Annotated in this window: 56 protein-coding genes, 1 tRNA gene and 1 pseudogene (2 of these 58 running past the window's edge); 22 read left to right on the forward strand and 36 right to left on the reverse strand. The window is 64.4% G+C overall.

The window, feature by feature from the left end:
* The 19 genes and pseudogenes from rpmH to KEC45_RS20800 all read right to left on the reverse strand — a co-directional run.
* On the reverse strand, positions 1-7 hold the 5' portion of the coding sequence (gene rpmH / locus KEC45_RS20710) for a 50S ribosomal protein L34 (RefSeq protein ID WP_054586364.1). Its footprint begins 128 nt before the window's first position; only the first 7 of its 135 coding nucleotides appear in the window; the start codon lies at positions 5-7; its stop codon lies beyond the left edge, outside the window.
* A 101-nt stretch (positions 8-108) separates the two neighbouring features.
* On the reverse strand, positions 109-459 hold the full coding sequence (locus KEC45_RS20715; RefSeq protein ID WP_062185755.1) for a hypothetical protein: 351 nt from the start codon (positions 457-459) through the stop codon (positions 109-111).
* Positions 460-1,008: 549 nt separating this feature from the next.
* Positions 1,009-1,803, reverse strand: a complete 795-nt coding sequence (locus KEC45_RS20720; protein ID WP_062185753.1) for an alpha/beta hydrolase — start codon at positions 1,801-1,803, stop codon at positions 1,009-1,011.
* An 85-nt stretch (positions 1,804-1,888) separates the two neighbouring features.
* Complete coding sequence (locus KEC45_RS20725; protein ID WP_062185751.1) at positions 1,889-2,542, reverse strand: glutathione S-transferase family protein; 654 nt, start codon at positions 2,540-2,542, stop codon at positions 1,889-1,891.
* Positions 2,542-3,003, reverse strand: coding sequence for a hypothetical protein (locus KEC45_RS20730; RefSeq protein ID WP_238586774.1), 462 nt, complete (start codon positions 3,001-3,003; stop codon positions 2,542-2,544). Before KEC45_RS20730 ends, KEC45_RS20725 begins: the two co-directional genes overlap by 1 nt.
* Complete coding sequence (locus KEC45_RS20735; protein WP_062185747.1) at positions 2,981-3,493, reverse strand: VOC family protein; 513 nt, start codon at positions 3,491-3,493, stop codon at positions 2,981-2,983. The genes KEC45_RS20730 and KEC45_RS20735 overlap by 23 nt, the downstream gene beginning before the upstream one ends.
* A 2-nt stretch (positions 3,494-3,495) precedes the next feature.
* Complete coding sequence (locus KEC45_RS20740) at positions 3,496-3,906, reverse strand: glyoxalase/bleomycin resistance/extradiol dioxygenase family protein (protein ID WP_062185745.1); 411 nt, start codon at positions 3,904-3,906, stop codon at positions 3,496-3,498.
* 16 nt (positions 3,907-3,922) lie between these two features.
* Positions 3,923-4,717 carry a VOC family protein gene (locus tag KEC45_RS20745; protein WP_252171275.1) on the reverse strand — a complete coding sequence of 265 codons (795 nt, stop codon included), beginning with the start codon at positions 4,715-4,717 and terminating at the stop codon, positions 3,923-3,925.
* Between the two features lie 23 nt (positions 4,718-4,740).
* Positions 4,741-5,457: a DUF899 family protein gene (locus KEC45_RS20750; RefSeq protein ID WP_062185741.1), complete on the reverse strand. Its 717-nt coding sequence runs from the start codon at positions 5,455-5,457 to the stop codon at positions 4,741-4,743.
* A gap of 23 nt (positions 5,458-5,480) precedes the next feature.
* Positions 5,481-5,780, reverse strand: coding sequence for a hypothetical protein (locus KEC45_RS20755; protein ID WP_062185739.1), 300 nt, complete (start codon positions 5,778-5,780; stop codon positions 5,481-5,483).
* Entirely contained in the window at positions 5,777-6,328 is a 552-nt protein-coding gene (locus KEC45_RS20760; RefSeq protein ID WP_062185737.1) for a GFA family protein, read from the reverse strand. Before KEC45_RS20760 ends, KEC45_RS20755 begins: the two co-directional genes overlap by 4 nt.
* Positions 6,329-6,481: 153 nt before the next feature.
* Positions 6,482-6,886, reverse strand: coding sequence for a DUF1428 domain-containing protein (locus KEC45_RS20765; RefSeq protein ID WP_302851630.1), 405 nt, complete (start codon positions 6,884-6,886; stop codon positions 6,482-6,484).
* A pseudogene (locus tag KEC45_RS20770) lies at positions 6,869-7,201 on the reverse strand (DUF1428 domain-containing protein); the annotation flags it as partial. The pseudogene KEC45_RS20770 and the gene KEC45_RS20765, both read right to left, overlap by 18 nt.
* 29 nt (positions 7,202-7,230) lie before the next feature.
* Positions 7,231-7,905 carry a glutathione S-transferase family protein gene (locus tag KEC45_RS20775; RefSeq protein WP_062185732.1) on the reverse strand — a complete coding sequence of 225 codons (675 nt, stop codon included), beginning with the start codon at positions 7,903-7,905 and terminating at the stop codon, positions 7,231-7,233.
* Positions 7,906-7,930: 25 nt separating this feature from the next.
* A complete protein-coding gene (locus tag KEC45_RS20780; RefSeq protein WP_238586773.1) occupies positions 7,931-8,605 on the reverse strand; it encodes a glutathione S-transferase family protein in 675 nt (224 codons plus the stop codon).
* 2 nt (positions 8,606-8,607) lie between these two features.
* Positions 8,608-8,826, reverse strand: coding sequence for a DUF4287 domain-containing protein (locus KEC45_RS20785; protein ID WP_062185730.1), 219 nt, complete (start codon positions 8,824-8,826; stop codon positions 8,608-8,610).
* Positions 8,823-9,239 (reverse strand): DoxX family protein, encoded by a 417-nt coding sequence (locus tag KEC45_RS20790; protein ID WP_062185728.1) that lies wholly within the window; start codon positions 9,237-9,239, stop codon positions 8,823-8,825. Before KEC45_RS20790 ends, KEC45_RS20785 begins: the two co-directional genes overlap by 4 nt.
* A 24-nt stretch (positions 9,240-9,263) precedes the next feature.
* Positions 9,264-9,698, reverse strand: coding sequence for a VOC family protein (locus tag KEC45_RS20795; RefSeq protein ID WP_062185726.1), 435 nt, complete (start codon positions 9,696-9,698; stop codon positions 9,264-9,266).
* A 71-nt stretch (positions 9,699-9,769) separates the two neighbouring features.
* Entirely contained in the window at positions 9,770-10,459 is a 690-nt protein-coding gene (locus tag KEC45_RS20800) for a TetR/AcrR family transcriptional regulator (protein WP_083436069.1), read from the reverse strand.
* 185 nt (positions 10,460-10,644) lie between these two features.
* On the opposite strand from KEC45_RS20800, the gene KEC45_RS20805 reads away from it, so the two are divergent.
* The 3 genes from KEC45_RS20805 (at position 10,645) to KEC45_RS20815 (ending at position 14,266) form a co-directional block, all read left to right on the forward strand.
* Complete coding sequence (locus tag KEC45_RS20805) at positions 10,645-12,153, forward strand: YifB family Mg chelatase-like AAA ATPase (protein WP_252171276.1); 1,509 nt, start codon at positions 10,645-10,647, stop codon at positions 12,151-12,153.
* Positions 12,153-12,446 carry a DUF1905 domain-containing protein gene (locus KEC45_RS20810; protein ID WP_062185722.1) on the forward strand — a complete coding sequence of 98 codons (294 nt, stop codon included), beginning with the start codon at positions 12,153-12,155 and terminating at the stop codon, positions 12,444-12,446. Before KEC45_RS20805 ends, KEC45_RS20810 begins: the two co-directional genes overlap by 1 nt.
* 62 nt (positions 12,447-12,508) lie before the next feature.
* Positions 12,509-14,266 (forward strand): GGDEF domain-containing protein, encoded by a 1,758-nt coding sequence (locus KEC45_RS20815; RefSeq protein ID WP_062185719.1) that lies wholly within the window; start codon positions 12,509-12,511, stop codon positions 14,264-14,266.
* A 50-nt stretch (positions 14,267-14,316) separates the two neighbouring features.
* Here the strand turns inward: KEC45_RS20815 and KEC45_RS20820 are convergent, their stop codons facing one another.
* Positions 14,317-14,697 (reverse strand): polymer-forming cytoskeletal protein, encoded by a 381-nt coding sequence (locus tag KEC45_RS20820; RefSeq protein WP_152682492.1) that lies wholly within the window; start codon positions 14,695-14,697, stop codon positions 14,317-14,319.
* A gap of 1 nt (position 14,698) precedes the next feature.
* Positions 14,699-15,925, reverse strand: a complete 1,227-nt coding sequence (locus KEC45_RS20825) for a M23 family metallopeptidase (protein ID WP_062185715.1) — start codon at positions 15,923-15,925, stop codon at positions 14,699-14,701.
* Between the two features lie 240 nt (positions 15,926-16,165).
* Here KEC45_RS20825 and KEC45_RS20830 point away from each other — a divergent pair, with 240 nt between their 5' ends.
* Entirely contained in the window at positions 16,166-17,563 is a 1,398-nt protein-coding gene (locus KEC45_RS20830; protein WP_083435985.1) for an isoprenylcysteine carboxylmethyltransferase family protein, read from the forward strand.
* 338 nt (positions 17,564-17,901) lie between these two features.
* On the opposite strand, the gene KEC45_RS20835 is transcribed toward KEC45_RS20830, so the two are convergent.
* The 5 genes from KEC45_RS20835 to KEC45_RS20855 form a co-directional block, all read right to left on the reverse strand.
* Positions 17,902-20,163 (reverse strand): TonB-dependent receptor, encoded by a 2,262-nt coding sequence (locus KEC45_RS20835; protein WP_062185713.1) that lies wholly within the window; start codon positions 20,161-20,163, stop codon positions 17,902-17,904.
* A 157-nt stretch (positions 20,164-20,320) separates the two neighbouring features.
* Complete coding sequence (locus tag KEC45_RS20840) at positions 20,321-21,694, reverse strand: glutamate--cysteine ligase (RefSeq protein WP_062185711.1); 1,374 nt, start codon at positions 21,692-21,694, stop codon at positions 20,321-20,323.
* 52 nt (positions 21,695-21,746) lie between these two features.
* Entirely contained in the window at positions 21,747-23,792 is a 2,046-nt protein-coding gene (locus KEC45_RS20845; protein ID WP_252171277.1) for a hypothetical protein, read from the reverse strand.
* Positions 23,792-25,702 carry a proprotein convertase P-domain-containing protein gene (locus KEC45_RS20850; RefSeq protein ID WP_062185707.1) on the reverse strand — a complete coding sequence of 637 codons (1,911 nt, stop codon included), beginning with the start codon at positions 25,700-25,702 and terminating at the stop codon, positions 23,792-23,794. Before KEC45_RS20850 ends, KEC45_RS20845 begins: the two co-directional genes overlap by 1 nt.
* A gap of 166 nt (positions 25,703-25,868) precedes the next feature.
* Positions 25,869-26,615, reverse strand: coding sequence for a 16S rRNA (uracil(1498)-N(3))-methyltransferase (locus KEC45_RS20855; protein ID WP_062185705.1), 747 nt, complete (start codon positions 26,613-26,615; stop codon positions 25,869-25,871).
* Between the two features lie 274 nt (positions 26,616-26,889).
* Between KEC45_RS20855 and KEC45_RS20860 the strand changes: the two genes are divergently transcribed.
* The 4 genes from KEC45_RS20860 to ubiA all read left to right on the forward strand — a co-directional run bounded on the left by KEC45_RS20860 (position 26,890) and on the right by ubiA (position 30,995).
* Complete coding sequence (locus KEC45_RS20860; protein WP_252171278.1) at positions 26,890-28,812, forward strand: pilus assembly protein TadG-related protein; 1,923 nt, start codon at positions 26,890-26,892, stop codon at positions 28,810-28,812.
* The gene (locus KEC45_RS20865) at positions 28,809-29,363 is read left to right on the forward strand and encodes a TadE/TadG family type IV pilus assembly protein (protein WP_062185701.1); all 555 of its coding nucleotides are present in this window, start codon (positions 28,809-28,811) and stop codon (positions 29,361-29,363) included. Before KEC45_RS20860 ends, KEC45_RS20865 begins: the two co-directional genes overlap by 4 nt.
* On the forward strand, positions 29,360-30,013 hold the full coding sequence (locus KEC45_RS20870) for a hypothetical protein (RefSeq protein ID WP_062185699.1): 654 nt from the start codon (positions 29,360-29,362) through the stop codon (positions 30,011-30,013). The genes KEC45_RS20865 and KEC45_RS20870 overlap by 4 nt, the downstream gene beginning before the upstream one ends.
* A 73-nt stretch (positions 30,014-30,086) precedes the next feature.
* Positions 30,087-30,995 (forward strand): 4-hydroxybenzoate octaprenyltransferase, encoded by a 909-nt coding sequence (gene ubiA, locus KEC45_RS20875; protein ID WP_062185697.1) that lies wholly within the window; start codon positions 30,087-30,089, stop codon positions 30,993-30,995.
* Between the two features lie 2 nt (positions 30,996-30,997).
* On the opposite strand, the gene smc is transcribed toward ubiA, so the two are convergent.
* The 4 genes from smc to KEC45_RS20895 form a co-directional block, all read right to left on the reverse strand.
* The gene (gene smc / locus KEC45_RS20880) at positions 30,998-34,444 is read right to left on the reverse strand and encodes a chromosome segregation protein SMC (RefSeq protein WP_062185695.1); all 3,447 of its coding nucleotides are present in this window, start codon (positions 34,442-34,444) and stop codon (positions 30,998-31,000) included.
* 157 nt (positions 34,445-34,601) lie between these two features.
* The gene (locus tag KEC45_RS20885) at positions 34,602-35,342 is read right to left on the reverse strand and encodes a thioredoxin domain-containing protein (protein ID WP_062185693.1); all 741 of its coding nucleotides are present in this window, start codon (positions 35,340-35,342) and stop codon (positions 34,602-34,604) included.
* A 37-nt stretch (positions 35,343-35,379) separates the two neighbouring features.
* Positions 35,380-36,096, reverse strand: coding sequence for a thioredoxin domain-containing protein (locus tag KEC45_RS20890; protein ID WP_062185691.1), 717 nt, complete (start codon positions 36,094-36,096; stop codon positions 35,380-35,382).
* Between the two features lie 17 nt (positions 36,097-36,113).
* Positions 36,114-36,689 carry a DUF721 domain-containing protein gene (locus tag KEC45_RS20895; protein WP_083436068.1) on the reverse strand — a complete coding sequence of 192 codons (576 nt, stop codon included), beginning with the start codon at positions 36,687-36,689 and terminating at the stop codon, positions 36,114-36,116.
* 26 nt (positions 36,690-36,715) lie between these two features.
* Between KEC45_RS20895 and KEC45_RS20900 the strand changes: the two genes are divergently transcribed.
* The 3 genes from KEC45_RS20900 to nudC are packed head-to-tail and all read left to right on the forward strand — an operon-like array spanning position 36,716 to position 39,920.
* Positions 36,716-37,768, forward strand: a complete 1,053-nt coding sequence (locus tag KEC45_RS20900; RefSeq protein WP_062185687.1) for an A/G-specific adenine glycosylase — start codon at positions 36,716-36,718, stop codon at positions 37,766-37,768.
* Positions 37,765-39,051, forward strand: a complete 1,287-nt coding sequence (locus tag KEC45_RS20905) for a serine hydrolase (RefSeq protein WP_252171279.1) — start codon at positions 37,765-37,767, stop codon at positions 39,049-39,051. The genes KEC45_RS20900 and KEC45_RS20905 overlap by 4 nt, the downstream gene beginning before the upstream one ends.
* Positions 39,051-39,920 carry an NAD(+) diphosphatase gene (gene nudC / locus KEC45_RS20910; RefSeq protein WP_062185682.1) on the forward strand — a complete coding sequence of 290 codons (870 nt, stop codon included), beginning with the start codon at positions 39,051-39,053 and terminating at the stop codon, positions 39,918-39,920. The genes KEC45_RS20905 and nudC overlap by 1 nt, the downstream gene beginning before the upstream one ends.
* On the opposite strand, the gene KEC45_RS20915 is transcribed toward nudC, so the two are convergent.
* From KEC45_RS20915 to KEC45_RS20925, 3 genes are all read right to left on the reverse strand, one after another.
* Positions 39,921-40,373, reverse strand: coding sequence for a DUF2497 domain-containing protein (locus tag KEC45_RS20915; protein ID WP_062185680.1), 453 nt, complete (start codon positions 40,371-40,373; stop codon positions 39,921-39,923).
* A 105-nt stretch (positions 40,374-40,478) separates the two neighbouring features.
* A complete protein-coding gene (locus KEC45_RS20920; RefSeq protein WP_238586807.1) occupies positions 40,479-41,894 on the reverse strand; it encodes a TolC family outer membrane protein in 1,416 nt (471 codons plus the stop codon).
* 108 nt (positions 41,895-42,002) lie between these two features.
* Complete coding sequence (locus tag KEC45_RS20925) at positions 42,003-42,665, reverse strand: protein-L-isoaspartate O-methyltransferase (RefSeq protein WP_062185676.1); 663 nt, start codon at positions 42,663-42,665, stop codon at positions 42,003-42,005.
* Between the two features lie 267 nt (positions 42,666-42,932).
* Between KEC45_RS20925 and KEC45_RS20930 the strand changes: the two genes are divergently transcribed.
* From KEC45_RS20930 to KEC45_RS20950, 5 genes are all read left to right on the forward strand, one after another.
* A tRNA-Cys gene (locus KEC45_RS20930) sits at positions 42,933-43,006 on the forward strand.
* 164 nt (positions 43,007-43,170) lie between these two features.
* On the forward strand, positions 43,171-44,487 hold the full coding sequence (locus KEC45_RS20935) for an integrase arm-type DNA-binding domain-containing protein (protein ID WP_083435983.1): 1,317 nt from the start codon (positions 43,171-43,173) through the stop codon (positions 44,485-44,487).
* A gap of 969 nt (positions 44,488-45,456) precedes the next feature.
* Positions 45,457-45,630, forward strand: a complete 174-nt coding sequence (locus tag KEC45_RS20940) for a helix-turn-helix domain-containing protein (protein WP_062185672.1) — start codon at positions 45,457-45,459, stop codon at positions 45,628-45,630.
* A gap of 495 nt (positions 45,631-46,125) precedes the next feature.
* Positions 46,126-47,901 (forward strand): ParB/RepB/Spo0J family partition protein, encoded by a 1,776-nt coding sequence (locus KEC45_RS20945; RefSeq protein ID WP_062185670.1) that lies wholly within the window; start codon positions 46,126-46,128, stop codon positions 47,899-47,901.
* 721 nt (positions 47,902-48,622) lie between these two features.
* Positions 48,623-48,946: a DUF736 family protein gene (locus KEC45_RS20950; RefSeq protein ID WP_062185668.1), complete on the forward strand. Its 324-nt coding sequence runs from the start codon at positions 48,623-48,625 to the stop codon at positions 48,944-48,946.
* Between the two features lie 58 nt (positions 48,947-49,004).
* Here the strand turns inward: KEC45_RS20950 and KEC45_RS20955 are convergent, their stop codons facing one another.
* A complete protein-coding gene (locus tag KEC45_RS20955; protein ID WP_062186950.1) occupies positions 49,005-49,232 on the reverse strand; it encodes an AlpA family transcriptional regulator in 228 nt (75 codons plus the stop codon).
* A gap of 545 nt (positions 49,233-49,777) precedes the next feature.
* On the opposite strand from KEC45_RS20955, the gene KEC45_RS20960 reads away from it, so the two are divergent.
* The 5 genes from KEC45_RS20960 (at position 49,778) to KEC45_RS20980 (ending at position 52,996) form a co-directional block, all read left to right on the forward strand.
* Entirely contained in the window at positions 49,778-50,671 is an 894-nt protein-coding gene (locus KEC45_RS20960) for an ArdC family protein (RefSeq protein WP_252171280.1), read from the forward strand.
* Entirely contained in the window at positions 50,668-50,922 is a 255-nt protein-coding gene (locus KEC45_RS20965) for a hypothetical protein (protein ID WP_062185663.1), read from the forward strand. Before KEC45_RS20960 ends, KEC45_RS20965 begins: the two co-directional genes overlap by 4 nt.
* 58 nt (positions 50,923-50,980) lie before the next feature.
* Entirely contained in the window at positions 50,981-51,901 is a 921-nt protein-coding gene (locus tag KEC45_RS20970) for a nucleotidyltransferase and HEPN domain-containing protein (protein ID WP_062185661.1), read from the forward strand.
* 8 nt (positions 51,902-51,909) lie between these two features.
* A complete protein-coding gene (locus tag KEC45_RS20975; RefSeq protein ID WP_083436067.1) occupies positions 51,910-52,356 on the forward strand; it encodes a MucR family transcriptional regulator in 447 nt (148 codons plus the stop codon).
* Positions 52,357-52,438: 82 nt separating this feature from the next.
* Entirely contained in the window at positions 52,439-52,996 is a 558-nt protein-coding gene (locus KEC45_RS20980) for a lipocalin family protein (RefSeq protein ID WP_062185659.1), read from the forward strand.
* On the opposite strand, the gene KEC45_RS20985 is transcribed toward KEC45_RS20980, so the two are convergent.
* Both KEC45_RS20985 and KEC45_RS20990 read right to left on the reverse strand, forming a co-directional pair.
* The gene (locus KEC45_RS20985) at positions 52,983-53,213 is read right to left on the reverse strand and encodes a conjugal transfer protein TraD (protein WP_062185658.1); all 231 of its coding nucleotides are present in this window, start codon (positions 53,211-53,213) and stop codon (positions 52,983-52,985) included. The genes KEC45_RS20980 and KEC45_RS20985 overlap by 14 nt on opposite strands.
* 16 nt (positions 53,214-53,229) lie before the next feature.
* Positions 53,230-53,553: a conjugal transfer protein TraD gene (locus tag KEC45_RS20990; protein WP_152682490.1), complete on the reverse strand. Its 324-nt coding sequence runs from the start codon at positions 53,551-53,553 to the stop codon at positions 53,230-53,232.
* Positions 53,554-53,726: 173 nt separating this feature from the next.
* Here KEC45_RS20990 and traA point away from each other — a divergent pair, with 173 nt between their 5' ends.
* Positions 53,727-55,519, forward strand: the 5' portion of a protein-coding gene (gene traA, locus KEC45_RS20995) for a Ti-type conjugative transfer relaxase TraA (protein WP_062185656.1). It continues 1,159 nt past the right edge of the window; only the first 1,793 of its 2,952 coding nucleotides appear in the window; the start codon lies at positions 53,727-53,729; its stop codon lies beyond the right edge, outside the window.

Below are 55,519 nucleotides of genomic sequence, written 5' to 3' on the forward strand. Positions count from 1 at the left end.
GCTTCATCGCGGTATCCCCAAATTCTCTCTAAAGGCTCTAACAGAAAAGGGCCGCCAAACGTGGGCGGCCACTGATGGGGGCGCGGATAAGCGAGAGTCGGCGCAAAGTCAATTCCCATCGCGGCGGTTTTCCGGTGCCTTGCCGTGGAATGCGGCCTTTTTGATCGTTTCCAGTGCTGCCCGCTCGCGCTTTCGCGCTGCGCTTGCGCGGCGCATCACGCGGTCGGTCCATGCCGCATAGCGCGGGTGGCGCCATTTGAAGCGGACATAGATGCGCTTCGCCCACGCGCTGTTCTGCAGGCACAGCATCAGCCCGAGCGGGAAAAGAATGATGAAGCCGGGGCCCGGCAAGATGCCGACGATCGGGGCGATCGCCATCATCACCACGCCGAGGATGAACAGCGCCAGCCGGACCTGCGCGGTCGATCGCAATCGCTGATAAAGGCTCCGCTTCGCCATGGGGGCGATGTGGGGGAGGCGGCGGCGTGTTACAAGGATAAAGCAGCTTGGCGCGCGAGGATTGATGATCGCGAGCAGCGGTTTTTGGGTGGAGAGCTGTCGTTACCCTCTTTGGACATCGCCCGCTGAATCCGGGATCGGGTCGGCGCAAGGGCTGCGCAATATTCCAAAGTTCAGGAAAGTTCAGCCCTATGAGCGCGCCGATTTGCCAGTCGCGGAGCGCTGGATGTGCGCGGCACGTCCGATCATGGTCGCACCCCAAGCCAGGCAGCGACCGCCTTTTTGTTCACCGAATGAAAGAGCCGGATGAAGGCTTGCACAGCCGGATAATGTAGGAAAGACCTATTTGGAGGTGATGTCTGTTTTGGGGTGGGAAGCGGACATCCCGTCCCCCACGTCCGTCATCCCGGGCTTGACCCGGGATCCCGCTTTTTGACGCGCCCAATGGCTTCGACCTCAAGCGGGACCCCGGATCAAGTCCGGGGTGACGATGATGGGGAGGTCTGCAACCGGTCGAAAGCGCCTTCTCGAGCGCAGCGGTCGCGACAGTCAGTTGAGCGTGACGAAGCGTGCCATGTCGTCGCGCGTCAGATAGCGGACATCGTCGAACGATGTGCTGTTGGTGAGCGTGTAAAAAGCGCGGGCCTTGGCGGCATCCATACCCATTTCGCGGTAGTAGCCGAGATATTCGGCATGGACCGGATCGTTCGCCGGATAGTCGTTCGCCTCGCGGCCATATTCGTCCGCCCAGCTATGGACGCCGAATTCCGCGTCGGGCGCGGCACGGCGGGTGACACCGGCGAGCCAGAGTTCCACCGCGCCCGAGCGGATCGAGCCGCCCGCGGGAACGACCGTTTCCATGCCCTGCCGGCGGACTGCGCGCGCCAGGATCAGGTTTGCTTCTTCATCCAGGCTGCCGGGGCAATCGACCATCTCGAGCCGCTTGAGCCCGGGGTATGCCGCCAGCATCGCCGCGAACTGGCGCGGCGTGGCGGAGGTGACGTCGCCGGCCATGCGCACGGTCGTGCTGTCGATCACCGAAAAGGGGCCATAGGCCGCTTTCGCATGGCCGAGCGTCGCGAGCGTGGCGGCAGGCGCATAGCGGCGCGTGGAGGCGAAATCGGCGTCTTCGGCGAGCGCCTCGTCGCCCAGGAGTGCGGCGTCCTCGTCGATAAATTCAGCGCCGTCGTCTTCGCCTGCATCGTCATAGGTCCAGGTCACCGTCGTCGTGGTGATCGTCATGACCTGCTGCGCATGCGCCGGCGCGAACGCCAGCACCGCCGCGAGTGCGGCGATGATGAGCGTACGGACGAAGGCGTGCATGGAGGCGGACGGCGAAACCATGCGTCCGCCTTCGCGCGTGCGCGCCTATCAAATGGCGAACAGGCAACGTCAGCGCGCCGTTAACCCCGATATGGGACGGCCTGGATCAATCGCGGTCGGGCGCGCCAAGCGGGAAGTAGGGACGGTATGGCCGCGCCTCCTCGACGCACCGCGAAACGGTCGGATGCGCGAGCAGGCGAGCGCGATAGGCGCGCAAATTCTCGTACTTCTCCGGGATTTGATAGACCCAGTCGGCATAGAAAAGCGACGGCGCCGCGGCGCAATCGGCGAGCGTGAATCCATAGGGCGTCGCCCAGCCGCCGCCCGCCAGCTCCTTGTCGAGCCAGGCATAGATGGTATCGAGCCGCGCATGCGTTTGTTCGACGATGATCGGCAGATGATTTTCGGGCCCGCGCAACGCGTCGTTCACCACCTCCTGCATCCGGTTCATCACATGATGATCGAAGATGCGGTCGAACAGCCGGACCTTTAGCGCCGCGTCAAAATCCTGCGGGATCAGGCGCGGTTCGGGCACCAGATGGTCGAGATATTCGATGATGATCGACGATTCGAACCAGGGCACGCCGTCGTGGACGAGCAGCGGGAACTGTCCGACCGGCCAATGCGCCCGCAATTCGGGCATATGGTCGGGGAACGCCGGATCGACCGAGCGATAGTCGAATTCGATGCCCTTTTCGTAGAGCGCGATCAGCACCTTCCATGTGTAGGACGAAAAGGGGTGGCCATAATAGATCAGCATCAATTGCTATCCTTGCGCGTCAGCCAGGCGAGCGGCCAGCCGACGAAGAAGATGTGCGGGAAAAGCGCGATCGCGCCCTTCGCAAGGTCGGTCGGCGGGAAGGGCAAGCCGAAGCGCAGCGGCAGCACGATCCCGTTCATGATGACATAGAGCAGCAGCCCGTAAAGCGTTCCGGTCAGCCACCAGGGCCACGCCGTCAGCGCGCTCCAGCGCCGCGCAACGAAAAACCATGTCGCGACCATCGCGCCCATGATCGTATAATGGGTCGCGAGGCCCGCGATATCGCCGCCGATGCCCCAGCCGCGCGCGGCGTCGCCGAACGGCCCGCTCGCCACCGCATGGAGCATCGAAGAGACGGTACCGCCCTGCAACAGGCTCGACACCGACGCATAGACGATGTCGAGCGTGCCGCAGAGCACCCATGCGAAGAGCGCCGGGTTACGCCGCGCCAACGGCTTCACCCCGCACCGCGGCCTCGATCTTCGCGATATCGATCTTCTGCATCGTCATCATCGCGTCGAACGCGCGCTTGGCGACCTCGGGATCGCCGCCCATCGTCGCGTCGGTCAGCACGCGCGGGGTGATCTGCCAGTTCAGGCCCCATTTGTCCTTGCACCAGCCGCACGCACTTTCCTTGCCGCCGTTGCCGACGATCGCGTTCCAATAACGGTCGGTTTCCTCCTGCGTGTCGGTATGGACCTGGAAGGAAAAGGCCTCGCTGTGCGGAAAGATCGGGCCGCCGTTGAGCCCGACGCACGCTATGCCCAGCACGGTAAAGTCGACCGTCAGCGCGTCGCCCTTTTTGCCGCCGGGAAAATCGCCGGGTGCTTTGTGAACGGCGCCCACGCTGCTGTTCGGGAAGGTCGCGGCATAGAAATTCGCCGCTTCCTCGGCATCCTTGTCGTACCAGAGGCAGAGGCTCACGGGTTGGCTCGTCGGTTGGTTCGTCATTTTCACTCTCCTTTGATGGGCCCGCCGATCGACCATTGATGGCCGAACGGATCCTTTATCTGGGCATAGCGGTCCCCCCAGAACATATTGTCGAGTGGCATCACGACGCTTGCGCCCGCGGCAACCGCGCGTTCGAACCACGCGTCGGCATCGTCGACCTGCAGGTGCAGTGTCACGCCATCGGGCTTGCCCGACGGTTCGCTGACATATTCGGGAAATTCGTCGTGCATCATCAGCGACGCGCCGTTGATCGTCAGATGCGCGTGCATCAACCGCACGCCGTCGTCGGCGGGCACGCGCACATTTTCAGTCGCGCCGAACGCCTTGATGTAAAAGTCGATGGCCTCACTCGCGCGCTTGTCGGCGATCGCGATATGCGGGGTGAGGCCGGTGGTCGGGCCCTGATTGTCCATCGTCGCTCTCCTTCGATTATTTGCGCGGCCCGACGAAGCCGACCGGCGCACCCTGCGGATCGATGGCGTTCATCGCATATTCGCCGCCGGGGATTTCCATCGGTTCGTTGGTGATCGTGCCGCCGTTCGCGGTCACGGCGGCATGCGCGCGGTCGATATCGTCGACGCCGATATAGAAATTCCACACCGGGACCGGATAACCTTCCATCAACGGCATCACCGCGCCCAGCCCGACCTCGCCGCGCTGGATGAAGCGGTACGCGCCAAGCTCGCCCATCGGCATCTCGCCTTCCTGCCCCCAGCCGAAATGCTCTTTATAGAAAGCGATCGCGGCGTCGGAATCGCTCGTCGCCAGCTCGTTCCAGCGCACATGCTGTGCCTCGGTCACCGAAAAGACGTCGCTCTCCATGCCTTCCATTCCCTCGGGCGGCTTGGGGTCCATGACATAGAAGACTGCGCCCTGCGGGTCGGCGACCATTGCGATACGCCCGACCGGAATGTCCATCGCCGGCATATGCACGCTGCCGCCGTCGGCCTTGATCGCCGCAACCGCGGCATCGACATCGGCAACGTGGAGATAGCCGATCCAGATCGGGCGGGCGCCGCCCGCAATCATGTCGGCATTAAGAGCCAGCACGCCGCCGGCATTGCCGCCATCGCTGCGCCCGATCATGCGGTAATCGACGCCGCCCGCGGTCTGTTCGCCGGTGTCGGCGATCGTCCAGCCGACCACCGCGCCATAGAAGCGCGCCGCACCCGCAGGATCGGGAGTCATCAGCTCGTACCAGATGAAGTTGCTCGGCTCGCTCATCGTCTCTCTCCTCGATTTTTCTGTCAGTAAGTCAGGCTGGGGAACCAGTCGCCGCGCCCCTCGGGCGTCATGTCGAGCAGGCCCCAGAGCGGATCGACAAGGTCGCCCGCGCGGTGGTGCTGGCCGGGGTCTTCGGGTGCATAGGCCATCTCGCTCGCCCAGACGTGGCGGATCGCGTTGCCGTCCTTGCGGAAGACGTTGAAGATCGTCTCGTCCCAATTCTCGCCCGGCTTCATGCCATGCTCGGTGCGCTTGGCGTCGGACAGTTTCGACGTGTCGCCGAAATAATCCGCTGAATAACGTCCGTCGACGTCGGACAGAAAGGTCAGGTGCGGCCAGCGCCGGTCCTTCGCCCACGCCTCCAGCCGCGCGATCGGCGACTTGGCGACGACATAGAAGGGCGCGCGCTGCCCGATATGGCGTGCGCTGCCGTCGATCGCGTCGAGCATATGGGTGCAGCCGTTGCACGGCTTGTCGCGCTCGGCCCCGAACATGAAGCTTTGCATGATGATGCTTGGCTTACTCTCGAACAGCTCGGACAGCTTGATGCGCTCGGGACGCTGATATGCGCCGATCCGCTCGAATTCATAATCCTCGGGCACCTCGCCGCCCGGCGGCAGCGCGCGGCGCTTGGCGGCGACCGCCTCGATCTGACGGCGCAATGCGATTTCGTCGTCGAGCAGCGCGGCGCGCGCGGCGCGATAGGCGGGGCTTTCGTTCGGGAAGGACAGATGTTCCATGGCCTGCTTCCTTCTGGTCGGGCTTATAGCCGGTGCAGCCGCAGCGGCTTTACATTTTCGCGCGCGATCAGCCCGCGCGCCTCGAGATCGAGCTGAACGCCCTTCAGCCACCAGCCCGCTTTCGCGCCGCCGGGAAACAAATCCTCGGGCAGCAAAGGCAGCACGCGCGCCTTGACCTCGGCGACGGTGAGGCCGGGCTGAGCGCTGGGCACGGCCGCGAGCAGCGCGTCCTTCATCGCGTCATATTTCGCCTTCTCGACGCGCACGACATGGCCGGGGCTCGTGAAATTGAGCATTTCGACGCGTTCGAGGCTTTTGCTCATCGCGCATATCCCTTCGTCGCTTCGATCGGCGGGGCGCGAAAGCCCATCGCGATCCATGCGGTGAGCAAGCGCCACATGAACTTGCCCGAAGGCGATTTGTAATTGGGGATGTCGTCGGGCAACTCGACGCCTGCGGGCCGGTCGCCGACGATCGTCCGCATCTCGGCCGCCGGACGCTCGCCTTCGGGGATGCGGCCGGAATAGACGCTCAGCCAATGCCCCTTGGTAAATTCGAGCGCGATCGGCGCGTTGCAGCACCGCGCGACGAACCGCCGCGTCGGCGATTCGGGGGTCAGCCGGTGTTCGTCCAATTTGTCCGACCCCGACAGCCAGGCGAGGCGATCCTTGCGGACGAGCAGATAGGGTGTGCCCCCGTCGGCGCCGACCACCGCCGGCGCGCCGGGAAGCGCCGCGAAGGCGCGTCCCGCCGTCTGACAGCTCTGGCAATAACAGGTCGCCGCGACGATCGGCTTGCCGGTGAGTTCGAGCGTCACTGCGCCGCATTGGCAGGACGCGGTGCGATGTTCGGGTGTTTGTGTATCGGCCATCGGTTCTCTTCCCAGCGATCCTCCCTGCCGCGAAGCGATGGGGAGGGGGACCATCCGAAGGATGGTGGAGGGGCGGCGACGTCGCGCCATCGCCCCTCCGTCAGCCATGCGGGCTGCCACCTCCCCATCGCTTCGCGACAAGGAGGAGCAAAGTCAGGCCTCGACGATCGGTGCGAAACCGCCGTAGATCATGCGCGCACCGTCGAACGGATTATTCTCCGGATCATGCTTCATCCGCTCGTCGGTCATCATCTTTTCCCAACCCGTCGTGCGCGCTTCCTTGTTGGGCCACTCGACCCAGCTATAGACGACGGTCTCGCCGTCCTTCTTGTGCGCGGCGCGGGCATAATCGGTGACCTTGCCGTCGGGAACATCGTCGCCCCACGCCTCGACGACGCGCGTCGCGCCATAGTCGCGGAACACTTCGGACGCCTTTTGCGCCAGCGCGCGATAGGCTTCCTTGTTGCCGTCGGGCACGGGGACGACATAGCCGTCGACATAGGAGGTCGAGCCTGCGGCCCGATCGTCGACGATCGAGTCGAAGCCGCCGATGATCATCCGCTTCGCGTCGAACGGCATCTCGCCGCCCATCGCTTCCATACGCGGGTCGCTCATCATCTTTTGGTTTGCGGCGTCGCGCGTCGCCCTGTCGGGATATTCGAACCAGCTGAACACGACGGTTTCGTCGGGCTTCGCCTGCACGGCGCCCTTGAAATCGTTGACCTTGCCGTCGGGCACGTCGTCGCCCCAGCATTCGACCATGCGCGCGACGCCGAATTCCTTGAACAGCGGCGCGGCGTCGGCGGCGTGCTTGCGATAGGCTTCCTTGTTGGCGGTCGGCACCGCGACCACAAATCCTTCTACATAGGTCATCTTGTCTCTCCTTGGGGGGTGGGAGGGTTTCAGGCGGCGGGCGGTCCCGCTTCTTCGCTGAAGGCGGCCAGCTGCGCGTCCATCGCGCGTTGAAAGGCGGGGCGGGCGAGGCAGCGATCGAGATAGGCCTGCAATCGCGGTTGCTCGGCGATCAAGCCCGCCTCGACGGCTTCGCGCAGCACCGTTGCCATCGCGATGTCGGCGACGGTGAATTCGCCTGTCAGATAGTGTTTGTCGCCGATCGCGTCGTTCAAGCGGCCGAGCCGACCCTGAATGAATTCGATCAGGCTCGGACGGCGCAGCTTCGCCCATTCCTCTTCGGTCGAGAAAATGTCGACATTGCCAAGCTCGAACAGCATCGGCTCGACGCTGTTATAGGCCGCGAACAGCCAGGCGAGTGTGTTGGCGCGCGCCTGCGGGTCGCGGGGCATCAGCCGCGCGTCCTTTTCGGCGAGGTGAAGCAGGATCGCGCCGCTCTCGAACAGGCGGATACCGCCATCGTTGAGCACCGGGACCTGGCCCCACGGCTGGAACAGGAAATGGTCGGCGGGGCGGTTGATCGCGCTGATCAGATGTTCGGCATAGTCGAGTCCGATTTCCTCGCAGGCCCAGCGCGGGCGGAGGTCGCGGACATAACCGCGCGCGAAATCGGGGACCCAGTCAAAGGCAGTGACTTCGATCTTGCTGTCGGGGTTCACAGGCATGGCGATCTCTCCTCGTTTGTGGGGTTCAGGCGGGTAGGGGTTCGCCGACTGCGCAGTCGGCCAGATGCGCCGCCATCGCGCTCTGAAAGGCCGGGCGGGCTTTTCCGCGCGCGACATAGGCGGTCAGATTGGGATGCGGCGCCAGCAATTCCGGATTTGCGTTGCGGAGCACATCGACCATCACGATGTCGCCGATCGAAAAATGATCTTCCAGCCAGTCGCGGTCGCCCAGCGCCTGCGACAATCGGGACAGCCGCTGCTCGGCAAAGGGCTTCGCCGCTTCGATCGCACCGGCGAGCCAGTCGGTGCCCTGTCCCTTGACGGTCAGCACGACCAGGGTCTGGATCATCGGTTCGACGCTGTTGAGCGCGGCGATCATCCAGCTGATGGCGCGCCCGCGCCCTTTCGCGTCGCGTGGCAACAGACGCTCGTCGGCTTCGCCGATGTGGATCAGGATCGACCCCGTTTCGAACAGGGTCAGGTCGCCTTCCTTGTAAACCGGAACTTGCCCGAACGGCTGATCGGAAAGATAGGCCGGCGCCTTGTCCTCGAAAATGCCGCCGATCAGCCGCGTGCGATAGGGTTGGCCGATTTCGTCGAGCGCCCAGCGGACGCGGACGTCCTTGATACGGCCGTAAGCGAAATCCGGCACCGATCGGTAGGCAGTGATTTCGGGCATGGCCTCGGTTCGGGCGGACATGATCAGCTCCTCTTCCCTTTGATATAGGCGACGATCGACATCGCGTGGCCGTGGCCCAGGTCGAAGTCGCTTTTCAGCCAGTCGACGATCGCGGTTGCCTTGACGCCGGGGGCGAGGCCGCTTTCGTCGGCCAGGCCCTTGTCGATCGCGAAGCTTTTCAGTTCGTCGGCCGATTTGCCGGTCTTGGCTTCGACATTGTCGAGATAGGCCTGAAAGCTCATGCGCTTGCTCCTGTCCGCAGCGGGATCAGCGCGCGGAGGCGCGGGTCGCGCAGCCACAGGCCGCCCCACAGCATGATGCCCAGGTAAACGCCGAACAGGCTGTGGCTGAACAGCGGGCTGTTGATGCGCACATGCGTGCCGATCGCGCCGCCGAGATAGCCGGTTATCAAGATCGCACCGAGGATCGCGGTGCGCGGCCAGATATAGAGCAGGGTCGGGATCAGTAGCAGTATGCCGAGCATCGTCATCGTCGGGACGTCGAGCGGCCATCCGAGATCGGGCGGGCTATATTTGATTGCGGTTTCGGGTGAGACCAGCTTGAGCCCCGCATCGAAGAGAAGGAAGAGGATCACCAGGCCACTCAAGACATAGCCTGCGATCAACTGACCCTTGCCGGTTTGTTGGTCTGTCATCCTCTTCCTCCTCCCTTTTTCATTTTATGCGTTGGCTTCGGCGGGTTCGCCGGCGGGGATCGCGGTGGGGTCCATCCACATCACTTCCCAGATATGGCCGTCGGGATCTTCGAAGCTGCGGCCGTACATGAAGCCATAATCCTGTGTCGGGGTCGGGTCGGCCTTGCCGCCCGCCTTGACTGCCTTGTCGACCTGTCCGTCGACGGCTTCGCGGCTGTCGGCTGAAACGCAGATCAGGACCTGCGCGGTGCTGTGTGCGTCGGGGATCGTCTTCGACGTGAAGGTCGCCCATTTTTCATGCGTCAGCAGCATGACGTGGATCGATCCTTCCTCGACCACCATGCAGGCCGCGGTGTCGTCGGTGAAGGCGGGGTTGTTCGCCGCGCCGACCGCCTCGTAAAAGGCCTTCGACTTTTCAAGGTCGGTGACCGGCAGGTTCACGAAAATCATCTGGGGCATCTACTCTCTCCTTGGGGGTGGTGATTATTGAAGTCAGCGCGCGCGGCGCGCGGCGGCAATTACGCGCCGCGTCATGACGCGCCTCCGCTGCCGAACAGCATCCGCACATAACGCTTCAAATGGGTGACGGTGCCGCGCGCAATCGCCGGATCGTTCGTCGTTTTCGCCAGGACGAAGGCGCCCTGCAGCACCGACTGGACATGTTGGGCAAGGCCAAGTGCGGTGATATCCTCGGGCACCCCGTAAACATCCATCGCGGCCTGAATGTCGGGGGCGAGCGCCTGGCAATAGGCGTTGATGCTCGCTTCGCACGCGGCGCGGATGCGGTCGTTGGTCGCATAGGCTTCCTGCACCATCGTGCCGACGAAGCAGGTATAATCCTCAGTCGGTCCGTCGAGCATCGACAGGCGGAAATCGATATGGCCGAGCAGGCGGTCGAGCGGATCGTCCAGCTTCACATGCGGCGCCAGTTCGAACATCGGTCGCGCACGCTCGGTCCAGCCCTCTGCCGCCGCGATCGCCAGTTCTTCCTTCGAAGCGAAGTGATGGAAAAAGGCGCCCTTGGTCACGCCCGCGGCGGCGCAGATCTGGTCGACCGTCGTCGCCGAATAGCCCTGCTTGCGTACGGTGGCATGCGCCGCCGCGATCAGCCGCGCCCGCGCGCTGCCCCGCGGGGCGCGCACTCCCGCAGTACCGCCGCCCGCCGGGGGGACATCGCGGGCGGCGGCTGCGGGGATCGAGGGGGGCTGATTCGTCGTCATGCGAATCGACATACCGACTAGTTGGTATGTTGTCAAATATGCAATCGGGGTTACGCTCCGCGGCACCCCCGCCTTCGCGGGGGCAGGCTTTTCGCCAACTTCCGAAAAAGACTCGACCTTCCCGTCACTTCGCCTAAAGAGGGGATGGAACAAAGGGGGCACAACGGTGCGGTTCCGGGGGAAAGATGGTCGCAGTCGTTTCCACTGTCGCGTATCTCGGCATCGAAGCCCGCGGGGTTGAGGTGCAGTGCCAGGTCACGCCCGGCGTTCCGCGATTCGTCGTCGTCGGCCTTCCCGACAAGGCGGTGGGCGAAAGCCGCGAACGCGTCCGCGCCGCCATCGCCGCGATCGGCCTCTCGCTCCCGCCCAAGGTCATCACGGTCAACCTGTCACCCGCCGACCTGCCCAAGGAAGGTTCCCACTACGACCTTCCGATCGCATTGGCCTTGCTCGGTGCGATGGGGGTGATCGATGCGGAAACGCTGGCTTCCTATGTGGTCGTCGGCGAACTCGGGCTCGATGGACGCGTCGCGGCGTCGCCCGGCGTCTTGCTAGCCGCGATCCACGCCGGCAGCGCCGAGCGCGGGCTGATCTGCCCCGCGGTCCAGGGCCCCGAAGCGGCGTGGGCGGGCAATGTCGAGGTGCTTGGCGCGCCCGACCTCCTGTCGCTGCTCAACCATTTCAGGGGTAATGCCCTGCTAGCACCGCCGGTGCCTGGAGAGGTGGAGATTCCGGCGCGCGCGGCTGACCTCCGTCAGGTAAAGGGGCAGGAGACCGCAAAGCGCGCGCTCGAGATCGCCGCGGCGGGCGCGCATAATCTGATGATGTCGGGACCGCCGGGCGCGGGCAAGTCGCTGATGGCGGCGTGCATGCCGGGCATCCTTCCCGACCTCTCGCCCGCCGAGGCACTCGAAGTGTCCATGATTGCGTCGGTTGCCGGCGGGCTTGAAGGCGGTGGCCTGATCCGCGCGCGGCCGTTTCGTAGCCCCCATCATTCGGCATCGATGCCCGCGCTCATCGGCGGCGGGCTGCGCGTGCGGCCGGGTGAGGTCAGCCTCGCGCACCTGGGTGTGCTGTTCCTCGACGAACTGCCGGAATTCCAGCGCGGCGTCCTCGATTCGCTGCGCCAACCGCTCGAAACGGGCGAGGTCAGCGTTGCGCGCGCGAACGCGCATGTGACCTTTCCCGCGCGCGTTCAGTTAGTGGCGGCGATGAACCCCTGCCGGTGCGGTCATCTGGGCGACCCGGCGCTTGCGTGCAGCCGCGCACCGCGCTGCGCCGCCGATTATCAGGCAAAGCTGTCGGGCCCCCTGCTCGATCGCATCGACCTGCACGTCGAAGTGCAGACGGTGAGCGCCGCCGACCTGGTCCTGCCGCCGCCCGCCGAGGGCAGCGCCGAAGTCGCGGCTCGCGTCGCGGCGGCGCGAGCGGTGCAGACCGCACGCTATGCGGAGCACAAGGCGCGGACTAACGCCGAGATCGACGGCGAACTGCTCGAAGCGGTTGCGACCCCTGACGAGGCAGGGCGCAAGCTGCTCGCACAGGCGGCCGAAGCGATGCGGCTGTCGGCGCGCGGCTATACGCGAATCCTGCGCGTGGCGCGCACCATCGCTGATCTGGCGGGCAGTCAGGATATCGGGCGCATCCATATCGCCGAGGCGCTCAGCTATCGCCGGCAGGCACCGAGGAACTGATGGAAGAAATCGTCTTTGAAACCGTCATCATCGAATGGCACGGGCCGGCACCCTTCCTCTTCGCGCCGGTGCCCGACGAACATGTCGGCGCCCTCCGCTACGCGGCGATGACCGAAAGCTATGGCTGGGGTGTCGTGCCCGTTGTGGCGACGATCGGCGACACGCTGTTCGCGACGTCGCTCTTCCCGCGCGATGGAGGCTATCTGTTACCCGTCAAGGTCGCGGTCCAGAGGTCGGAGCAGGTCGGCGTCGGCGACCGGATCGCGGTCAGGATGCGCGTGGGCCGCGCCTAGGCTCGCGCGAATCTCGCCATGGTGGTAAAGATTTTCGAACATATTGATGCGATGGGGTAGGGATGATCGCAGGGGGCAATCTTCTGGCGCACATGTGCGGCCGGCTCGGGCTGGGTTTCGTCCTGCTCGCGCTTGCGTTGTGGGGTCCGCCGGCAGCCGCCGCGATACTCGACGTCGACCGCGACCTTTGTCACGCGCAAAGCGAACTCGCCACGCCCGACCGCGGGCTCGCCGCGCTTCGCTTTTCGTGCAGCGGAGCGCCCACGGGATATCAGCAGGAAAGCCTGTGGCTTCGCGCTCCGCTCGAAGGCGGCGGCGCGCGGCGCGGCGATGTCGCGCTGATGGTCCACCAGTCGCGCTTCGACCGGCTCGCCGTAGCCTTTTCCTACGCCGACGGCGCGACGCGCTGGCAGCAAGTGCGGGCGGGCGACTATGGCTCCTATTGGCGTGCGGGCGGGCAGATATTGTTCGAAGCGCCCGAACGCGGCGCTGCGTTGACCGCGGTGACCATGCGCTTCGACCGCCTGTCGGGCCATCAATTCCTCCACGCGCGGACCGTATCGAAGGCCGAGGCGGGGATGCAGTCGGCGGGCATGGCGGCCGCGGTCGGCGCCGCGCTGACGCTGCTGCTTGTGAGCTGCATTTACAGCCTCTCGCTCGCCTTTGCCGTGCGCCGGCAATATCTGGCATGGCAGGCGGCCTGGGCAGGGACGATGCTGCTCTGGGGTACGCTCTGGTCGCAAATCCATCTGGCGCTGGTGCCGGGCTTGGCCGGGACGGTGACGACGCAGATCTGCACCTTTCTTTCCTGCCTCGCCATTGCGCTCGCGACGATCAGCGCGGCGACCTCGGTCGATCGCGGCAGTGCGCCGAAAGCGCTCCGGACCGCGGCGCTCATCTGCGGTTTGGGTGTCGGGCTGGCGGGGATTCCGCTGGCGATGATCCGCGGCGAGAGCCTGGGTTCGCTCGCCGATATCCTGGGACTCGTGATTATCGCCGACCTTCTGGCGGTGACGATCTATGTCGGCTGGGCATGGCGGCGCGGTTCGGTCGAGGCGCGCGACTTTCTCGCGGCGTGGGGGCTGCCGATGGCGGTGCTCGCGATCATCCACGTCGTCGACGTCGAAGACGGGTTCTGGGGTGGCGGATCGAAGCTGCTGGTCCTTGCCGCCGCGACTTGGCAAGCGCTGTGGCTGGCCGCTGCGGCGACGCGCCGGCTTGGGCATCTCCGCATCGAACGCGACCATGCGCGCAGCGCCGAGGCGCAGGCGCAACAACTCGCGCGCCGCGACCCGCTCACCGGACTGCCCAACCGCCGCGGCTTCGTCGAGAGCGTGACGCCGCTGCTCGAACGCGCGCGGGCGGACAATCTGCCCGCCGCCCTGTTGCTGGTCGACATCGATCGCTTCAAGTCGATCAATGACATCTACGGCCATGACGCAGGCGATGTCGTGCTGTGCGGCATCGCGCGGCGGATCGAGCGCTGGGAAGGGGCGATGTGTACCGTCGCTCGGCTGGGCGGCGAGGAATTCGGCCTGCTGACGATCGGGATGGAAGGCATCATTCTCGGCCGTTTCGCCGAGAGTATTCGGCGCGGGATCGCGGCGTGCGATCATAGCGAGACGGTCGGCGACCGGCTGGTAACCGCCAGCGTCGGGGTTGCCGAGGTCCGGCCGGCATGTGATTTCCAGCAGCTATACCGGCTCGCCGACGAAGCGCTCTATGATGCCAAGCGCGGTGGGCGCAACAAGGTGGTCGTCCAGCGGCATTATGACATGCCCGAACGAGCGGTCGGCCGCGAGGTCGCGAGATCGAATTGAAGGGGCCGCGCAAACGCGGCCCGAGATCAAAAATCGGCCGAAGCCGGAGCTTAGTTTGAGACGACTTCGAGCGGCGGCGGAGCTTTCGCCGCAGCGGCGCCGTGGCGGCGATGGCTCAGCTTGCCTTCGACCTTGCCGCCGTTTTCGATCGTGATGCTCTCATAGGTCACGTCGCCGGTGATCCGCGCGGTCGCGTGGACGATCAGCGTCTTCGCCTCGATCGCGCCGTCGAGCAGGCCCGCGATCTTCGCGGTTTCGGCCACGACCGATCCCTTGATCTCGCTCGCCTCGCCCTGGACGAGATTGGCGCATTTGAGGTCGCCGTCGATCTTGCCGTCGACATGCAGGTCGACGCTGGCCGAAACATTGCCGGTGACGACGACGTCCGACCCGAGGATCGAAAAGGTCGTGTGGCGGGCGCCCGTAGCCATTTTAGCGGGCACCACGGACGGCAGCGACGGAACCGACTCGCTGTCGGGCGTCGTCTTTGACTTCGAGAACATCGGCTTTGGCCTCCAGGAAGCGGCGCGGGTTGACCGCGACGCCGTTCAAACGGACTTCGAAATGCAGGTGGCTGCCGGTCGAACGGCCGGTCGAGCCCATTTTGGCGATCTGCTCGCCGGCGGCGACCTGCGCGCCGACCTTGGACGTAAAGCCCGACAAGTGGGCGTAGCGGGTCAGGATGCCCTGGCCGTGATCGACCTCGACGACATTGCCGTAGCCCGACTTCTGTCCGACATAGACGACGCGGCCAGGCGCGGCGGCCAGGATCGGCGTGCCCATCGGTCCGGGGAAATCGAGCCCCGAGTGCATCGCGCCAGCACCGGTGAACGGATCGCTGCGATAACCGAAGCTCGACGAGAGCATCAGCACGTTCGCGGGCTGACCCGACGGGATCGCGACGAGCGTACGTTCGAGCACTTCCATACGGAACAGTGCGCTTTCGAGCGCGGCGAAGGATTTGCCGAGCGAACTCGCGCGGCCGGTGCGGCCGCGATAGGGGATGAACGGACCACCGCGTCCGGCCGCGGCGTTGCGGATCAAAGCGGCGGGGTTCATGCCAAGCTTGGCGACGGCGCCCTCGGCCTTCGCGGCGCGTTCGTTGACGGCAGTCAACAGACGGTTGGCGAAATCCTCTTGCCGCGCTTCGAGGCGGGCGAGAATTTGCGCTTCGGGCGGCAGGTTCGGGTCGATCACGGCGCCAGTTTCAAGCCGGGAGGTCTTCAGCGGCGCCTGCTCGGCAGCCGGCGCAGCGCCTTCACCATGGGCTTCGGGCGTCACTGCGGCAGGCTCGACACCGAAATGGACTTTCGACCATTCCTCGAGCTGTTCCTGCCGGTCTTCGAGATCGGCGGCCGTTTCGGCGACATTGTCGCGATATTTGGCGATGCGGGCTTCGGCGGCGCTCGCTTCGGCCTGCTGCGCGGCAACAGCAGCGCGTTCGTCGGACTTGAGCAACTGGTTGATCAGGACGGCAAGCGTGACCGCCGCCCATGCCAGCAGCACCGCGCCGGCGATCAGCGCGACGCGCTTTTGCCAGACCGCGCTGACGCGCAGGAATCGAACGTGACCGTGCGTGCGAACAAAGATTTCATGGTCCTGAAACAGCGCAGAAAACCGCTGGCGCAATTCGCGCAGACCCGTTGTTTTCGATGACAAGTGGCGACCCCATCTTGTGTTTTATTGGAGCCCTCCGCCCCGATTGATGCGCCCTTTATCAGGCCCTTTACCGTGGTGCGAATCTTTGGAGGGCGACTCGGGCCGAGTCGAAACCATCGCGCGGTGAACGGTGTCAAACTGTCGGAACGCCGCCATTTTGGCAGGAAAACGCGCGCGAATCGGTAAATGATATTGACGGCTTGCTTACCATTTTCGGGTAGCGCTAAGCGGGTGAATATCATGGCGAAATCAGCTTCTTCCGAGCCCTGCGAATCGGCAATCGGCGCCGACGCGCGCGTAACCGCCCGTCCGCGTTCTGCGGTCAGCGCGGGCGTGGGCATCGTCGGACTCGCCGGTCTGGTTAGCTATTTGCTTATCGCGCGCTTCGCCCCGGACATCGCGGCTTTCCTTGGCATCGACTGGGGAAATCGCGGCGCGATGAACGGCCCCAACTCGGCGATCGCGAGCGTGCTCGCCTGCGGCCTGCCGATGGTTTTGTGGTCGGTGTTTGTCGACAAGGTGCACCGCAATCCGTCGACCGGGATCGACTGGAGCCAGCGCCGCCCGTGGCGCGAGACACTCGACATCAGCCTGACCAAGCTTGCCGGAATGTGGGCGACCTGGGGGCTGATCGCGCTGATCTATGCAACGATGCGCTATTATTGGGAGGGCAATTACGCCTTTTCGATGAACCTGCTCGAGACGGTTGCGCCATGGCTGCTGCTTGTGTCGGTGCCCTATATGCTGTGGCTCGACCGCCGGATGGTCGAACCGCGTGACGGCTGCTGGCAATTCGGGCGCTGGCTGATCGCGCCGGGCAAGCCCGTCGACGGCCGCGCGATCGGTCATCATCTGCGAGCTTGGGCGGTGAAGGGGTTTTTCACTGCCTTCATGCTATCGATCGTGCCCGGGAATTTTTCCGCGCTGGTCACGGTTCCGATGAGCGAGGTGCTCGCCAACCCCTATATGACCGGCCTTTGGGCGATCAATTTCCTCTATCTGGTCGACGTCCATATCGCGACCGTCGGCTATATACTGACGCTGAAACCGCTCGACGCGCATATCCGCACCGCCAACCCCTATGGCATGGCGTGGGTCGCGGCGCTCGTCTGCTATCCGCCCTTCATCCTGATGAACGGCGGCCCGCTCGACTATCAGGTCAATGGCTCCGACTGGGGGTATTGGCTGGCGGGGCATGAAAATCTGCTGATCGTCTGGGGCATCGCGCTTGTGCTGCTCACCGCGATCTACAGCTGGGCGACGATGGCGTTCGGCATCCGCTTTTCGAACCTGACGCACCGCGGCGTCATCACGCATGGCCCTTATGCCTTCACGCGCCACCCGGCCTATATTTCGAAGAATCTTAGCTGGTGGGTCGGCTCGCTGCCCTTCCTCGTCACCGCCGGCGGCTGGGTCGAGGGCGCGCGCAACGTCATTCTGCTCGGGCTGGTCAGCGGCGTCTATTACTGGCGCGCGAAGACCGAAGAGAAGCATCTCCTCGCCGATCCCGCTTATGCGCGATATTGGAACTGGGCGCAGGAACATGCGCTCGTCCCGCGCTTCTTTGCGAAGCTGACGGGGCGGGCACGCCCGCTGATCCGGCTGGAGCCCGACGAGCGCGTCGGGCCGGTGGCTTAGCGCGATCCCGCCGCGGCGGTCCTCGATCGCCATGACATGGCCCTGCGGCTGATAACCGCACAGGGTCAATCATAGGGCGATATTGTAGGAAAGCACTTTACCGCCGTGCCGGTTCTATTTCATCTGAAGCGGTAGCTGGCGACCGGCGGTTGCGGTCCCTCTTCTCGTCACCCCGGACTTGATCCGGGGTCCCGCTGCTCCGCGAACTGTATAGATGATTTCGACAAGCGGGATCCCGGATCAAGTCCGGGATGACGAAGGAAGATCAAGTAACGTCCGCTTACCAACCCCATACCGGCTCCCTCCCCATCGCGGCGCGACGGGGAGGGGCGTCAGGGTCAGAATTTGAAGCTTGCCTCGAGCCCGTAAATGCGGGGTTCGTTGACGTAGCTCGTCAGGTTGTTGAAATCGATGCCGCCGGTCGGCGATTCATCGTTGGTGATGTTGCGCACGAAGCCCGCGATGTCGAAGCGATCGGTCTTGTAGCCGACGCGCACGCCACCCTCGAGCAGCTTGTCGTCCGAGAATTCGACCGAGCGATAGAGGAAGAACTGCACTTTCGAGCGATAATACCAGTCGGTGAAGGCATAGATGGCGCCGTCGCCGACGGGGATTTCATAGCCCGCAGTCCAGTTGAGCGTGAACTTCGGCGACTGCGGCAACTGGTTGCCGTCGATCGAGAAGATGCCCGGGCTGCCTGCGCGCGGCGGATCGAGCACGGTGCACGGCGTCGCCGAGCCGCAACCCGCGACGAAGGCGTTGGCATCGTCGATCTCGGCGATGTTCCACGCGCCGCCGATCGAGAAGGTCAGGCCCTTCGCTGGAGCCGCCTGGAGTTCGGCTTCGATGCCATGCCCCTTGGCGTCGACGTTGAGCAAGCTCGCGACGTTCGACGTGCCGCCGACCGCGGTGAGTTGCAGGTCCTTGGTGTCGAAATAATAGCCGGTCAGGTTGAAGCGGACGCGGTTGTCGAGGAAGTTGGTCTTGATCCCCGCTTCATACGACATCGTCTCTTCTTGATCGGCGGTCGAGATGACGCGCGAGAAGGTCAGGCGGCCCTGCACCGACGGTGCGCGATAGCCGCGCGCGACGCGGGCGTAGAGGGTGACGGCGTCCGACGCTTCATAGGTCGCACTGGCGTCCCACGTCAGCAGCTTGCCCTTGACGCGCGCGGCCTGCGGCGGGACCGGGGTGTTCGGGTTGACGACGAAGTCGGGGCGCGTTTCGACCGGACGCGACGCGACGAAATCGCGCGTGTCGTGATTATAACGCGCGCCGGCCTGCAGCTTGAAGCCATTGTCGAACTCGTAGTTGACCGAGCCGAAGAGGCCATAGGCTTCGCTGTCCTGCCGCTGGATCGCGATCGCCGACGGGGTGGCGTCGGTCGGGCCGCCGAACTCGAAGCTCGAAATGTCGAGCTTTTCGTCGAAATAGAAGGCGCCGAACTGGTAACCGAGTCCGCCGTTGTTGTTCGAGGCAATGCGGATTTCCTGTGTGAACTGGTCGAGGCTCGGCACATTGTCCTGGCTCTGCGCCTGGAACGGAATAAGCCCCGGACCCGACACGGGCAGGAACACCGCGCCAAAACCGCCGTCGATATCGCCGCGGCTGCGGAAATTGCCGTTCCAGTAGGAGGTGATCGAATAGGCGGTCACCGGCCCGAAATCATATTCAAGGTTCAGCCCGGCATTATAGGTGTTGAGCTTCTGGAAATTCAGCCCGTCCTGATAGACTTCGTCGCGCTTGAATTCGGTGCCCGCTCCGCCGAGACCGACGAGCTTGTTGCTGCCCGGAAGCTGCGTGTTGGCGCGGAAAATGATCGCCGATCCGTCATAGATGCGGACCTGACCGGTCACGCGGCCGGTGAAGGGACCGTTTTCATATTGGAGCTGAAGGCGCGCGGCGATGTCGTCATAACCGCCAAGATCCTTGCTCTTGGTCGTCGCGACATTGTCGACCCAATTGTCACGATGCTGGAACAGCGTCGACAGGCGAACCGAAAAGCCGTTGTCGTCGGCGGCGCCCGCCGCGACTTCGACCTGCGTGGTGCCATAGCGGCCATAGCTGGCGCGCGCATAGCCGCCGGTCTTGCCGGGCTTGACGGTGTCGAACTTGACGATGCCCGCGGGGGTGTTGCGGCCGAACAGCGTGCCCTGCGGCCCGCGGAGGACTTCGACGCGGTCGAGGTCGAAGATCGGGAAACCCTTGAGGATCGGGTTTTCGAGCACGACATCGTCATAGACGACGCTGACCGGCTGCGACGCGTTGAGGTCGAAATCGGTGTTGCCGAGGCCGCGGATATAAAAGCGCGGGAAGGTGCGGCCGAACGAGCTTTCGATATTCAGGCTGGGGACGCGGCCCGCGAGGACGCGGACGTCCGAACCGGTCGAAGTGATCGCATCGAGCGTATTGCCCGACAGCACCGAGACGGCCACCGGCACATCCTGCAGGCTTTCCTCGCGGCGCTGCGCGGTGACGACGATGTCGCCAAGGCCGCTGTCTTCAGCGACGGGAGCTGCGTCCTGCGCAGCGGCGGGGGCCGCCCACGCCGACGTGGCGAGAGCAATGCTTATAGCGATAGTGGAAGGAAAGTGGCGCATGGCGAGCTTCCTGAAACAGAGTTGACGGTGGGAGAGTGGAAAAACCAAAGGCTCTTTGGCTTTCCGTGCGCCGGCAATCAATCGCGGAAGCGCGCACCGCTGACGTTCGTGTCAGCAGTGTTGCGCATTTGCTGCACTTTTGCGGCGCTGTTGTCTCTTAGAAGCTCAATTCGTCGTAGATCTTCGACAAATCCTGGTTCCACGGGCCCTCATAGCGATCGAGCAGGTCATGCGCAGGCGACTTGCCGCTCTTGGCGATGCGGCGCAGCGGTTCGAGGAAGCCAACCTCATTGTCGCCCATCGAATTGACCTCGCCGCGTGCGGCGAGGCCCGCCGCCGCGATGTCGAGAACGCGGTGGGCGAGTTGCCCTACGGTGCCGCCGCCCGGCGCCGGCGCGTCGAGCCCTTCGCTCGGCACGGCATCGCGCAGCGTCTGCTGCTCCTCAATGCTCCAGCCCTTGACCAGATCCCAGGCGGCATCGAGCGCGCTCTGATCATAGAGCAGACCGACCCACAGTGCCGGAAGCGCGCAGATGCGGTTCCACGGACCGCCATCGGCGCCGCGCATTTCGAGAAAGCTTTTGAGCCGCACTTCGGGAAAGGCGGTCGACAGATGGTCGTTCCAGTCGGAGAGGCGCGGCTTTTCGCCCGGCAACGCGGGCAGATCGCCCTTCAGGAAATCGCGGAAGCTCTGCCCCGCGGCGTCGATATATTTGCCGTCGCGGAAGACGAAATACATCGGCACGTCGAGCATATAGTCGACATAGCGCTCGTAGCCGAACCCATCCTCGAACACGAACGGCAGCATGCCGGTGCGCGCGGGATCGGTGTCGGTCCAGATGTGGCTGCGGTACGACATATAGCCATTGGGCCGCCCTTCCGTGAAGGGCGAGCTGGCGAAGAGCGCGGTCGCGAGCGGCTGGAGCGCCAGCGACACGCGGAATTTCTGCACCATGTCGGCCTCGGACGAATAGTCGAGGTTGGTCTGGATGGTGCAGGTGCGCAGCATCATGTCGAGGCCCATCGTGCCGACGCGCGGCATATGGTCAAGCATGATCTTGTAACGGCCCTTGGGCATGATCGGCAGTTCGGCGCGCGTCTTGTCGGGCCACATGCCGAGCCCGAGGAAGCCGAGGCCGAGTTCGGCGCCGACCTCTTTCACCTGTTTCAGATGGCGGCCGGTTTCGGCGCAGGTCTGGTGCAGATTTTCGAGCGGCGCGCCCGACAGTTCCAATTGACCCGCGGGTTCGAGGCTGACGGTGCCGTCGCTGCCCGCGAGCGCAATAACCTTGCCGCCCTCGATCACCGGTTCCCAGCCGAAGCGGGTGAGTGCCATCAACAGGTCGTGGATGCCGCCGGGTTCGTCATAGGAGGGTGCACGATGATCGGCGGTGCGATAGACGAATTTCTCGTGCTCGGTGCCGATGCGCCAGCGGTCCTTGGGCTTTTCGCCCTTGATCATGGGGACCGCGAGCTGGTCGCGATTTTCGACGATGGGATCGTTGCTGTCCGAGGCGGTGCGCGTGCTCATATCGCGCCATTATACGGTTCGGTACAGAATGCAATCGGCTGTTGCCTGCGCCCTATTTCACACGGGCGCGGAGGTTGATCGTGAAGCTCGATCCCGGCGCCATCGCGCCCTTGGGACGGATGCGGACATGGGTGATGCTGTCATCGACGCCGTTGGCATCGGCGGCAGGCGCATAAGTCCAGCTGGCGCCGCCATTGTTCGAAAATTCAAGATCGTCGGCATTGTTCGACAGGCTGGTGAAGCCATAGGTGAGCCCGCTGCTGCCCGCCGCGAACAGGATCGGGCCTGGTCCCGGCGCATAAGTGCCGACGAACAGGCTGAGATCCGAGGGAATCACATCGGTGACGATCACGCTGCCCGCCGTCGGCGCCGTACCCGACGGTGCGGTGACGGTCAGGCTGTAATTGGCAAAGCCGCCGGGGATCAATTTGGCGTTGGTCAGGCCGTTCACCGGATCGCTGTAGGCGAGTGAGGTCTTTGCGATCGAAAGCGGCACGATATACGTATTTGTGAAAGTGCAGATGATGGCCGTGTCGGCGGCGTTCACCACCAGCACATTGCCGGCGAGCGCGGTTGCATTGCCGGTGCAGGCGAGCGCCTGCGCATAATTGGCGCCATTGCCCACGGTAAAGGTTTCGCTGAGGGTGGCGCTCTCGGCCGCGTACACGGTGACCGCGGCATTGGTATCGGTCTCGTTCGCGCTGTTCGCGACCGACGAGAGGCTAGCGTTGTTGATCAACCCGCTCGTCGCGACGGTGACGGCGTTGGCGATTTGCGCGTTCGCCCAGGTCTTGCGAACGACGAGCGTCGCCGACTTGCGGCTGTTCGTCCAGCTACACGTGAGCGAGGTGCCCGATGGCATGACGACAGTGCGGCTGAGACCGCTGCCCGATGTCGCGACGATGGCATTGTCGCTGTTGCGCCGGCATTCGAGGCTGCTGTTGTAGTTGGCGGCCGCGCCGGTCGTATAGGCTTCGGTCAGCGTCAGCGTGCTGCCCGGGGTCGCGATGGCGGTTGCGTTGGTCGTGGTGCCGCCGACGGTCGAATTGCCAGCGGTCGGTAGCAGGCCGCCCGCAATCGACAGGCCGACCGCGTCGCCCGCGATCCCGTTCGTCCAGTTCTTGGCAAGGACGACGGGCGAGTCATTGTCGGTGATCGTATAGGTGCTGGCGGTCCGCGCTGCGCCGCCGCAGCTCGACGTGCTCGATACGGTGTAGCCGGTTCCGGTATTCAGCGCGATCTGGATGGTCTCGCTACCCTCGGTCGCGGTGTCGTCGATAATCTGGATGCCGAGCGGGACGGTGACGTTCTGATAGGTGCCCGCGGGAATGGTGACGGTGAAATTCGCGCCGCCGCCTGGCGTCGTATAGTCGGTGCCGCGCGTCGCGGTGCCCCCTGTGATGCTGACATTGACCGTGCGCGCGCTGAACAGCGTGCCACTGACGATCAGGCCGGGGAGGTTCGCCGAGGGGATCGATTCGACCCCTGACGATGCCGCGGTCGACAGTTCGACGAAGGGGTTGAGCGTGATGCGGATGTCATCGAGGAAGTTGCCGTAGCTGCCCGCGTCGGTGGTGATGAACTGGACGCGTTGTACCCCCGATGCGCCGCTGTAGGTGGTCGACCCCGTGTTGACGTTCCACACATTGTTGATCGTCGACGACTGGGTCGCCAGCAACTGGATTTGCGTGCCGGTGCTGCTGGCGATCTGGAAGCGCGCGGTCTGGGTCGCCGGGCCGCCCGAGCGCGCGCGATGGGCAAAGGTCCAACCGATCGACTCGCCATTGACCATGCAGATATTCTGATAGAGCGCGCCGGGAACATTCGCGTTCATCTCGGCAAAGACCGACCCGTCATAGGCGGGGACGCCCTGGAAGTTGCTGTCCCAGAGTTCGATCTCTCCCGACGCCGAATCCCAGCCAGTGACGGACCCGTTCGAATAGATTTCGTAGTTCGCCGCGCCGGGCCCCTGCGGGTCGTTCGCTTCGAAGGACGGGTTCACGATCACGCGCTGCGCCGCGGCCGGCGGCGCGATCGTCAGCGCGGCGGCGATGGCGATCGCACAAAGTCGAGCGAGAGAGCCTTGGCGACCGTGCATCAGTTGACGGTCACGTCGAACGTAACCGCCATGGTGCCCGTTGGCGCCAGCGTCGGCGTGGTCGCGGCCACGGTGGTGCCGGCGATCGATGCTCCGAAGGGGTCGCTCTCGTCGGCGCCGCTCGCGTTATCGTCTTCGACCGTCGTGGCGCCCGCGCAGCTTGTGCCGCTGCGCAGCGAGCCCGGGATGAAGGTCGTGGTCGCAGGCAGAGGGTCGCCAACGTTGATACCGGTCGCGGTGCCGCTGCCATTGTTGGTGACGAGGATGCAATAGCGCATCGTCGCGCCCGGGATCGCCTTTGGATCGGTCGTGCCATTGGTCGGGTCGCTGACGACGCTGCTGGTCTTGGCGATCGTCAAATTGGTGGTCGGGCGGCAGAAAGTGATGTCATGGATCGCGGCGCCCTGTTGTCCGGGATCGGCCGGAGCGAGGCTGTGGCTGCCATAGGTGATCGTGATGGTATCGACGGGCGCGGAAAAGGTCACGACGACATTGCCGTTGGCGCTGTTATCGGCTGAGGTGACGTCGCCATAGGCGCTGTTGCCGATGACATAATTGCTGATTCCGTTGGTCAAGGTCGGCATCACCGATGCCCCGTTGAAGCTGCCCGTGACGGTCAGACGGTCGGCGAATTGTCCCGCCGCATAGTCGATGTCGAACACGCGAAACTGTGCGCCGGGAACCGCAGTCGGCAGCGTGATCGTAGAGGTGATGGCGCCGGCCTGGCTGGTGAAATCGGCAATTTCAAAGATCGAAAACTGCGCCGGGCTGAACCCCCCGGTGACGACATTCTGGCGCGTCGGCGACTGGCCGCCATAGGTCGCGTTGTTCAGGAAGCTTCCGCCGCTGATGGCGATGCCCACATTCATCGTGCCGATTGCGGTCAGCGCGTAATTGCCGCTGGTCGTCCCCGCCGCCCAGCTGACGCCGTCCCAGTCGTGTACCGTCGTCCCCACCGGGCAGACAAGCGTCGGTGGCGTTCCCGCGACGCGGGTGCCCGACACGGTAAAGGTCGCGCTGTCATAATCATCCTCACCGGCAGCGCCGTTGCCGGGCGTCGAATCGAAATCGAAGGCCGACGACGCGCTGACCTCGGCGCTATTGGTCACGCTTGCTCCCGCGGTGGCGGTGACGGTGCCGGTGATCGTCAGCGTCCGCGTCGTCCCGGGCGGGATGCTGCCGACTGCCCACACGCCTGTCGTACTGCTATAGCTGCCGAAACCCGAAGCGCCGGTGAAAGCGAATCCCGCAGGCAATACATCCTGTACCGTCACGCCGGTCGCGGTAAGCGCCGAGCCGCTCGCGTTTGTCACGCTCAATATATAGTTGATGCTGGTTCCCGACGCGGGCGATGCATTGCTCACCGACTTGGTCAGCGACAGATCGGCGGACGGTGCGATCGGCACGGTCACGAGCGTCAGGTCGGTGCGCGTAAAATTGCCGTTGTCACCATTGAGCGAGTCGCAGATTGTGAGCTGCCAGGTTCCTGCCGAACCCTGTCCGTTGAAACTGGCGAGCGAGCCTTCGGGACGGAATGTGCGTTGGTAGGGCGGCGCCGCGGCCGTGTTGTCGTTCGTCGTGTGCGTCGAGATGCTCGCCGCCGCGCTGTCGTCGAACAGGACGTTCAGATTGTCTGCCGACGTGCCGACATTGGTGATCAAATTGACCACCGTGCCGGCTGGCGACACCAAAGTCGCGCGGACATCTCCTCGGTAGGTGTGCGTGAACTGGACGCCGATGTTCACGTCGGTGACCTGCGCATTCGCGGCGACCGTGAAATTTCGCACCATCGGGCTGGTGCACGTCGTCGCGGTTTCGCTGATCGTGCCGGTCGTCGTGTTGCTGTAGCTTGTGGTGGTCTGTGCGGCGGCGGGATTGCTGGCAAGCGTCAACGCCAGCCAAACGAGCATGAGACATACTCGCACAGACTGCAAACACTGGCCCCCACGCCAGCGGTATCGGCTCTGGTCCCGCCGTTGCATGGCGCCGCTATGCCCCGTGCATAGCTAATATCCGGTTAAAATCGGTGACTTGGCGGCGATTCTGTTCGGTGACGGGACAGAATATCCGGCCCGGCTAGTCCCCTGACCAGTCGCCATGTTGCGCCATCCACACGCCGATTGCCGCGATGGCTGCGGTTTCGGCCCGCAGGATGCGGGGGCCGAGCGCGATGCGGCGCACGGCTGCGTGAGCCGTCAGCATGGCGCGCTCCTTATCGGTGAAGCCGCCCTCGGGCCCGGTCAGGATCGCGGAGGGCGCGGGCGCTTCGACCTTTGCCAGCGGAACCCCGCCGGCCTCATCGGCGAATAGAAGCGCACGGTCCGCGGGCCATTCCTTCAGCAACTGGGGCAGTTTGACGGGTTCGGCCAGCATCGGCAGCGCGGTGCGCCCGCATTGCTCGCAGGCTTCGACGATCTGCGCCTCGAGCCGCTCGCGCTTGACGCGTTCGACGATCGTGCGTTCGGTAATCACCGGCTGCAGACGGCCGATGCCAAGCTCGGTCGCCTTTTCGATGATCCAGTCGAGCCGCGCCTTCTTCACCGGCGCAAAGCACAGCCACAGATCGGGGACCTGCTCGATCGCCTTCGTCTGTCGTTCGATACGCAGCGTGAGCGCCCGTTTCGCCGCATCGGCGACGATCGCGAGCCATTCGCCGCTGACATTGTCGAAAAGCAGGATCGGATCGCCCACCTTCATCCGCATGACGTTGAGCAGATAATGCGCTGCTGGGCCGTCGATGACGGGGGCGGCACCCTCTCCCAGCGGCAGATCGACGAACAGGCGGGGGGTGCTGGCGGGCGGCCAGGCTGGAGTCGCGGGCATGTGCGGCCGATAACAGAAGGCGATATTTTGTGCATCCTTTGCCGTGAGGCGATCGGCTTTGTCCCGATCCGGGTCAAAAGCCCGAATCCAGGTCGGTTTGCCGATCCCCGATTAGCGTTTTGGTAAGCAGTTCCCCTCTAGGTGCGAGATTACCAGTCGCGCATCTGGGTGGGTGGCGCCTCTGGATTGAGGGGTTTTGACCATGCGAGGGACCTTTTTCGGCTGTCTAAGGACGGCCACCTCGAAACTTTTGGGCGATCAACGCGGCAACGCGATGATGCTGACCGCGGCCGCGATCGTGCCGGTAATCGGCATCGTGGGATCGGCCATCGATATCGGCCGCGCCTATATGACGCAGCTTCGACTGCAGCAGGCGTGCGACGCCGGCGTGCTGGCCGGGCGGCGAGCGATGGCGGCGGGCCTTTATGACGACGCCGATAAGGCCGAAGCGACCAAGATGTTCAGCTTCAACTTCCCCACGGGCATCTATGGCAGCCGCAACGTTGCCTTTGTTTCCGTGGCCGAGAAATCCGACGTCAACGGTACCGCCAGCGCGATCCTGCCGACTGCGATGATGTATATTTTCGGCAAGACCCAGTTCAACCTGGCCGTCGCCTGCACCGCGAAGCTGGAAATCTCCAACGTCGATGTCATGATGGTTCTCGACGTGACGGGGTCGATGAAGGACAAGGCCACCTCGTCCGATACCGACACCAAGATCGTGGCGTTGCGGAAATCGGCGATCGCCTTTTTCGATACGCTGACCAATGCCGACGTTGGCGATGGACGACTTCGCTTCGGTGTGGTTCCTTATAGTTCGACGGCGAACGTCGGGCGGATTCTGTTGGCGAAGAATCCCGCATGGCTGGCCGACGAAAGCCAGATTCCTTCGCGGTCGCCGAAGTTGAAACCTGTCTATTCGAACCCACAGACGGTGGACGATACCAATTTTACCAACGGCACAACGACATTTGGCACCTGGACCGCGGTCAACAGCACCAGCTACAACCAGACGCAGTGCGGTAATCAAACTCCGCCGGCGGATACGACGCCGACCGCGTCGGGGCAGCCTTCGCTGAATCAGACCGGGCAATATGTAAATAGTGACGGCAATCGAATCACGACATACGATAATAGCCAGGTTTATCGCTATTATACTCACCGCTACCGCTGGATTCCCAAGAATGGGAAGGTCGCTGCCTATTGCGAACTTCAGCGCAGCACAGCGACCTTCACGCGGACGCACACGACGACGGTGACCGAAACGCCAACCTTGGTGTTCGACAATAAATATACCTATGAAAACCGCACCATTCCTGTCGGGCCCGCGAAATTGGGTAACCCGATCGTCTTGGATACGGGCGATAGCGGCACCAACTATTCGGTGACATGGGGCGGGTGCGTGAGGGAACGCCACACAGTGCCATTCGCATCGAATGAAACTGCTCCCAGTGACGCGTTTGACATGGACATCGACTCGGCTCCGACGTCCGACCCCAAGACGCAATGGCAAATCCTGGTCCCCGAACACGCCTTTCCGCGCGCAAGCGGGCCCGGCAGCAAGCCGTCGTCGACCAACGGTATTGTCGTCAACAGCAGTGATGTGAGCAGCGACAGCACGACCAACGGCAGTTGGCAGCGCTATTCCAAATATTGGTCGAACGGCTGGGGCGTCTGCCCCGCGGCCGCGATGAAGCTCACGACCATGACCAAGACCGACAAGACCAGCTTCAGCAACTATATCAACGCGCTGCAGCCGCTTGGCGGAACCTATCACGATGCCGGCATGGTCTGGGGGGCTCGCCTCATTTCGCCGACCGGCATTCTCGCTGACGAGAATGGCCCGTACAGGGATCGGCCGGTCAGTCGGCATATCGTCTTTATGACTGACGGTGACATGGCGCCCAATATGGGGAACTTTTCCTTCCAGGGTTATGAATGGACGGCGCAGCGCATCGGGGCAACGGATGATGCCGAGCTGACGAAGCGTCATAACAATCGTTTCGTCCAGCTTTGCCGCGCGGCGCGCGAGCGGGGCATTACCGTCTGGGTGGTCTCGTTCGGCGTCGGCAGCAACGCCAACCTCAACAGTTGCGCGTCGTCGGGACAGGCCTTTGAAGCTGCCAACGCCGCGCAGCTCAACAGCCAATTCCAGGCGATCGCCCGCCAGATCTCCAAGCTGAGGCTGTCGAAATGAGCCGCCTTTCCAACCTGCTTCGCCGTCTTCGCCGCCATCAGCGCGGCGTAGCGTTGGTCGAATTCGCGCTTACCGCGCCGGTCTTCCTGCTGCTTCTGATGGGCATCTTCGACTATTGCTGGCAGATGTACGCTCAGCAGGTGTTGCAGGGCGCGGTCGCCAAGGCCGGGCGCGACGCGACGATCGAAACCTATGCCATCGATCAGTCGAACCTCGACAAGCGCGTGCGGCTGCAGGTGCAGAAAGTATTCAAGGGCGCCCAGGTCAGCTTCAACCGCCGCGCCTATGACGACTTCAGCAGCATGAAGCCGCCGCGTTCGGTCGACTATGACCGCGACGGCGTGCCGGATTGCTGGGAGGATGGCGGCAAGGCGGGCAACGGCGGCGCCGACGACGTCGTTCTCTATACGGCGAGCATGAAGTTCGACCGGATCCTGCCTGTCTGGCGAATGTTGGGCCAACCCCAGAGTACGACCCTGACGTCGACGACCGTGCTTCGCAACCAGCCGTTCGCCAATGGCGCCCAGGTCGTTCCGGAGACTTGCGGATGAACATTTCTTTCCTCCGACGCTTTCGCGTCGTCGCGCGGCGCCTTGTACGGAACGCTCGTGCGACCGTGCTTATCGAGATGGCCTTCTGCATCCCGCTCCTGGTGCTTCTGGGTTTCGGCGGGCTGGAGATGGCGAATCTCGCGCTGATCAATACGCGCGTCAGCCAGATTGGGCTGAATACTGCCGATAATGCCTCGCGTATTGCGGCTGGCAGCAACCTTGCGCAGCCGCAAGTCCGCGAGGTGGATATCAACGAAGTGTTCGTCGGTGCCGAAAAACAGGCCAAGGGACTCGACCTCAACGGCCGCGGCCGGATCATCCTCTCGAGCCTCGAGCGGAACAAGGATGACGGGCAGTGGATTCACTGGCAGCGCTGCTACGGCAATATGAAGGTTCCTTCCGCCTATGGCCCCGAAGGAACGGGCGCGACGGGAACCAGCTTCAAGGGCATGGGGCCGAAGGATCGCGAGGTCACGGCGGCGTCGGGTACCGCCGTGATGTTCGTCGAGGTCATCTATCAATATGATCCGCTGCTGTATGGAAAATGGCTAGGGCCGCGCACGATCCGGTCGGCCGCCGCTTTCAACATTCGCGAGGCACGCGACCTGTCGGGCGTCAAGTCACCGGGCACAAAGGCTAGCTGCACCTGACCGGCGTCGGTCGACGCTTCTTAGCGATCGGGCATTTATCCTGGACGCGGCGACTGCTATCGCCCGCGCATCGATGACTGCCACCCATCCTCCTGATAGCCAGCTACGCGGCTTCCTCGCCTTGCTGCCGTCCGCGGCGCGCCCTTATGCGTTGCTCGCTCGGTTCGACCGCCCGATCGGTTGGTGGCTGCTCTATTGGCCTTGCGCCTGGGCGCTTGCCCTGGGCGGCGGCGCGGTTAGCCATTGGCCGCTGTTCCTGTGGCTGCTGATCGGCGCCATTGCGATGCGCGGCGCGGGCTGCGTCTATAATGACATCGTCGATCGCGACCTCGATGCCCGCGTGGCCCGCACGGCATCGCGGCCGGTCGCGAGCGGCGCGGTGTCGGTACGCAATGCTTTGCTGTGGACATTGTTCCTGTCGCTCATCGGCTTGCTCGTGCTGCTCCAACTGCCACGCCCGGCGCAGATCGTCGCGCTCGGCAGCCTGATTCTCGTCGCCGGCTATCCCTTTATGAAACGGATCACCTGGTGGCCGCAGGCGTGGCTGGGGCTGGTGTTCAGTTGGGGCGCGCTCGTCGCGTGGGTCGCGGTCGGCGGGCCGGACGGCCTTGCGCTGCCATTGCTCTATGCGGGCTGCATCGCCTGGGTGATCGGGTACGACACCATCTATGCGCTTCAGGACATCGAGGACGATATGCTGATCGGCGTAAAATCGAGCGCGCGGGCGATGGGGCGCCATGTGAAGGGGGGCGTTTCGATATGCTACGCGCTGGCGCTCGCCTGCTGGGGCGGTGCGTTGTGGGCGGTGCGCCCCGATCCGCTGGTGCTGATCGCGCTGGTGCCCGCCGCGCTGCATCTGACGGGCCAGGTCGTTACGCTCGACCCGGCGAACGGTGAGGACGCGCTGGCGAAGTTTCGCGCCAACCGTTTTGCGGGCCTGCTGGTCTTTGCGGCGATGCTCGTGGTGGGAATGGCGCCCTAGGGTTACTCCGCGGCGAGCAGTTCCTCGGCGCCGCCGAGGTCGACCGAGACGAGCCGCGACACACCACGTTCGATCATCGTCACCCCGAACAGGCGGTGCATGCGCGCCATCGTCACCGCATTGTGGGTGACGATCAGATAACGCGTGTTGGTTTCGCGGCTCATCCGGTCGAGCAGGTCGCAGAAGCGCTCGATATTCGCGTCGTCGAGCGGCGCGTCGACCTCGTCGAGGACACAGATCGGCGCGGGGTTGGTGAGGAAAAGCCCGAAGATGAGAGCAACCGCGGTAAGCGCCTGCTCGCCGCCCGAGAGCAATGTCAGCGTGCCAAGGCGCTTGCCCGGCGGCTGCGCCATGATTTCAAGGCCGGCCTCGAGCGGATCGTCCGAATCGACGAGCTCAAGGTGCGCCTGCCCGCCGTTGAACAGGGTCGTGAACAGCCGCTGGAAATGCCCGTTGACTGCCTCGAACGCGGCGAGCAGTCGGGCGCGGCCCTCGCGGTTGAGGCTGCCGATCGATCCGCGCAGACGGTTCACGGCCTGCGTCAGTTCCTCGATCTCGGCGGCGTTCTTCTCGCGCTCGGTGTCGAGTTCGACCAGCTCGTCGGCGGCGACGAGGTTGACCGGACCTAGCCGCTCGCGATCCGAAACCAGCCGGTCGTGCTGTGCCGATTCGGCATTCGCGTCGCCAACACTGCCAGATTCGAATCCCGCCTTTTGCGGCAGCAGCGGCGGTGGGCATTCGAAACGTTCGCCCGACAGGCGGCCCATCTCGATGCGGCGAAGCTCGGCATTTTCTGATCGGGCCACGGCGCCCGCACGGGTTTCGCGCGCGGCGGCGACGCGCTCGCGGATCGCATTGAGGGCGGTCTCGGCTTCGCGTAGCGCGGCTTCGGCCGCGCGTTCCTGCGCCTCGGCGGCGGCGACCTTTTCGCGGAGCGCCGCCTGCTCGGCCTCGGCGGCGATGCGCTGTTCGGCGAGCTTGGCGGGGACGTCGGCCAGCTTGGCGGCTTCGGCCGCCAGCGCCTCGGCGCGCTTGTCCATCTCGGTCACGCGGCGTGCCGCCTCGCCCGCGCGGGCCTTCCAACTCTTGATCTCGGCGCTCACCACCGCCTGCCGTTCGCTGAGCGACGCGAGCGTGCGCTCATGCGCGGCAAGGGCATCGCGCGCGGCATTGGCGTCGGCGCGTGCGCGTTCGGCCGTCTGTTCCCCGGCGTCGAGTGCGGCGCGGGCGATACTGTCGTCGGGCAGGGCCGCGAGCGCCGCTTCCTGCACCGCGAGCGTGTCGGCGGCTTCCTTTGCTGCTTCGGCGATCTCGGCAAGTCGGCGATCGAACAGCGCTGCGGCGTCGCGGTGGCGATCGAGCGCGGCTTGCGCCTGATCGGCGGCACGCAGCGCGGTTCGGCGGCTTTCATCGGCTTCGCCAAGGGCTTTGCGCGCGCCTGCCGCAGCCTGGGTCAGCTCCGACGCCTTGGCGGCGGCGACATCGCGGCGGTCGCGCAGTTCCTGCACCCCAAGTTCGACCTGTGGGCGCTGCGCCGCGAGTTCGTCGAGACGGTTTTGCCGTTGTAGCCGTTCGGTCGCGGTCGCGCCGTCGCCGCGCGTGACGAAGCCGTCCCAGCGGCGCATCACGCCATCGGTGGTGACAAGGCGCTGACCGACCGCGAGCGGCTGGCCGGCATCGGTCGTCACGACCGCGACCTGTCCCAGACGACGGGCAAGCGCGACGGGCGCCTTCACATATTCGGCAAGCGGTGTGGCGCCGGCGGGCAACGCGGGATCGCCCTTCGCCACAACAGCGGCGCCGCCCCAGCTGCGTGCCGCGTCCTGGTCGGTGCCGGCGTCGAGGTCGTCACCGAGCGCGGCTGCGAGTGCGGCCTCGTAACCCGGGGCGACGCGGAGCTGGTCGAGGACACGATCTTCGTCGCTGCGCGCTGCAGCCAGTGCGCGTTCGAGCGTCGTTGCCTCGCCCTCGAGCGCGGCGAGCGCGGCGCGGGCTTCGGCAAGGCCTGCTTCTATGCCGGCGAGGTCCGCAGCCGTCGCTTCGCGATCCGCCTCGGCTTCGTGCAATGCGGTTTCGGCGGCGGCGATCGCCGCTTCGGCGGCTTCGGCGGTTTTTACGCTTTCGGCATGTTTGGCGGTGAGCGCGGCGCTGTCGCCGAGCGCGGCGATCTCGGCGTCTACGCGGGCCTTGTCATTTGCGACACGGCGCACGGCCGCTTCGGCGCTGTCGCGCGCGGACACGGCGATGCGCCGGTCGGCGGCTTCGCTCGCGGCCTTGGCGCGCGCTTGCGCCAACGCAACCTCGGCATCGCGGAGCAGAGCCTGTGCCGCGAGGTTGGCCTCTGCGAGCGCGGTCTTGCCGGCGTCGTGTCCGGCGATGTCCTGCGCGAGCGATTTCGTTTCGGCATCGAGCGCGGAGAGGGCGGCGTGGGCTTCGCGTGCAAGCTCGCCTTCGTGGTTGCGGTCGTCGGCGAGCCGCGCCTGTTGTTTCGCGAGATCGTCGAGCCGCTGGAGCGCCGCGCGCTCCTCGCCTTGCAGCCGGACCTGCGTTGCGGTCGCCCCGGCGAGCGCGTCGCGTTGCGCCTGCGCATCGCTGCGTGCTTCGGCGACGCGCGTTGCAACCTCGGTCTGCGCCTTCGATATCGTTTCGAGTTCGTCCTGCGCGGTCTTTACCGCGGCTTCCGCGGCGTCGGCGTCGCGGCGCGCCTGATCGGCGGCGGCGGCGGCATCGCGCCAGCGAGCGTAGATAAGCCGCGCTTCGGCGATGCGGATATCGTCGCTGAGCTTCTTGTACTTCTCCGCCGCACGCGCCTGCCGGCGCAGTGCGTTGGCGCGCACTTCCAAGTCGGCAACGATTTCGGATAGGCGTGTGAGGTTGGTTTCGGTCGCGCGCAGCTTCTGCTCGGCATCCTTGCGGCGCACGTGGAGTCCCGCGATGCCGGCGGCTTCTTCGAGCATCGCGCGGCGATCGGTCGGCTTGGCAGCGATGACGTTGGCGATCTTGCCCTGACTGACCAGCGCGGGACTGTGCGCGCCGGTCGCGGCGTCGGCAAAGATCAGCGCGACATCCTTGGCGCGCACATCGCGGCCATTGGCGCGATACGCCGATCCTGCGCCGCGTTCGATGCGGCGGATCACCTCAAGGTCGTCGCCGTCGCTCGAATCCGACAGGCCGGCGACAAGCGTGCCTTCGGTGTCGCAGTGTAGCGCGACTTCGGCAAAGTCGCGTGCCGGACGCGTCGAAGTGCCGGCGAAGATCACATCCTCCATCCCGCCGCCGCGCATCGACTTGGCGCTGGATTCGCCCATGACCCAGCGGATCGCTTCGAGCAGGTTCGACTTGCCGCAGCCATTGGGGCCGACGACTCCGGTCAGTCCGGGTTCGATGCGCAGTTCAGTGGGTTCGACGAAGCTTTTGAAACCGGTCAGGCGCAGCCGTTTTATCTGCACGGAACGCCCCCGTGCAGCTCATCGAATCGGAGCTGGTGCAACTTTGTCGTCACATGTCCCCCATGCATCCGTCATGCCGCGCAGCGGGGGGAGTAGCAAGGGCTCTCTCAACTCGTCACCCCAGCCTTCGCCGGGGTGACAAATTGAAGTGAGCCGGTCAGCGCGCGCCCATCGTGCGCAGGCGGTCGCGGAGCAGGCTCCATGCCGCGACGCCTTCGACGACCTGACCGTTGATGATGAAAGTGGGCGTACCGGTGATCTGATATTTCTCGACCCCGGCGTTGGTGCCCTTTTCGATCGCCTCGACATTTTCGACCTTGGCGAGGCACTGCTGAATCGTCGCGGCGGGAACGCCACGCTGCTGATAGAATTGATCGATGCCCCAGCCCTTGGCGAGCGCGACGAAGCGCTGTGCGGGCGGCAGCTTCATCGCTTCCTCGATCCCCGGCTGCGGCTTCGACGGACCCGCGATAAACGCCTCATGTTCGAGGAAGGTCGCGTCGGCGAGCGGGAAGAAGCGATCGGGGGTCGTGCATTTGACGATCGCACCCGCAATCGCGTCGACCGGGTGAAGCATGAACGGCGTCAGCTTGTAGGACACGCGGCCCGTGTCGACGAAGTCGCGCTTCAGCTCTTCGTGCGAATCCTGTGCGAATTTCGCGCAATGGCCGCAGGTGAAGGCGCCATATTCCTCGAGTTTGATCGGCGCATCGGGGTTGCCCATCACGACGCCGTCGCCGTCGACGCGCACGACCTGCGACCAGGTCTTGCCGGCCGGCGGCGCGACCTTGGCGACCACATCCTTTTCCTTGGCGGGATCATCGGCACCGCCGCCACAACCGGCAAGTGCGAGCGCGCCAAGCGAAGACAAAAGGGCGATACGAAGCGATGCGTTCATCTTTTTCTTTCTCCACGAAAACGGGAATGCGGGGCTTTTACGAGCCCTTTAAGGCGAGGTCGAGTTTCGATTTGAGCGCGGGCCATGCCGTGACCCCGGCGTTACGGCCGTTGACGAAAAAGCTGGGCGTGCCTTCGACATTGTCGGCGTTGAGGCCGATATTGGTCATGCCGGTGAGTTCGGCCTGTGCGACTTCGCTGTCGAGCGCGGCGTCGATCTGTGCCTGTGTGTAGCCGCGCGCGCGCATCAGAGCGGAGAGTCCCGTGCCCACGGCGATCTTGCGCGCGCGTTCGCCGGTCGTTCCTTCGAACCAGTTCTTTTTCTGCGCCTCGGTCGCTTTCTGGATTTTGGCGATCATCGCAGGAAAGTTGGCGAAAATCGCCTGATGATTGCCCGCGAACGCCTTGGGACCGCCGCAGCGCGCGAGCAGCGCCGCGGTCATGTCGACGGGGTCGCGGACGAGGTTGCGATATTCGAACAGGACGAGCCCGCGATCGACATATCCGGTCTTCAGCGGCACCGTGCCCGCCTTTGCGAAGTCGGCGCAGACATGGCAGGTGTAGCTGAAATATTCGACGAGCCGCACTTTCGCGTCGGGGTTGCCGACCAGAAAGGCGCCGATCGGCGTGGTCGAGACGGTCTGCGACCATAGCGCGGGCTTGGCAGGCGTCGCGGCGATCAGCGTCAGCGCCGCGCCCGAGAGGGCAAGCAATGCGGTGCGGCGATCGAGAAGTGGTTCGTCAAAAGCGGACATCGTCGGCCGTCTTTCCTTCAACTGATACGGGGAAGCTTGGGCGGCGTCGCCAGCCCCGCGGCCATGCGTTCGAGCACGGTGCGCAGTTCCGGGTCGCCGATGTCGCGAAGGCTGTCCCCCAGTTCGGCGGGTACGGGTTTCAGCATTGCCGGCGGCTGAACGGGTGCGGCTGGAGTGACCTGGCCGTGCGTCATGCGGACATGGGCGATCGCGGCGTAGCCGAAGAAGCGGTTGACCGATCCAATGATGTCGGGCGCGACATGCTGGAGCATCGGGGCGTGCGCGCCGCTGATCGTCAGGTGCAGCGTCCCGCCCGCCTTTTGCCCGGCGGGAAAGCGGATCATCGCGGGCTGAGTGACGTCGGCGAGCTTGTCCCCCACGATCTCGCGCCAGCGGCTGACGACGGAGCTTTGGATGAAACCGAATTTGCGAAAGGCAGTGCGGCCGATTTCGGGCACAAGATCGGAAATCGCGCGCGCTTCACCGCCGCGCGGGCGTTCATAGGGACGCGCCGAGGCCTTCTTGGCGGCTTTGGTCGCCGGCTTGGCTTTTTTGGCTTTCGCCTTTTCATCCTGTCCCGCGTCTTTCGCCATGCCCGGCGCCATGCCATAGGCGGGGGGTGAGCGTCCAGACTTCCGACATTCCCGGTTCCATTGTCGGCGATTTCGCGGGCCGGCTGCTCGGCTGGTACGATCGGTCGGCGCGGTTGCTGCCCTGGCGGATCGCGCCGAACAGCGGCGGCGTCCCCGATCCTTATCGTATCTGGCTCTCCGAGGTCATGTTGCAGCAAACGACTGTTGCCGCGGTCTCGGCCTATTTTTCTCGCTTTACTGAGCATTGGCCGACCGTCGCCGATCTGGCGGCGGCGGACGATGCCGACGTCATGGCGGCGTGGGCGGGGCTTGGCTATTATGCCCGCGCGCGCAATCTGCTGGCGTGCGCGCGCGCCGTGGTGGCCGATCATGGCGGACATTTCCCCGACAGCGAAGCCGCGCTGCGCACGCTGCCCGGTATCGGCGATTATACCGCGGCGTCGGTCGCCGCGATTGCCTTTGGTCGCCCGGCGGTAGTCATCGACGCCAACATCGAGCGCGTGATCGCGCGCCACCGCCTGATCGAAACCCCGCTGCCGCTGGCGAAGCGCGAGATTCGCGCCGCTTTGGAACCGTTGGTGCCGAACGATCGACCGGGCGATTTCGCGCAGGCGCTGATGGACCTTGGTGCGACGACCTGTACGCCGCGCTCGCCCGCTTGCGCGATCTGTCCGCTGATGGCCGATTGCCGCGCGCGCGGGCGGAGCGACATCGAGCGCCTGCCGGTGAAGCCGCCGAAGAAGGCGAAGCCCCATCGCCACGGGGTCGCGCACTGGATCGAGCGGGAAGGGGCGATTTGGCTCGTCCGCCGGCCCGACAAGGGCATGCTCGGCGGGATGCGGGCGCTGCCCGGCGGCGACTGGAGCGACGCGCGGCCGTCCGAGTCGGGCATCGTCAGTGTCGACCATGGCTTCACCCATTTCGACCTGACGCTGACGTTGGTGCGGCGCGAAGCTCCGCTCGAAGGCCCCGATGCCGCAGCGGAAGGCGAATGGTGGCCTATTGCGGGCCTTGACGCCGCAGGGCTGCCGACGCTCTATCGCAAACTAACCGACAAGATGCTGGAGAGAGACGCATGAACATGATGGTGTCGCGCCGCGCGCTGATGGGCGGGATGGCGCTGGCCGGGGCGGGGGCGCTGCTGCCGCGCGCCGCGCTTGCTTGGAAGGTCGACGGTCCGGCGCTCTATCCGGCGACCAACGCGTTTATCAAAGGCTTTGTCGACCGCCGTGAATTGGCGGGGACGCTCGCCGCGGTCGGTAAGGGGCAGGAAGCGGCGGTCTTTTTCGGCGCCGGCGTGCAGTCGAACGATTCGTCGACGCCGGTGGGCCCCGACACGCTGTGGCGTCTCTATTCGATGACCAAGCCCGTTACCGGCATCGCCGCGATGCTGCTGATCGAAGACGGCGAGATGAAACTCGACCAGCCGATCGCCGACTTCCTGCCTGCCTTTGCAAATATGAAGGTGCAGAATGTCCCCGACGGGTCGATCACCGACGTGCGCCCGGCGAAGGGGCCGATCACGGTGCGCCAGTTGCTCACGCACACCGCGGGGCTCGGCTATAATATCATCCAGAAGGGGCCGATCAAAAAGGCCTATGACGACAATGGCATCGTCGGCGGACAGGCGAGTCGCCTGCCGATCCCAGGCTTTGCGCCCGTAACGCCCGCGCCGAGCCTGGCCGTCATGGCCGACCGGCTCGCAGCGCTGCCGCTCGTCTATGAGCCTGGCACCAAGTGGAGCTATTCGATCAGTCTCGACCTGATGGGACGGTTGATCGAGGTCGTATCGGGGCAGGCGTTCGACGCCTTCCTGAAGGCGCGGCTGTTCGACCCGCTCGGCATGACGAGCACGAGTTTCATGGTGGCTGTAAAGGATGTTGGGCGTTTCACGAGCAATTATGCGCCGTTCGGCGGGGCGCTGATCCCCTTCGATCCCGCGGCAAGCTCGATCTACCTCGACCCGCCGCCTTATCCGTTCGGCGGCGGCGGGCTGGTATCGAGCGCGCGCGATTACGACCGTTTCCTTGCGATGCTGCTCGGTGAGGGCGAAACGGGCGGGAAGCGCATTATGAAGCGCGAGACCGCACGGCTCGCGATGTCGAACCTTCTCGCCGACAGCGTCGACCGCAAGGGAACATTCATCGACGGGCAGGGCTTTGGCGCCGGCGGGCGCGTGTCGCTGCCGACTTCGCCCGGCGGCGAAGGGATTTTCGGCTGGGCAGGCGCCGCGGGGACGATCGGCTTTGTCCATCGGGGGCTCGGCTATCGCGCGGCGGGTTATACGCAGATTATGCCGCCCGATGCGGTTTCGTTCCAGGGCAAGTTCGGCGAGACCTTTTTCCAGGACGTGACACGCTGATGCCATTGCCCCTCGGCTTCACCGGCGCGGGGCTAGACCGCGCCGATCAGCTTCGCACAAATGCGGAGGCCTTTGCCGCCGCGATGGTGGACCCGCGCGCGACCTGTCTTGCGCTCGACGGAATCGATTTCGTGCCGGGCGAGGGTGGGGGGCTGCTTTGGGAGCCGCTCGACCTATCCGACGACCGGGCCCTGATGCTGCTCGGGATCGACGATGCGGGTGCGCCGCGTTTCGTACGCGAGGCGGCGCCAGGCGCTCGCGTCGATGCGCGCTCGCGGACCGTGATGCGGCTGTTGCCCTTGCTCTCCACCGAAGAGGCGGCGCTGTACGGCGGCGCCCGCAGCCTCGTCGACTGGCATGCCCGGCATCGTTTCTGCGCCGTGTGCGGGTCGCCGACCGACCTGTTTCGCGGCGGCTGGGGCCGGCGCTGCGGCAGCTGCAATGCCGAGCATTTTCCGCGCGTCGACCCGGTGGTGATCATGCTCGCCGAATATGACGATCGCGTGCTCGTTGGGCGGCAGGGCGGTTTTCCGCCGGGCTTTTTCTCGGCGCTCGCGGGCTTCGTCGAACCGGGCGAATCGCTAGAGGAAGCCGTGGCGCGTGAATTGTTCGAGGAGGCGGGAATCCACGTCAGCGACGTTTCCTATGTGGCGAGCCAGCCCTGGCCGTTCCCGTCGTCGCTGATGATCGGGTGCCGCGCGGTCGCGAAAGACCCCGCGCTGACGCTCGATACGACCGAGATCGAGGCCGCGATGTGGGTCGACAAGGCGGAGGTGCGCGCAGCGCTCGCGGGCGACATGGGGGCGCCCTTCATGGCGCCGCCGCCGCTGGCGATCGCGCGCTATCTGTTGGAGGACTGGGCGGGCTAATCAGGCCCGCTTGTCCGTAATCCTGCGGATTTCCTTGGCCACCATCGCTTCGACGAGTGCAGGCAGGTTGGCGTCGAGCCATTCCTTGAGCATCGGACGCAGTGCGTCGAGGACGACGTCCTCCATCGTGCGGCCCGCAACGGTCGGCGCCGCGGCGGTGGCAACGGCCACTGCGGGAGCAACGGCCGCCGTCAGTGCTTCGAGAGACTGGCGGGCGGCATCGGCGCTTTCTTCGGACACGAGGTCTTCGGCGGGGAGTTTCGATTCGGGTGCGGGCATTTCTTCGGCTTCGGCAGGGGTTTCAGCTTCAGATGCGACTTCGGCTGCCGCAGCATCTTCTTCGTCCTGAAGGTCGAGAATATCGTCGGCTTCGGGGACGCGAATCTCGCGTATCGAACCCGGTGCTTCGTCGCGTGCTATCACGCGCCGAATCGACGACAAGATATCTTCCATCGACGGTTCCCGCGACATATCGCCCATAACCAACCCCCCTAAACCATCACGATTACCGGATGGTTAACGATCCTCTTACCGATTTGGGGCGCGTTTTGCCAAGCCTTATTGTGGCGAGAGCGAGGGCGGCCCGACCGGAACGCCAGCGTTTGCGGCAGGAATGGAGCGGGTGTCGGTCGCGACCTGCTGGGGCGCCGGGTCGTCGGCCCAATCCCAGATCTGGCCCTTTACCCGCTTGTAATTGACCTCGGGATCGTAAAGCGCACCGCCCTCGATACCGAGGTCGCGCGCTTCGGCCTTGCCCATCGCGGCCAGGACCGAGAAGGCGGCGACATAGGAGTTGCGCTGCGCCGACACGAGCTGCACCTGCGTGTTCAGATATTCCTGCTCGGCGTTCAATATGTCGAGAATCGACCGGGTGCCGACGCTGTTTTCGGCGCGTACACCCTCGAGTGAGAGCGCGTTGGCGCTTACCGCCTGTTGCGTTGCGGCGATGATCCGCTCATTCGCCTGCCAAGCCGCGTAAGCGCCTCGCGTCTGCGCGATCACGCCGCGTTCGACCTCGACGTAATTTTCGATCGCCTGGCTGCTGCGTGACTGCGCCTGGCGCACCTGTGCCGAGGGGCGCCCGCCCTGAAAGATCGGGATCGTCAGCGACAGCCCGGCCTGCGCGCTCTTCGTGACATTTTCCGACGTGGTGTTCTCGGGAGGAATCGAGTTCAGATTGTTGGTGTAGCCGCCATTGGTCGTCGCCGACAATTTGGGCAGGCGACTCGCGCGTGCGACGCCGATGTCGGCGCGGCTGGCGCTGACGAGCTGGTTTGCTGCGTCGATGTCGGGATTGCTGTTCAGCGCCATCGCGACCGCTTCTTCGGCGGTGCCGGGCAGGTTCGGCAATGCAGGCGGTGCCTGCAGGTCGACCGGCGCGTCGCCGACGAGGCGGATATAGGATTCGCGGCTGGCGATCAGGTTCGATTCGGCGGTGCGAAGATCGCCTTCAGCGAGCGCGAGCCGCGCCTCCGACTGCGCGACATCGGTGCGCGTCAGGTCGCCGATCTCGAAACGGTCGCTCGTCGCCTGCAAATTGGTGCGGAGGACCGAAACATTCTTCTGGTTGAGCTGGACGATCGCCTGATCGCGGATGACGTCCATATAGGCGCCGACGGTCTGCGAAAAAACGCTCGCCTCGGTCGCGCGAAGATCGGCTTGCCCCGCCTCGACGCGAAACTTGGCCGCTTTGACCGCGTTGCGCACTGCGCCGCCCTGATAGATGGGGACCGTCACTTGCCCGCCGACGTTCACGTTACGCTTGGGCGAGAAAAAGGCGTTGCCGGGAAGTACGAGGTTTTCCTGATAATCGACGCGAGCGCCGACCTCCGGCAAGCCGCTGGCCTTCTGGATTGGCACATTTTCGTCGTTCGCGCGCTGTCCCGCACGCGCGCCGGTCAGCGTCGGGTTGTTTTCATAGGCCTTGGCCAATGCGCCTTGCAACGTTTCGGCATGCGCCGCGGCGGGCAGCATGACCGAAACTGCCGCCAGACCGGCAAGCCAACTGGCACGGCTCAAGAGCTGTTTTCTTTTGTTATCGTGCATAGAGACGCGCGCCTGAAACAAGGAGGGATGGGGCTTTTAGAACTGGAAACCTGTCGGCGCGGCAAAGCCGGGCAACGGTACGACGTCCATGTCGGCAAAGCTGCGCAGCGCGACCGTGCCCCCGGCCTTCACACCCTCGACGAGCCGCGTCACCGCGCCCTCGCGCCGCGCCGCGATCAACCGGCCACCATCGGCGAGCTGCGCGACAAGCGCGTCGGGGAGCGTTTCGATCGCGCCCTCGACAATGATGCGGTCGAACGGCGCCGCATCGGGGGCGCCGGCAGCCAGCGGCCCTGCGACCCAGTGGATGCCGTCGCTGGCAACTGCGGCCTGTGCGGCAGCCATCAACGCGTCCTGTTCTTCGACGGCATGGACTTCGGCACCGAGCAGCGCGAGCAGTCGGGCCGTATAACCCGTCGCGCTGCCGATGAGCAGTACGCGCTGGCCGGGGCGAACCGCCGCTGCGACAAGCATTCTACCAGTAACCAGCGGCGCGTTGAGCGCCCGGCCGTCACCCAGCGCGATCGCGCGGTCCATATAGGCAACGCTGGCAAGCGCGGGGGGCACATGCGCTTCGCGTGGTGCGGCTGCCATCGCGCCGACCACCGCGGGATCGATGACGTCGTTGGTCCTCAGCTGGCTGTCGACCATGGCAGCGCGCATCTCTGCCGTCGTGATTTCGCTAAACTTCGTCGCCATCAGCCTTTTCCGATTCCCTGGAACATCAACCTTTGCGGGGCAGCTTTAGCCGAAGCAATGCTGTATTGCAATAGTAATACAGCCCCGCAGCCGCATCGTCGCCGCGCATAGCCCTCAACGGGGGAGCCGCCAAGCCTCATCGCACGCCGACTGGCGGGCGGGACGAGGCTGTTCCGGCGAATCCTTGACAAGGCAGCGAAAGCCCCTCACTAGCGGCGCCGTCCAACACCCGGCCCATCCCCTAAGGATGGTGTGATTTTGGCATGAGGCCCGATGGCGGAGTGGTGACGCAGCGGACTGCAAATCCGCGCACGCCGGTTCGATTCCGGCTCGGGCCTCCAATATCCTGTCAGCGGACGGTTGCTGATGGTTGAAAAACTCCCCGTTTTCTGCTAGTTATGGGGCATTCACTGATTGCCGGTGATGGTCTCTGATTGCCCGTAATTGTGGTCGTTGGGGGCCTTTTTCGGGGCAGCCGAGGCCCCCATTTGCGCGAGGCCCCCAAATGGCTCTGACAGATGCCGCAATCCGCAATGCTAAACCCAGAGAAAAGCCTTATAAGGTTGCAGATTCCAAAGGACTATATCTGCAGATCAACCCTGCTGGCAGCAAGCTCTGGCGGCTGAAATATCGAATCAACGGCGTGGAGCGGAAGCTGGCGCTCGGATCTTATCCCGAAATCAGTTTGGCCGAAGCTCGCGAGGCGCGCGATGCTGCTCGCAAGCAAGTGGCGCATTCTATCGATCCGAACTTCGCGAAGCGCGAAGCGCGAATTGAGGCGACCGTGCGCGCTCGCAACAGCTTCGCGCATGTTGCAGACGATCTTATTCAGAAAAAGACGCGCGAAGGTTTGGCCGCGCCGACGCTGAAAAAGATGCATTGGTTCGTGAAGCTGCTCGGGCCAGAGTTCGGCAGGCGCCCGATAGCCGACATCACTCCGCATGAGATTTTGCATGAGCTTCGTAAGCATGAGCGTCGGGGCCGGCTTGAAACCGCCAACCTCCTCCGATCATTCGTCAGTCGCGTGTTCCGATATGCTGTTGCAACTGCGCGCGCTGATCGCGATCCCGCACAGTTGTTGATTGGTGCGCTGACTATTCCGAAGGTGAAGCATTTTCCGGCAATCACCGATCCGGTTGCGTTCGGCGGGTTGCTGCGCGCGATCGACGACTATCAAGGTGATCCCGCCGTCATGGCGGCCTTGAAGCTCACGCCCCATCTTTTCCAGCGCCCCGGCGAGATGCGCCAGATGGAATGGAGTGAGATCGATTTCGACAAGGCGGTGTGGACGATCCCCGAGGGCAAGATGAAGATGCGCCAGCCGCATGCGGTGCCTCTTTCGCGACAGGCCTTGGCGATTCTCTCCGACATGCGGATTCTGTCGGGATCGGGCCAATTTGTCTTTCCATCGGTGCGCACCCGTTCGCGCCCGATTAGCGACAATACGCTGAACGCGTCGCTGCGGCGCATGGGATATCCCAAGGATCAGATGACGGCGCATGGTTTTCGCACGTCGGCATCATCGCTCCTCAACGAATCGGGATATTGGAATCCCGACGCGATCGAGCGTGCGCTGGCGCATGCGGTCGGGGGCACTGTCCGCCGCATTTACAATCAGTCGGCCTATTGGGCCGAACGCGTCGAAATGGCCCAATGGTGGAGCGACTATCTCGACGATCTGCGTGAAGGAGGAAATCGATGCCCGTCGCCGAGACCACAGCCCCGACCGGGATATGGCATCGGCCGACCGATGCACATCGGAGTCTCGCGCGGATTGCCGCTCGCCTCTTATACGCCAAGGACAAGGAGGAGCTGGGGTTAGACGAGGTCGATCGCGTCGCCGTCGCCATCGAGCGCGCGGTCAGGCGCCGGTTCCTTGTCCTAGCTACGTCATTCCTGCTCTGTATTCTTCTTTTGTTGCTCGTCCTGGTCGTTTGGGGCGCGGCGGTATTGAACGGGGATGACATCGGTCAGGCGGCTTCGGTGGCAATGATCGCCCTGCTCGCGATGGCTGCTTGCATCGCGGCGTCTTGGCGGCATTTCCAATATGGATTGGGGATTGCCGAAAAGAAGCGAACCCCCGTCTATGGCAGCAGCCGCCGTTCGACCGTCGAAACGCTCGAGAAGCTTTTCGACTATCTAGGCCGCCGAACTGCCCCGGCTACCTATTACTACGACCGGAAAGGCATGCGGCGTCCGGTCCATCGCCGCCACTTTTACGGGCGGCTGCGAGGCTTGCTGTTGTCGGAAGTCGCCAGCGACCGGGCGATCGTGCTTCCGCCACGCGGCTTCTGGTTCAGCGCTCAGATCTTCGTCGATGCCGAACCGGAAGAGATCATCCGGGCGCTCAAAGTGCGGCCCAACAGCGGAGGGCGCCCGAAGGAATACGATTATGAGGCGATGCTGCTGGCCTTGATCGAGCACCCCGCGCTCCGCGCGATCGATCCAGATGAATATCGTGCTGAAAGCGCGGTCATGGACCTTATTAGAGATCGCTGCGAACCGAGCGAGGACCATGACAATGATATTCGCGTTCCGGAGAACACCCGCCTGCGGGCATTTGCGAAAAACATCGTCGCGGCGGTAAAAATAAATCGGGGCGCCGGCTAGACGGGACGCTTCAGGAGATAGCGAAAACTGACCGAAAAGCGCCAAAATCGGTAGCGCACGGTTGCCGAAATCTCCCACCGCTCGCAGATTTGTTTGGTGTTCGCGTTACCGGACGACCCATGCACAATCATGTGCAACCTGAGCTGTCTCCCGCCAACAATCGTCACACACGGAGACCCTCATGGAACCCCTCGTCCTTTCGATCAACGAAACTGCCAAGGCGCTCGGCATTGGCCGGTCGTCTGTCTATGCTCTCATCAAATCGGGATCGCTCGATGCGATCAAGATCGGGACCCGAACTTTGCTGACCACGGAGTCGATCCGTCGCCTCGCTCAATCCGGACTCACCAGCTGACCTGCCGACACCGGTAGCGAAAGCGAATTTCGCCGCATCTTCGAAACATCACGGCGAACGCCGAGCTCTAAATGAGCGCGGCCTGGAATGAGCGCGCACTGGCGGCGGCAGGCTGCCGCCAGAGGTCGCGCGTTTGCACGGTGGGCCGCGCGGCGCTCTTGGCTCGCTGGTCTTGACGGGGCGGCCGCGAAGCACATCTGCGCGCGCACGCCGCCCCGCCTGCGGCTTCGCCAAGGGCGCATTTGTTATCCGGTGAGGACGCCGCGCTGACCGCACGGCGGCGTTGTCGTTGGGCCGGCCACGGACAACGGGTCGTTCGGCGCACGGCTATGGGATCGCTCGGCCGGTCCGCAAGCCGATGCTGCGCATCGGCTCCTACACTTCGTTACGGCCCTTCGGGTGCGCCCCGTCCTTTGGCGCGGTCCCGTCGCCTTTTCTCGCCGCCCGCCCCGCCGTCCGGGGCCGGGTGTGGTTGAAGAGAGAAGGAAGAAAGTCATGAAGCTGGATTTCATTGAACTGGGCAACCTGTCCATCGCTGCCGCCAACATGCGCGGGAAGGGGAAAGACCCCGACGTCGCAGACCTTATGCCGAGCATCCGCGCGCGGGGCGTGCTCGTTCCGCTGCTTGTCCGTCCGAACTGCTCGGAAGGCCATTACGAGATCGTGGCGGGGCGTCGGCGTTTTACCGCCGTTGGTGCCGTCGCGCGCGAGGGCGGGGCGGTGAAGCCTATCCCTTGCGCCATTCTCGACGAGGGTGATGATGCCGATGCGCTCGAAGCGTCGATGCTCGAAAATCTCGCGCGGGTGCAGCCCGACGAGGTCAGCCAGTGGGAAGCGTTCGTCGCGTTGGTCAAGGCGGGGCGGTCGGTCGAAGAGGTCGCGGACAGCTTCGGGTTCGAGCCGGGCGCGGTGAAGCGCATCCTTGCGCTTGGCAATCTGCTCCCGCGCATCCGCACCCTCTATCGCGGCGGCGAGATTGATGCGGGCACCGTCCGGCATCTGACCCTTGCATCGAAGAGCCAGCAGAAGTCATGGCTCGCGCTGTTCGACGATGAAGGCGCCTATTGTCCGACCGGCCATCAACTGAAAGCATGGCTGTTCGGCGGCACGGCTATCGCGGTCAAGCATGCCCTGTTCGATGCCGAGGAAGCAAAGCTTGCAGTCGTGTCTGACCTGTTCGGCGAGGACAGCTTCTTTGCCGACGCCGATGGCTTCTGGTCGGCGCAGACCGCCGCCATCGAGGCGCGCAAGGCGGAGTATCTCGAAGCCGGATGGTCAGATGTTTCCGTCATGGCGCGGGGCGACTGGTTCCGCTCGTGGGATTACACTCATGCGGGCAAGCGCAAGGGCGGCCGCATCTATGTCGAGGTTCGCGAGAGCGGCGAGGTGACTTTCCACGAGGGGTTTGTCACCACCAAAGAAGCGAAGCGGCTTTCGGGCGGAGGTGGGAGCGAGGACGGGGATGCCCTTACCGCCAAGCCCGTTCGTGCCGAAGTGTCGGGTCCGCTCAATGCCTATATCGACCTCCACCGCCATGCGGCGGTGCGCGCCGATCTGGCAGGGCATGGCGGCGTCGCGCTGCGGGCGATGCTCGCGCATGTCATCGCGGGGGCCGACCTCTGGCGCGTCGATGTCGAGGGCCAACGGGCGCCAAAGGAGGATATTGCCGAGAGCGTCGAGACGTCTTCCGCAGAAACTGCATTCGACCTCAAGCGCCGTGCTGTGCTCGCGGTGCTCGGGTTCGACGAGGACGCACCGACCGTCACGGGAAGGCCAATGAACCGTCCCCCTTTTGCCCCGCTGTTCGCGCGGCTGCTGGACCTTCCCGATCCGGTGGTGCTGGAGATTGTGGCGATCGTCATGGGGGAGACGTTGCAGGCAGGAAGCGAGGCGGTGGAGATGATCGGGCTCCATCTCGGCACGGACATGCGCCAGCACTGGTCGGCGGACGGGGCCTTCTTCGACCAGCTTCGCGACCGCGAAGTTCTGCTCGCCATCGTCGGCGAGGTTGCGGGACCGGAGGTCGCCGCAGCGAACGCCGGTGAGAAGGGCAAGGCGTTGAAGGCCATCGTCTCCGATTGCCTTGAAGGGTCAAACGGTCGGACGAAGGCTCAACCGTGGGTGCCGCAATGGATGGCGTTTCCGCCTTCGGCCTATACGACGCGGGGCGGGGTCGGCAGCGTCAAATCGGCGCGGCGAGTCGCGCACGAGCTTGCGGCTCCGGCAGCGTCCGAACCCGATGCAGAAGACGGACAGCCTTTGGCAGCATGAGAAGACGGCGGGCGGCTTTGGTCGCCCGCCTTATTTTTCTGCGGGCGCAAAATGACGCGCCGGCCTTGTTGGCCGGCGCGGCGCTCATGACTTGGGCGCGCCGCCGCCGCAAGCGGCGACGGCCCGCGGTTCAGCCAAAGAAAGAGGCGACGCGAAGTTGCCTTCGCGCCGCCCATACGAGGATGCTGCATCCTTCGCCCCTCCATCCTGACTTGCCGGGGTCGCTAATCGCCAAGCCCGGACGGAAGTTGGCGAGCCCGATAATATCGTTTCTGACCCAGGGATTGTACGAAAACGCCAAATCGCATGCCTTGGACATGGTTTTCTTGCCGCGCGGTATAAGCCGATAGGAAGACGGACTGCCACTCGGGCGCGGCCGCTCTGATCGTAGCCACAGTTCGCGGTTAGATCGCATTTCTCACTCAAGTTTCGTTTGATCGTTCACGCGGATAGCGCGGGCACGCTCCACCTGTTCTGCAGAACCATCCCGGCGACGGGCGATGTGACCTGAACCGGCGCGGCGTCCCGCGAAAGCGCGGCGGCGCGATTATTTCCCCGCGTGCTGCGCACGCTCCTCGCGGCCGCTTCGCTTCAAATAATCGCGCCGCCGCACTCCTCCGCTTCGCTTCGGCCCTTCGGGTTCCCGGCACGCCTTACGCGCCGGTTCCTGGTCCGCCCCATGCCGCAGGGATGGTCCCGCGGTACTTCAAGGAGACGACCAATGGCAGCTATCGGCTTTGTGAACGGCACCATCGAAACGGGTTTCGTGGGCCAACTCAAGACCCTCTCGATCCGCGCAGCGATCGAAATCCGGACCAACCGCTCGAAGAGCGGCGACGTCCAGCCCGACTACCGGGTCTGGTCCGAAGGCGTCGAGATCGGTGCCGGCTGGATCCGCGTCGGACAAGTTTCGGGCGAACCCTATGTTTCGCTGAGCCTCGCGGCGCCCGAGTTCGGACCGCGCCGCCTCTATGCGAACCTCGGCCGCGCGGCCGGGCAGGACGGCGAGGACGGTTACGCGCTGATCTGGAACCCCGCCGACTGAGGCAGGCTTCCACCCCGCGCCGAAAATATGCGGCGCGGGGCTTTGCCATGCTTGGCCTTCAGGCAGCGTTGCGATAGCGCTCGAGGTCGGCGAGCGTGAACGAGACGGGATCACGGAGCCAGAGCTCGACTTCGCCCGCGCGCCAGCCGCAGCAGCGCTCGGCGAGCTTATGCTGCGGCGGAAAGGTCCCGGCGGAGATCTTGCGATAGAGGGTGGCGCGGCTGAGCCCGGTGAGATCGAGGACTTCGGTAAGCCGCATGAGACGGAGGGGAGATTGATATGCCATGCGATTATTCTCCATATGTCGGGGGATCATATTGCGACGGGAGATCATAGAAGGGGATCGGGGCTTCGTTCGTCAACGCCGCAGAAACCCGCCCTTTTTGTTATCGCAAGATGGCGTAGAGCCGTGGGCATCCATGGGCGTCCGTGGAGGTTCGCGGGCTGTATTGGCGTAGCTCGAACTTTTTTTCTCACAGCGTCTCGCGGATGACGCCGCCCGAAGGGAAATGAGGCCGTCGGCGACGGCCGCGCTCAAAATGTCGCGCCGTAACCGGCGCGGGGATGATCTGATTCGCGTGGGACGAGGGCGCCGCTGGCGCGCATTCGGTCGCCGCGTTGCGGCGGCGTAGATGTCCCGGCGCTGCGGGGACGGAGGTGGGCGTCACTCGCCTTAGCCCCGCCCGGTCGGGCCGCAACCCTGCGGGTCCTCCTCTTCGTTCCGGTCCTTCGGATGCAGCCCGCCCGATGATGCGGGTCTGCCGGCTCCTTCCTGCCGCCCACCTCCGCCCCCTTCCGGGCCGGGGTGCGGTGGCTGGAAGGAGCAAGGATATGCGCAAGGAAAGAATCGAACGGGCGAGCCTCTATTCGGAGGTCACCAACCGGATCATCGTGGAGCTCGAAGAAGGGCGGCTGCCATGGGTGCAGCCTTGGGACAGCGCGGCATGTGGATGCACCATGCCGCAAAATGCCGGAACCGCGCGGCGCTATACCGGCATTAATGTCCTGATCCTGTGGGCCGAGGTTGTCGCCAAGGGCTATGCGTCGCAGCGCTGGCTAACTTACCGGCAGGCCGAAGCCGCAGGCGGCAATGTCCGGCGCGGCGAGAAGGGCACGGTCATCTGCTATGCCGATCGCTTCACGCCCAAGGCGGAAGCCGAAGCCGCGCGCGGCGACGAACGCGAGGCGCGGCAGGTGGCGTTCCTCAAGCGCTTCGTCGTGTTCAATGTTGATCAATGTGAGGGACTGCCCGAGGCCTATATCACGCCGATGGTCAGTCCCGATCAGGTGATTGCCGTCGGCGCGGCCGATGCGCTGATCGCCGCGACCGGCGCGCGCTTCCAGATTGGCGGCGGTGACGCCTTTTACAGCCCGAGCCATGATTTTGTGGCTGTGCCGCCGCAGGCAGCGTTTCATGAGCCGATCAACTGGTATCGGACGGCGCTGCATGAGCTTGGTCATTGGACCGGTCACGGCAGCCGTCTGGACCGCGACCAGAAGGGCGGGTTCGGATCGGACAGCTACGCGAAGGAGGAACTTGTCGCCGAGATGGCGTCGGCGTTCACCTGTGCGTCGCTCGGCATCGCGCCGACCGTTCGTCATTCCGATTATATCGCGTCGTGGCTGTCGGTATTGCGCGGCGACGAAAAGGCGATCTTCCGCGCCGCCAGTCAGGCGAGCAAGGCTAGCGATTATCTGCTTGCCTTCGCAGGAGCGGGACAATGAGGCGCCGCGATCTTTCGACCGTCACCATCGAGGACGCCGAACGCCGCATGGTGATCGCGCTCGGCAAGATGACCGCGCGTCAGGGGGATATCTTCCTGTCGATCCGCTTCGATGAAACGCCTTACGAGGAGCTGGCGTCGCGCCACGGTATCACCGTTGATGAGGTCACCCACGACTTCGCCTGCGCGCTTGGCATGTGGTCGCGCTGCCTCCATGCGCGCTTCCCGCATCTGGTTTGGCCATGGCTTTGATCGGCGGCGGGCCGGATGGCGCTTGCCATCCGGCCCGCCGCCTTACAGGGTGAAAAGGATGCGAACAGGTCTCGATCATCTCCCGCAATCCAAGCAGCGCGAGCTTGCCGATGTCGTGCGCATCCTGTTCGAGGAATTCGAAATCGCGCATGCGCGCGGCAACTCGGACTGGAACCGCAAGGGCCGCATTTTCAAGATCGTTATCTACGGCAGCTATGCGCGCGGCGACTGGGTCGATGATCCCGTCGGCGGCTACCAGTCGGACTATGACATCCTCGTCGTCGTGAACAACGAACGGCTGACCGAGTTCGAACATTGGTCGGCGGCCGAAGACCGCCTCATGCGCGAGGTCACGATCAACCACACGCTGACCGCGCCGGTCAGCTTCATCGTTCACTCTCTGAAAGATGTGAACGCGCAGCTTGAGCGCGGGCGTCCCTTCTTTGTCGATATCGTCGAGCAGGGCATCGCGCTCTACGAGGCCGAGGGATATGAGTTTGCACAACCGCGCAATCTGCCTGCCGACGAAGCGCTGGTTGAAGCAGAAAAGCACTTTGAAGAATGGTTCGGTACTGCGTCGGGATTTCGCGACACGGCAGCCTACGCTCTATCGAAGGCCCGAAACAAGGAAGCGGCGTTTCTATTCCATCAGGCCACGGAGCGCTTCTATCATTGCGCGCTCCTCGTGCTGTCTCTCTACAGTCCCAAATCGCACCGGCTTAATTTCCTTCGGTCGCAATGCGAGCAGATTGCGCCTGAATTGGTTGAAGCATGGCCGCGCGACGACAAGTTCAGTCGCCGTTGCTTCGAGCTTTTGCGGCTCGCCTATGTCAACGCACGCTACTCGCCGCACTACAAGATCAGCGCCGAGGAATTGGCTTGGATCGGTGAGCGCGTCGCCGTGCTCGAAGGCCTCGTCGGAAAAATTTGCCGCGATCATATCGCGGCGCTCGGCAGCGCGAACCGCGCCGCCGAATAGAGAAGGATATCGATTTGGAAGATCATGAAACGCTAGTCACGCTGACCGCTGATATTGTCGCAGCCCACGTCAGCAACAACAGCGTGGCGATTTCCGACATTCCGTTGGTCATCCGGTCGGTGCACGAAGCGCTCGCTGGTCTTTCCGCGAACGCCGAGCCGGAACCCGAACCGCAGCAGCCCGCCGTGTCAGTTCGTTCGTCGGTGAAGCCGGATTACATCGTCTGTCTTGAAGACGGCAAGAAGCTCACCATGATGCGCCGCTATCTGATGACGAAGTTCGGCATGACGCCCGATGACTATCGCGCGAAGTGGAACCTGCCGAAGGATTATCCGATGGTCGCGCCCAATTATGCCGAGAAGCGCCGCGAACTTGCCAAGCAGATCGGCCTTGGCACCAAGGGCCGCGGCAGCGGCCGCAAGCCTGCCCCGCGCGGACGCGCAAAAGCGAAATAGTCCTCCGTAGTCGCGCCGTCGGCGTGGCAACGAACCTCGGTTTCGCGCGTAAGACCGTGGACCAATTTTCCACGGAGTATCCATGAAGAAGCCCGTTCTTGCCGCCGGTGCGGCGGCAGCCGTCGCCGCGCCGTTCGCCTACCTCCTCTGGAAATATTATCCGCGCCCCGGACCGGTCGGGAACTACTCGGTCCCCGACCCCGCGAAGGCGGTCGACCTCCACCGATATATGGGTCGCTGGTACGAGCAATATCGTTACGACGCATCGTTCGAGGAGGGCCTGGAAGCCGTAACGGCGGATTATTCGCTGAACCGCGACGGCACTGTTTGCGTCGTCAACCAGGGTCGCAAGCGTGGCCCCAATGGCAAGCTGCGCAAATCCGTCGGTAAGGCCAGGATCGAGGACAAGGCGACGAACGCCAAGTTGAAGGTGTCCTTCTTCCGTCCCTTCTACGGCAACTACTGGGTGCTCGACCATGGCGACAATTATGAATGGTCGATCGTCGGCGAGCCGTCGGGGCGCTATCTTTGGGTTCTCACGCGCAACGCCAAGCCTGGCGCGGCGCTTCTGAACGAGCTCGAAGCGCGCGTTCGCGCGCTTGGCTATAATTGGTCGATGATTCACTTCACCCGGCACTGATTGCATTGTCCAACGGAGCGGCCGCGAACGCGCGCCGCCCCCGGCGGCGCCAGAGTAGCATGTGCTGTTCGCGCGCTTCGCCGCGCAGCGTCGCGGCGGCAGCGACGAGCAGTCCGAGAATGACGGCGCGATCGTCGCCGGTGAGCTCGATCAGATCCGCCTTGGCGATCAGGCCGCCAAGCTCGATCAGCTGGCGGGTGCGTTCGCGTCGTTTCACCTGCCACTCGCGCGTGTCATGCCGTGCCCGCTTCGCCTGCAGGCGGTTGCGGGCCTGCACCGCTCGCCGATGCGCTGCCCGCGTTCCGGCCAGGGCCTTTGCGAGCGCGGGCGCCGTCTCCGCGAAAGAAGGCCGCGCCGCTCTTGCGCCACGCCTCCTTCTGCGCCGCGTCGGTGCCCACGGCATCGAGCAGCGCACCTGCCAACTGCTCGATAGACAGGGCGTCGGCACCCGTTGCTATGACCAACTCGCCGAACTGGCCCTGCTTCCTCGTCTTGAGCGCCTTCGCCTTGTCGGTCAGTGCCTGGAGTTCGGCATCAAAATCGCGGGGTTTACGCATCGTTTGTCCTTCCATGTTCATGGGATCGGACGAACCAGCTATGCCGAGTCTCACGGCCCCGCAAGGTCCTGGAATTCCGTGAGATGACCTGATCCCGAGCGCGATGAAATCGTGTGAGGGCGCGCTTATACGTCGTGCCGACGTGCTCGTTTTGCCCTAAATGAATAGCCCTCATGGCGATCTATCATTTCTCGGCAAAAGTGATTTCCCGCGCCGGCGGCAGCAGCGCGGTCGCCGCCGCCGCCTATCGCTCGGCCGACCGGCTGCACGATGAGCGGCTCGGTCGCAGCCATGACTTCTCGAACAAGGCGGGTGTCGTCCACAGCGAGGTGCTGCTGCCCGAGGGCGCTGACGAGCAGTGGCGCGATAGGGAACGGCTCTGGAACGATGTCGAGGCGGCCGAGCTTCGCAGGGACGCGCAGCTTTCCCGCGAGATCGAGTTTGCGATTCCCAGAGAGATGACCCAAGAACAGGGCATCGCGCTCGCCCGTGATTTCGTGCAAGCCGAGTTCGTCGATCGCGGGATGGTCGCCGATCTAAATGTGCATTGGGACATCGGCGCCGACGTGCTCGCCAAGCCGCACGCCCATGTCATGCTGACGATGCGCGAGATCAAGATCGGTGAGGATGGAAGCGCCGAGTTCGGCGCCAAGGTGCGCGACTGGAACCGCACCGAGCTTTTGACGCATTGGCGCGAAGCCTGGGCAGAGCATGTCAACGAGCGGCTTGCCGCGATCGACATTGATGCGCGCGTCGATCATCGGACCTTGGAAGCGCAGGGCATCGACCTCGAGCCACAGCACAAGATAGGCCCGGCGGCCTCGCGCATGGCGGCCGAAGGGCTGGAGGCTGATCGGCTCGCCGAGCATATCGAGATCGCGCGCACAAATGGTGAGAAGATCATCGCCAATCCCGGCATCGCGTTCGACGCGATCACGCATCGCCAGGCAACGTTCACCAACCGCGATCTTGCGATGTTCGTGCACCGCCACAGCGACGGCAAGGAGCAGTTCGACGCCGTCATGTCGGCAGTCAAATCGTCGCCCGATCTCATCGCGCTTGGCAGGGATGGACGCGGCGACGATCGGTTCACGTCCAAATCAATGATCGAGACCGAGCAGCGGCTCAAGCACGCCACCGCCACGCTCGACGCGCGTCGTAATCACGCTGTCGCCGACCGTCACCGCGAACGGGCGCTGGCCGGCGCGTCAGCGCGCGGCCTTGACCTTTCCGCCGAGCAACGCGGCGCGCTCGAGCATGTCACCAGCGCGCGCGGAGTCAGCAATGTCATCGGCTATGCTGGGACCGGCAAGAGCGCGATGCTCGGCGTTGCCCGCGAGGCATGGGAAGCGGCTGGCTATCAGGTACAGGGTGCCGCGCTGTCGGGCATTGCGGCGGAGGGTCTCGAGCATGGCTCCGGTATCGCATCGCGCACGCTCGCGAGCCTTGAACATCAATGGGCCAATGATCGGGAGCGTCTAACCGACAAGCATGTCCTCGTCATCGACGAGGCGGGGATGGTGGGGACGCGCCAGCTCGAACGCGTCGTGTCCGAAGCGGAGCGTCAGGGCGCCAAGGTCGTCCTGGTCGGCGATCCGCAGCAGCTTCAGGCGATCGAAGCGGGTGCCGCGTTCCGCGCTGCAGCCGAACGTCACGGCGCTGTCGAGATCATGGACATCCGCCGCCAGCAGGAGGACTGGCAGCGCGAAGCAACGCGTGAGCTTGCGAACGGGCGCACGGGCCAGGCGATCGGTCGCTATGCGGAGGCTGGATTTGTGCATACGGCCGAAACCCGCGAGGCGGCGCGCGCCGGGCTGGTCGATGCCTGGGATCGTGATCGCCGGCACTATCCGGATGCTAGCCGGATCATCCTGACCCACACCAATGACGAGGTGCGGGCGCTCAATGAGGAAGTGCGCGACCGGCTGAAGGCGAACGGCGCGCTCGGGGCCGAGGTTGCTATCAC

This window comes from Sphingopyxis sp. USTB-05 (genome assembly GCF_023822045.1).
Classification (GTDB): domain Bacteria; phylum Pseudomonadota; class Alphaproteobacteria; order Sphingomonadales; family Sphingomonadaceae; genus Sphingopyxis.

Excerpts from the sequence above, each read along its gene's own strand:
- KEC45_RS20740 (WP_062185745.1), bottom strand. The coding sequence starts at position 3,906 with ATGGACAATCAGGGCCCGACCACCGGCCTCACCCCGCATATCGCGATC.
- KEC45_RS20945 (WP_062185670.1), top strand. The coding sequence starts at position 46,126 with ATGAAGCTGGATTTCATTGAACTGGGCAACCTGTCCATCGCTGCCGCC.
- KEC45_RS20715 (WP_062185755.1), bottom strand. The coding sequence starts at position 459 with ATGGCGAAGCGGAGCCTTTATCAGCGATTGCGATCGACCGCGCAGGTC.
- KEC45_RS20795 (WP_062185726.1), bottom strand. The coding sequence starts at position 9,698 with ATGCCCCAGATGATTTTCGTGAACCTGCCGGTCACCGACCTTGAAAAG.
- KEC45_RS20940 (WP_062185672.1), top strand. The coding sequence starts at position 45,457 with ATGGAACCCCTCGTCCTTTCGATCAACGAAACTGCCAAGGCGCTCGGC.
- KEC45_RS20860 (WP_252171278.1), top strand. The coding sequence starts at position 26,890 with ATGATGCTGACCGCGGCCGCGATCGTGCCGGTAATCGGCATCGTGGGA.
- KEC45_RS20920 (WP_238586807.1), bottom strand. The coding sequence starts at position 41,894 with ATGCTGCCCGCCGCGGCGCATGCCGAAACGTTGCAAGGCGCATTGGCC.
- KEC45_RS20865 (WP_062185701.1), top strand. The coding sequence starts at position 28,809 with ATGAGCCGCCTTTCCAACCTGCTTCGCCGTCTTCGCCGCCATCAGCGC.
- KEC45_RS20835 (WP_062185713.1), bottom strand. The coding sequence starts at position 20,163 with ATGCGCCACTTTCCTTCCACTATCGCTATAAGCATTGCTCTCGCCACG.
- KEC45_RS20830 (WP_083435985.1), top strand. The coding sequence starts at position 16,166 with ATGGCGAAATCAGCTTCTTCCGAGCCCTGCGAATCGGCAATCGGCGCC.
- KEC45_RS20965 (WP_062185663.1), top strand. The coding sequence starts at position 50,668 with ATGAGGCGCCGCGATCTTTCGACCGTCACCATCGAGGACGCCGAACGC.
- KEC45_RS20905 (WP_252171279.1), top strand. The coding sequence starts at position 37,765 with ATGAACATGATGGTGTCGCGCCGCGCGCTGATGGGCGGGATGGCGCTG.
- KEC45_RS20925 (WP_062185676.1), bottom strand. The coding sequence starts at position 42,665 with ATGGCGACGAAGTTTAGCGAAATCACGACGGCAGAGATGCGCGCTGCC.
- KEC45_RS20890 (WP_062185691.1), bottom strand. The coding sequence starts at position 36,096 with ATGTCCGCTTTTGACGAACCACTTCTCGATCGCCGCACCGCATTGCTT.
- KEC45_RS20760 (WP_062185737.1), bottom strand. The coding sequence starts at position 6,328 with ATGGCCGATACACAAACACCCGAACATCGCACCGCGTCCTGCCAATGC.
- KEC45_RS20990 (WP_152682490.1), bottom strand. The coding sequence starts at position 53,553 with ATGCGTAAACCCCGCGATTTTGATGCCGAACTCCAGGCACTGACCGAC.
- KEC45_RS20805 (WP_252171276.1), top strand. The coding sequence starts at position 10,645 with ATGGTCGCAGTCGTTTCCACTGTCGCGTATCTCGGCATCGAAGCCCGC.
- KEC45_RS20970 (WP_062185661.1), top strand. The coding sequence starts at position 50,981 with ATGCGAACAGGTCTCGATCATCTCCCGCAATCCAAGCAGCGCGAGCTT.
- KEC45_RS20775 (WP_062185732.1), bottom strand. The coding sequence starts at position 7,905 with ATGCCTGTGAACCCCGACAGCAAGATCGAAGTCACTGCCTTTGACTGG.
- KEC45_RS20750 (WP_062185741.1), bottom strand. The coding sequence starts at position 5,457 with ATGGAACATCTGTCCTTCCCGAACGAAAGCCCCGCCTATCGCGCCGCG.
- KEC45_RS20935 (WP_083435983.1), top strand. The coding sequence starts at position 43,171 with ATGGCTCTGACAGATGCCGCAATCCGCAATGCTAAACCCAGAGAAAAG.
- KEC45_RS20820 (WP_152682492.1), bottom strand. The coding sequence starts at position 14,697 with ATGGCTACGGGCGCCCGCCACACGACCTTTTCGATCCTCGGGTCGGAC.
- KEC45_RS20960 (WP_252171280.1), top strand. The coding sequence starts at position 49,778 with ATGCGCAAGGAAAGAATCGAACGGGCGAGCCTCTATTCGGAGGTCACC.
- KEC45_RS20915 (WP_062185680.1), bottom strand. The coding sequence starts at position 40,373 with ATGGAAGATATCTTGTCGTCGATTCGGCGCGTGATAGCACGCGACGAA.
- KEC45_RS20745 (WP_252171275.1), bottom strand. The coding sequence starts at position 4,717 with ATGAGCGAGCCGAGCAACTTCATCTGGTACGAGCTGATGACTCCCGAT.
- KEC45_RS20765 (WP_302851630.1), bottom strand. The coding sequence starts at position 6,886 with ATGATCATCGGCGGCTTCGACTCGATCGTCGACGATCGGGCCGCAGGC.
- KEC45_RS20780 (WP_238586773.1), bottom strand. The coding sequence starts at position 8,605 with ATGTCCGCCCGAACCGAGGCCATGCCCGAAATCACTGCCTACCGATCG.
- KEC45_RS20840 (WP_062185711.1), bottom strand. The coding sequence starts at position 21,694 with ATGAGCACGCGCACCGCCTCGGACAGCAACGATCCCATCGTCGAAAAT.
- nudC (WP_062185682.1), top strand. The coding sequence starts at position 39,051 with ATGCCATTGCCCCTCGGCTTCACCGGCGCGGGGCTAGACCGCGCCGAT.
- KEC45_RS20980 (WP_062185659.1), top strand. The coding sequence starts at position 52,439 with ATGAAGAAGCCCGTTCTTGCCGCCGGTGCGGCGGCAGCCGTCGCCGCG.
- KEC45_RS20850 (WP_062185707.1), bottom strand. The coding sequence starts at position 25,702 with ATGCTCGTTTGGCTGGCGTTGACGCTTGCCAGCAATCCCGCCGCCGCA.
- KEC45_RS20855 (WP_062185705.1), bottom strand. The coding sequence starts at position 26,615 with ATGCCCGCGACTCCAGCCTGGCCGCCCGCCAGCACCCCCCGCCTGTTC.
- KEC45_RS20790 (WP_062185728.1), bottom strand. The coding sequence starts at position 9,239 with ATGACAGACCAACAAACCGGCAAGGGTCAGTTGATCGCAGGCTATGTC.
- KEC45_RS20845 (WP_252171277.1), bottom strand. The coding sequence starts at position 23,792 with ATGCACGGTCGCCAAGGCTCTCTCGCTCGACTTTGTGCGATCGCCATC.
- KEC45_RS20720 (WP_062185753.1), bottom strand. The coding sequence starts at position 1,803 with ATGGTTTCGCCGTCCGCCTCCATGCACGCCTTCGTCCGTACGCTCATC.
- KEC45_RS20895 (WP_083436068.1), bottom strand. The coding sequence starts at position 36,689 with ATGGCGAAAGACGCGGGACAGGATGAAAAGGCGAAAGCCAAAAAAGCC.
- KEC45_RS20955 (WP_062186950.1), bottom strand. The coding sequence starts at position 49,232 with ATGGCATATCAATCTCCCCTCCGTCTCATGCGGCTTACCGAAGTCCTC.
- KEC45_RS20785 (WP_062185730.1), bottom strand. The coding sequence starts at position 8,826 with ATGAGCTTTCAGGCCTATCTCGACAATGTCGAAGCCAAGACCGGCAAA.
- KEC45_RS20810 (WP_062185722.1), top strand. The coding sequence starts at position 12,153 with ATGGAAGAAATCGTCTTTGAAACCGTCATCATCGAATGGCACGGGCCG.
- KEC45_RS20735 (WP_062185747.1), bottom strand. The coding sequence starts at position 3,493 with ATGACGAACCAACCGACGAGCCAACCCGTGAGCCTCTGCCTCTGGTAC.
- KEC45_RS20950 (WP_062185668.1), top strand. The coding sequence starts at position 48,623 with ATGGCAGCTATCGGCTTTGTGAACGGCACCATCGAAACGGGTTTCGTG.
- KEC45_RS20815 (WP_062185719.1), top strand. The coding sequence starts at position 12,509 with ATGATCGCAGGGGGCAATCTTCTGGCGCACATGTGCGGCCGGCTCGGG.
- KEC45_RS20885 (WP_062185693.1), bottom strand. The coding sequence starts at position 35,342 with ATGAACGCATCGCTTCGTATCGCCCTTTTGTCTTCGCTTGGCGCGCTC.
- KEC45_RS20870 (WP_062185699.1), top strand. The coding sequence starts at position 29,360 with ATGAACATTTCTTTCCTCCGACGCTTTCGCGTCGTCGCGCGGCGCCTT.
- ubiA (WP_062185697.1), top strand. The coding sequence starts at position 30,087 with ATGACTGCCACCCATCCTCCTGATAGCCAGCTACGCGGCTTCCTCGCC.
- KEC45_RS20725 (WP_062185751.1), bottom strand. The coding sequence starts at position 2,542 with ATGCTGATCTATTATGGCCACCCCTTTTCGTCCTACACATGGAAGGTG.
- KEC45_RS20800 (WP_083436069.1), bottom strand. The coding sequence starts at position 10,459 with ATGACGACGAATCAGCCCCCCTCGATCCCCGCAGCCGCCGCCCGCGAT.
- KEC45_RS20755 (WP_062185739.1), bottom strand. The coding sequence starts at position 5,780 with ATGAGCAAAAGCCTCGAACGCGTCGAAATGCTCAATTTCACGAGCCCC.